The organism is Allochromatium humboldtianum (genome assembly GCF_013385175.1).
GTDB classification, from domain to species: domain Bacteria; phylum Pseudomonadota; class Gammaproteobacteria; order Chromatiales; family Chromatiaceae; genus Thermochromatium; species Thermochromatium humboldtianum.
The window spans coordinates 1-56,956 of sequence record NZ_JABZEO010000002.1; the positions used below are offsets into that span (position 1 = coordinate 1).

The following is a 56,956-nucleotide window of genomic DNA, read 5'->3' on the forward strand; positions in this document are numbered from 1 at the left end:
TGTATTCTTATCTGAACGTTCTATATGTTCGACATCATGAACATTATTGTCTCGTAGATCTTGCTCAAGATGTCTCTCCCATTCTTCTTCCGTCTCTTCAGAGTTTGAAAAAGTGACCGTAACTTCCACCCGTTTGTAGCCATCAGCTCTTAATACTTCTTCAAGCGACTCGCTTTCTGTCAGCTCTATAACCCGAACTGTATGTTGTGGAAAGATTTCGTCAGCTTGAGCTTCCACCAAATATGCCAACGCCTCAACAAGTGGCCTTGAGCTAGGAAGTCCTGGGGTTCTAGAAATAGCCAAAATATGACGCTTAAAGTCAAAAACAAAATCAAAAGTTAACCTCTTGTTGGTCACTCCCTGTCCAATTTTTTGTAGCTCATCACCCGTATATAGATCCCTCAATGCATCGATATGGTTAAATTTAAGAAGTTGCCCTATTGCATAATCTTCGCCGACAGCAACATGAAAGGGGACGAGGTACATATCGTTCCTCAACGGTGCGGCTATCGACTCTAGGTGCTTCGCTTTGATTGCCAAACGCACGGAATCCCAAATCGAGTTAAGAAGCAATTTGTAACCAGCAGGGCCAATATTCTGTGTTGAATTCGTATCGAGAGGCAGCAGTTGGACGTTGTAGTATTTAAACTTTGGCATATGATAACAAAGACTCCTCGTTTGGCAATGAAGCTCGGGTCACAAATCGGGGTCGCCATTTAGTTGCCCCCGACCAGCAAAGCGCGCTTCTTCATCATGGTCGATTCCATGGGGTTAGGTTAGAAAAAGGGGGCGCCTTTATGTTTGATGAAACAAGTCGGGATCGCGGATACCTTCCGGGCCAGGGCGTGTTTCGATGGCGATGGACAGTTTTACATAGGTGGTTGCGGAAAGGCGTCGTTTGCAGGCAGCGGCCTCGTTGAACACCCTCCGCTCCAGCTCGTATTGCAGGATGGCCATGATGCTGGATGAATCTCGTCGAGGCGATCTGCCAGATGTGGGCACGCCGTGTCTCTTGCTGCACGTTCGCATAACGCCTGAGCTACCGCTGCTGCCTTGGCTTCACCGACAAGTGAAGCCAACCGTTCGGCCAATTGATTGGTTTCGGCGTCGCGTATGTTGAGGGCCATGAATTTGCTCCTTGATATCACCGCAACCAAATAGAGTATATCCTGATGCTGCCAATGCGCCAAAGGTGTCTGTGGCACTCAGCCTACCGCCGATGAAGTCTCACGGGCGCTGCCCCACGAGCTCTTCGACGAGACGCAGATCTTCCTGCACCGTTTCATCGGTGATAACGAAGCCATGACCGAAATGCTCCTTGAGCTGATAGTGGAATTCCTCATAACCAAGGCCAGCGAGGGCCGCAGCGGCGGCGAAACTAACCTTGTGTGCGTGGTAGAGACCAGCCGCGAGGAAGAAGTTGCTGGCACCCTGCCCGAGGGTTTCCAGCAGCGGAGCGAAATCCGGGTTGATCATCGGTGAGGGCATGTGGTCAGGCTCCGAGCTTTGAGTTCCGAGAAGCTGTTCCAATCTACCTGAGGCAGGTCGTCCAGGGCATTCACCAAACGGCCCCTGAAACGCCCTTTTCAGTCGATGATGCCCTTGGCCCGCAAGGCATCCCGAGTCAGCGCCGCCCGCAGCGGCAGATCCGTTTCATCCTTCAGGTCGAGATTCATCGCGAAGCCCCAAGTGTCGTCGCTCGTCTCGACATAGCCGACATATTAGCCGACCGATGGCGAAACCGGCGACTCGACGTTGCCCGAGTCGTCGACAGAGATCCGAACAGGCCCCGTTACCTTAGAAGACGGGGACGCCATCGAATTGGCATGCTGGCGGCGACTTCCGTTGGATAGAGTACGGCTGTGTCAGCCCATTGATAGGATGCAAAATCTCCAAGGACTGTTGTACCAGAGGTGGAGGTCTAGAGGTTCCCAGCGAGCGGAATGGCAGGGTCTCAGTCTGTATCGACCCCAGACAGAATGGTCACAGTAGCAGTGCGGCCGACGATCAAACGGATGTCCGGCGGGACTGAATCCAGAGTCACCCGCACGGGAACCCTTTGGGCCAGACGCACCCAACTGACGGTCGGCGTCACATTGGGCAGCAAATTGGCGCTCGTCACCCGATCGCGGTCCTCGATGCCGGAGGCGATGCTCTGCACATGGCCGCTGATGACCTGCTCCTCACCCATCAGCTTGACCAGGGCAGACTGGCCGACGCGGATGTCGTGCAGCTTGGTCTCCTCGAAATAGCCCTCGACCCGGAAGGAGTCGGCTTCGATGAGAGCCAAAACAGGCTTTCCTACGGTGACGGCATCACCGACCTGTAGCATCAGATCCGAGAGAATGCCATCAGCGGGCGCGACGACCAGGGTGCGCTCGAGATCGAGTGAGGCCAGATCGCGCGCGACCAGGGCCTGTGCAACCTCGGCCTCGGCCAGCTCCACCTTGGACTGCCATTGCTCGCGGACCTCCTTGGCGACCAGCTCGCCCATCGCCTGATTGCGCTGCGCATCGCGCTGGGTCTGGGCCAGGGTGGCGCGCTTGGCGGCGAGCACCGCCTCGGCCTGACGCAGAGCGAGCACATAGCGCGCCTGATCGATGCGAAAGAGCGGCTGCCCGCGCTTGACGGACTGATGATCGTCCACCGCCACCTCGGTGACGATTCCCGACACATCAGGAGCGACCTCGATGATGTCGGCGCGCACCCGTCCCTCCGGGGTCCAGGGCTCGACCTGGTAGTAGACCCACACCCGCCATCCCGCCACGGCGGCAACGCCGACCAGCGTGAGTGTGAGCACGGGGCGGAGGATCTTCGCCACGGCGGTCTTGATGGATCGGTCGTTCATGAGCGTGCGTACTCCGGCAGATTGAGCACCAGTGCCCAGCAGATGACGAACACCGCCGTCTCGAACAGGGCCGGATGCCAGACGTGGCGATAGACCTTCAGCCAGACCAGAAGACGATGCACCACGAGCGTCAGGACGAACGCCAGGACGGCGGTGACCAGAAAGGCGTGCAGATAGACGCCGAAGAGGTTGGTTTCGCCGCTCATGTCCTGGCTTCCTGGGTCGTCATGGGTACGGGTGTGTCTGGAAAGAGGCTGCGCCGCAGCCCAAGGAGGGCGCTGACCTCGCGGGCGTCCGTCTCGGCGGGATTCGTCCCCAGGCGGTAGATCGTCCGATCGAGCAGCGGAAGCAAGTCGGCCTCGGCGTCCGGGCCGCGCTGCCTGTCGGCGCGTGCACGATAGTGGGCGGCGAGCGCCTGCAACAGCGGCTCGAGCGTGCTGTCGTTCCGCGCAGACAGGCGAGCGCGAAGCCCGCGCAGCGCGACCAGATCCATCCCCGCCCGCAGCTCGCTCAGGATGCTCACACCGGCCAGCGCCGGGTCTTTGCTGGCGGCGAGCTTCGGGGCCAGCAGTCCCAGCCGGTCGGTCATGCGCGAGGCGAAGGCGAGCGGTTCGCGCTCACCCCGGCCCTCAGCCAGACGGGCCAGGGCGTCCCATGTCTGGCGCAGCAGCCGTCGGGCGCTGGTCTCCACACCCATGGAACGCAGTCCGCGCGTCACGGAGAGCGCGACCAGCAGCCCGACGAAGGGCGCCAGATTGACGTTGAGAAAATCCGCGAAGGTCCAGGTCAGCCGGTCCTGGAGCGCCAGGCTGTTGATGAAGTTGATGTTCACCGACAGGGAGAGCAGGGCGTGCTGGGGCGACACCATGAGCATCCCGAGTCCGACCAGGGTCGGGGCGAGGACGAGCGCCAGCGGCACGAAGTCGTGGACGCGCGGCAGCAGCACGAACAGGTAGACGGCAGCCAGGGGCACGGCCAGCAGCAGGCTGATCCCGAAGGCCCGCATGGCCGGCGCCGGGTCGTCCATGGTCGCAAAGAGGCAGCAGAGGACCGCAGCGAGGACGGCGGCGCCGTCTCCCGCCGACCAGCCGCCGAGAATCCATAGGGCGCAACAGATCAGGATGGAGAGTGTCGCCGCCCCGCCCGAGCGCCAGGCCAGACCAGGGTCGCGGTGCAGCGGTCGCTCCTCGGCGCGGGCGACCGCTTTGGCGAGAGGCGACGGGAGCGCTCGCTCGGGCGCATGCAGATGAGCGAGGAGCTGCCGCGACTCATCCAGCGTCTCGACCAGATCCAGCAGCCGTGACAGCAGGCTCAGTTGGTGGAGTCCGGTCCAGTCGCGGCGGTCGACGCAGGCGGCCTGTTGTCGCAGACGCTGCAAGAGGGGCTGTGGGTCCATCCCGGGACTGGCGACCCAGTCGGCGACCTCCGCCAGCGCCGCCGTCGTTTCGGCATCCGGCGCGCCGCGCAGTGCCCGCAGGGCGGCCAGACGGTCGGAGAGACTGGCCAAGAGCGGGATCAACCGCAGGAGGCGCTCTTGCAGCGCCTGCACCACGGCGGTGGTCTCGCGCAGGCGCGAGGTGTCATAGGGCAGATGGGTCGCAAGCTGGCGGATTTCGCTCGCTGCTCCGGCGAGCCGGCTACGGTCGCGCTCGAGGGTTTCCGCGCTCCCGCCGCGCAGCAGATCCAGCGCCCACTGGTCGGCCTCCGTCAGCCAGGCGTCGAGTCGTGCGCGCACCACCGTGCCGACGGGACGCGGAAACCAGAGGCTGTGCACCAGGGTGGCACAGACGATCCCGAGGCCGATCTCCTGGGCGCGGGCGAGTGCCACGTCGAAGATCGCCGCAGGCTGGAGCACGCCCGGGAAGCCGATGATGGCGGCGGTATAGCCGGCCAGCATCAGGATGTAGCTGCGCGGAGAGCGGTCGAGCACCGCCACCGCCAGACAGACGCCCACCCACAGTGCCAGCGCCAGCGAGAGCAGGGCTGGTGCGTTCACCAAATGGGGCACCAGCACGACCGGCGCCGCGGCGCCGAGTCCTGTCCCCAGCAGCCGATAGATGGCCTTGGAGCGCACCGCACCGGCGATGGGGTGGCTCACGATATAGACCGTGATGACCGCCCAGTAGGGCTTCGGCAAACCGATCGCCAGACTGATGTAGAGGGCGAGCATGGCCGCCGCGAAGCTGGCGAGCGCAAAGTGGAGACGGTCGCGGGTGGCTTGCGTCATCTCAGTTGGCCGTCTCCTTGTCGAGCGCCTCCAGACCCGACTCCAATGCCCCCAGTCCGCTGAGGACGCCGTTCAGCGCCTCATCGGAGAGCGGGGCCAGGAGCTGTCCGCGCCAGGTCTGTAGAACTGTCTCGACCCGCGCCGCGAGCGCCTCGCCCGTAGCCGTCAGGTGCAGCGTCTTGGCGCGCCGGTCCTGTTGGTCGTCGCGCCGCTCGACCAGCCCCTGCGCACAGAGCTGATCGAGCAGGCGCACCAGCGAGGGGCCTTGGATGCCGATCTCCTCGGCCAGATGATGCTGGCGCACGCCACCGCCGCAACGGGCGATGTGCAGCACGGGTACGGCCTGGGCCTCGGAGAGTCCATAAGCCGCTAAAGCGCGGTCGGCCGCCTTGCGGTAGAGGCGCGCGACGCGCAGCAGGCGGGCGGTGAGGGTTCGTTCCTGGATCTGGCGGGAATGGTTCATGGGAAGGATACCGAGCAGAGGCGTGCAAGTAATATAGTTAGCTAGCTAACTATATTCAAGCTGCGCCGCGCTGAAAAGCCAAGCACGCGCCCGGCTCATCTCGGTCTACCGGCCCATCCCGTTGATCGGCTCGCTCAGGCGCCCCATCTCAATGTCGATATTGAGCCGAGCAATGGCTCCTCGGGGCATCTGAACAGGCATGGTGACTGAGGTGACCAGATAATTCTTGGCGTCGTAGCGGAACGGCGCTCCGCCCGGCGAAGACCGGCAACCCACTCCCAACCCACTGACGAAATAGGCTAGATACGATGAAAACCATTGGCTACGCGGCCCATTCGGCCGACGCGAAGCTCGTTCCCTATCACTTCGAGCGCCGGGAGCTGCGCCCGAACGATGTCGCCATCGACATCCGGTACTGCGGCGTCTGTCACTCCGACCTGCATACCGTGAACGGCGATTGGGGGCCGCAGCCCTATCCGGTGGTGCCGGGCCATGAGATCGTCGGCGTCGTCAGCGCCGTGGGGCCGGAGGTCAAAGGGTACAAAGAAGGCGATCGCGTGGCGGTCGGCTGCATGGTCGACAGCTGTCAGGAGTGCGATCAATGCCATAACCATGAAGAGCAGTACTGCCGTAACGGCATGACGCCGACCTACGGCGCCCCGGATCGCCTCAGCGGCGAGATCACCCAGGGCGGCTATTCCAAGCACATCGTGGTACGCGAGGAGTTCGTGCTGCGCATCCCCGACAGCCTCGATCTCTCCAGGTCCGCGCCGATCCTGTGCGCCGGCATCACCACCTTCTCACCGCTTCGCACCTGGAACGTCGGCGAAGGGACGCGCGTCGGCGTCATCGGGCTCGGCGGACTCGGCCACATGGCCGTCAAGCTCGCGGCGGCGATGGGGGCGGAGGTCACCGTGATCAGCCGCTCGAAGAAAAAGGAGGCGGAAGCCAAGGCCAGCGGCGCCCGAGGCCTTCTCGCCTCCACCGACCAGGCGGCCATGCAGGCCGCCGCCAACACGTTCGACCTCATCATCGATACCGTGCCCGTGAAACACGACCTGAACCTCTATGTGCCGCTGCTGGACGTCGATGGCACACTGGTGATCGTCGGTCAGATCGGTCCGATGGAAGAGCCCATGACCATGCCGCTGGTCTTCGGTCGTCGTCGCGTGGCCGGTTCACTGATCGGCGGCATCGCCGAGACTCAGGAGGTGCTGGATTTCTGTGCCGAGCATCAGATCTACCCGGAATGCCAAATGATCAAGATGGACGAGATCAACGACGCTTTCGAGCACTTGGCACAGGGTGACTTCGCGCATCGCATCGTCATCGACATGGCCTCGCTCAGCGTCGATTAGCACGCCTCTTGGGCATCTTCAGGAATCCATCTGTGCTCGACCTGGATGGTTTGACCCTCCGTAACACGGTGGGGTCAATCGTTCGCGGTCTGGGTGAAGGTGACGACGAACACCACGGGCACCGCCTCGCTGATGCTCGGCAGTCCCGCGATCGCGCGCAGTTTCTCGACACTTTCACTCAACCCGAACTTGGAGGCCTCGATCAGCAGCGGCTCGGCGCCCGCCACCATCAGGGTATCGGCGTCGAGCCGGCCGACCATCATCGATAGGGTCAGTGTCTGACTCTGGCCATGCAGAGTCAGTTGACCCTCGGCGGCCATACGCTGGATCTGGCCGACGGGGAGCGACTCCAGAGCCTTGGGATCGATGCGCGCCTTGAGTTCGGCGTCCTTGTAATTGGCGGTGTCGAACAGAATCTCGCGCATCCGCTCGTTGCGAATCGGCACCAGAGTCTCGACACTGTCGAGCATCAGGGTCACGACCACCTGGCCGGTTGCGTCGATCTGTCCGCGCATCTCCTTGAAATGGTTGTTCTCGGGGATGTTCGTTGACTTGATGGTGACATAGGTCACGGCCGAGCGTTCGGGGTCGAGGGTCCAGTCGGCCAGGACCGGCGAGGCGCCCAGGACGAGCGCTCCGGTCAGAGCGATGGAGAGAATCGAGTCGCGCATCACAGCCTCCAGATTCAAAGGTCGATGTTGAACATACTCGACCGGCAGGGTGGGGCGTGTTCAGGGAAACCGCGATCGAACCACGCCCGCCGCCGATCTGCGTGAACGGCTGCGCTCTAACATGGAACTGAAATCCTCGGATACAAGGCGCGCCGAAGGATGGTCGGCCCTCGGCCTGTACTGACCGCAACACTCGACGGTGGAGAAATATGGAACAGCGAAACGCGATTCGGATCGAATTGCCGGCTTGGATCGACACAGTGCTCGCTGCGCGCGAGACAGGCGATCTCGACGACACCGGACGCATGGCGCTGGTGCTGGATCTGGCGCGCGAAAATATTCGTAATGGTGCGGACGGTCCCTTCTCGGCGGCCATCTTCGAGCGCCGGAGCGGTCGCCTGATCGCCGCTGGCGTCAATCGGGTGGTCAGTTCCGGCTGTTCGATCGCCCATGCCGAGATGGTCGCCATCGGCATCGCCCAGCAGCGACTCGGGCACTTCGATCTGCGTCAAGCCGTTCCGGGCGGCTGTGTGCTCTTCACCAGCGCCGAACCCTGTGCCATGTGCATGGGGGCCATTCCCTGGTCCGGAATCGAGCGCGTGGTCATCGGTGCGCGTGACAGCGACGTGCGCGCGATCGGCTTCGACGAAGGTCACAAACCGGCGGACTGGATCGCGGGTTATGCGCAGCGCGGCATCGAGGTGACGCGGGATCTGTTGCGCGCCGAGTCGGCGCAGATTCTGCGGGACTATGCCCGGGCGGGCGGCGCGATCTACTGAGGCCGGGGACGCGAGGCGACGGCCTATCGCGACGGCTCACGGCTTGGGTCGAGTTCCGGTTCAGCCGGCAGGATGATCATCCGCTCCACATCGGCCAGCCGGATCGTGCGTCCGTCGAGCGTCTGAAACTGCCGCCCCTCGACCGAGCCGCGCCTGGATTCGTAGAGCGTGATCCGGCCGGTATTGGCATTGATGACCTGGACCTGCACGACCTCCTGATCCTCGAACCAGCCCTGGGCCAGATAGAGCGCGCTGCCCACGGCCATGATTGCGATCAGCAGCGAGGCGGCCAGACGCATCGTCTGCCAGGAGGAATCCGACCCTTGCGACCGATCCAACCCAGGCACGGTGCCGGGTTCGATGCGATTGGCCCGCCAACGCACCCGCAGCACGCCATAGGCGCCGAGTAAAACGGCCAGTGTGAGGAGTAGCTTTCCGATCATGCGCGAACTCTAGCCGTCTGACGGGTGATCGCACAACTGCTGATCGACGCGCAACGGCAGATCGGCTAGATTGATGTCATACACTGCTGTCATACAGGATGCAATCGACGATGACGATTTCGATTCGACTCGATCACGAAACGGAAACGGCACTGCGACAACGCCTGGAACACGATGGCTTGGCCCTGTCCGACTTCGTGCGTACGGCTATTCGCGAGAAGCTTGCCCAGACCGACGAAAACGCCTCGCCCTATCAACTCGGTGAGTCGCTGTTTGGCCGCTATTCCAGCGGCGAGCAGGATCGCAGCCGGCGGCGCAAGGAACTGTTGCGCGAGCGTCTCCATGCCAAGCATCGTCGTTGACAGCGGCCCTCTGATCGCGCTCTTCGATGGCTCGGATCGGTTTCACGACGAGGCGGTCGTCTTTGTGCGCGAGTGTCGGTACGCTCGATTAGTGACCAATCTGGCGGTGATGACCGAAGTCGTTTACATGCTCGATTTTTCGCTCCAGGCTCAGAGGGACTTTCTGTTCTGGGCTGAATCCGCCCTGGTCATCGATACCGACACCGTAGCGGATCTCCCGCGTATCCGCGCCCTGCTTGAAAAATACAGCGATCTCCCCGCCGATTTTGCCGATGCCTCGCTTGTGGCGCTCTGTGAACGGTTGCGTATCACCACGGTCGCCAGTGTGGATTCGGACTTCACGGTCTATCGGATGCAGAATCGCGCGGGATTCCGCAACCTGTTCTTCGAGCATTGATCGCCCAAGCAAGCCCCCGGTGGTTTTCACGCCGGACGCGGTTTAAGATCCCAGGCATCGATTGGATCCGCTGCGTCGTTCGCCGTCATGTCCCGTCCAGTGCTCGTGCTGCTCTGTCTGTCCGTGTTTCTGCTCGTCGCCTGTAGCGAGCCGGCACGACCGACCGTGAATCTCCATCGGGCCGTCGCTATCGGCGACCTGGATCAGGTCAAGCGTCACGTCTACTGGGACACCGACTTCGATCAGCCGGACGCGCTGGGCGATTATCCGCTGCATGTGGCCGCGCGTCAGGGCAGTGTCAACATCACCCGTGCTCTGCTGGAGGCGGGGTCCGATCCATCCGTGCACGACGCGGCGGGTGCGACGCCCTTGCAGACGGCCCTGCTGACGGGCAAGACCCAGGTGGCCAAAGCCTTGATCGCGCATGGCGTGCCGCTGGAGCCTCAGGCCCTGCTGCTGGAACTGGCGGGCGCGGGGATCTCGGATCGCGACAGCTTCGAGTTGCTGTTGCGCCAGGGGGCCGAGCTGAACCGCGTCGACCCGAACGGCGATACCGCACTGACGCGGGCGATCGCGCGCGGGCATCTGGAGACGGTCGCACGTCTGATCCTGCTGGGAGCGGATGTCAACCGGCCCGATGGGCAGGGACGGCAGCCGCTGGATCTGGCACTCGCGCAGACCGGCGAGCGGCGCGACGACCGGGCCAAGATCGTCGAGTTGCTGCGACGCAACGGGGCGCTCCAGGCCGATCGAACCGAATCACACTGAAATACACTGAACACACGAGTAATGTCGCATGGCCGAAAAGATCGAAGACCTGACCGTCACCTATGTCGAGGACGGGATCGAAACCGTCAAGGAACTCGACAAGGTGGTTCTGTCGAAGGGAAGCTGGACCACCATTCTCTTCCGCTATCGCGAATGGGACCGCGCCAAGGAGGTCTATAGCCCGGACCGCTACACCATCCGGCGCTATCAGAAACGCAACGGCGAGTATCGTCAGCAGTCCAAATTCAACATCTCCAGCCGCGCCCAGGCTCAGGGGCTGATCGCGGCGCTGCAAGGCTGGCTGGAGCTGCCGGAGGACTGATTGGCGGATCGTCCCAGCGCGCTGACCGCCACGCCATCGCTCACCATGTCCGTATCCCACGACGACGGCGAATCGCTGTTCATCTCCGATCTGCATCTGACGCCCGATCAGCCGGCGACGCTGGACTGTTTTCTGCGTTTTCTCGCCGGACGGGCGCGCGCGGCACGACGGCTCTATATCCTGGGCGATCTGTTCGATGCCTGGATCGGCGATGACGACGATGCTCCGCTGCATCGGGCGGTGCGGTCGGCGTTGCGCGAGCTGACGGCGGCGGGCGCCGAGTGCGCCATCCTGCACGGCAATCGCGACTTCCTCATCGGGCGCGCCTTTCTGCGCGAGACCGGCTGCCGGTTGCTGCCCGATCCATGTCTGATCCGGATCGACGGCGAGCCGACCCTGTTGATGCACGGCGACCGGCTCTGCACCGATGATCTGGCCTATCAGCGTTTTCGGCGCCGGGTGCGCCATCCGCTGGTCAAGCGGCTCTTTCTCTGGAAATCGCTCGCCAGCCGTCGCGCCATCGCCGCCGATTACCGTCGCCGCAGCGCCGAGGCCAATGCCGAAAAGACCGCGACCATCATGGACGTCAACCAGCAGGCTGTCGTCGACACGCTCCGGCGTCATGGTGCAACGCGGTTGATCCATGGTCACACGCATCGCCCGGCCGATCATGTGCACGAGGTCGATGGACGTGCCGCCCAGCGTCTGGTGCTGGCCGAATGGCGCGACGGCGTGGGCGAGGCGCTGAGTCATTCGGCGTCGGGCTGGAGGCGTTTGGCCATCGAGTAATTGGCTCGTTCCCTGTTGAATCCCGTTCATCCGTCTCTTTATCGAGGAACCTCCCATGTCATCATCGGCGCCGTCCTTCTTTCGGCGGGTCTCCATCGCCTTTGGCAGTCTGCGTCGCGCGCTGAAAGATCCCGAGTTCGCGCGTGCGATTTCGGCGCTCGCCACTGCGACACCCGTGCATCCGGCGGCACGTCCGGCCGCACCCGCCACCGTGCCGCTCGGTGAAGCCGCGCCCGATTCGGCCCTGCTGCTGCTCGGCCTGCTGCAAAAGGAGGGGCGTCTGGTCGACTTCCTGCAAGAGGAGATCCAGGGCTATTCGGACGAAGAGATCGGGCGCGGAGCGCGCGTGGTGCATCAGGGCTGTCGCAAGGTGCTGCGGGACTATCTGAGCCTCGCCCCGGTGCGCGACGAGCCCGAGGGCAGTCGCGTGACTCTGGAGCCTGGATTCGACGCCGCCGCCATCCGCCCGACCGGCAATCTGGTCGGCGAGCCGCCCTTCAGCGGCACGCTCGCCCATCGCGGCTGGCGCGTGACCGAGACCCGTCTGCCCAAGCTCACCAGCGGCCATGATCCACGCATCATCGCGGCGGCGGAGGTGGAGCTGTGAGCGGTTCGCGTTACGCCATCGGCATCGATCTTGGCACCACCCATTGCGCTCTGTCCTGGGTCGACTCGGAGCGCAGTGAGGGCGAGCGCATCGTCCAGGACATGCTGCCGGTTCCGCAGTTGGTCTCGCCCGGCGCGGTCGAGTCGCGCCCGCTGCTACCGTCCTTTCTCTATCTGCCGCACGCCGATGAGTTCAGACAGAACGATCTGGGCCTGCCCTGGCAGTCCGACCCGACCCGGATCGTCGGCGAACTGGCGCGCAATCAGGGCGTAATGACCCCGATCCGGCTGGTCTCCAGCGCCAAGAGCTGGCTCTGTCATCCCGACATCGACCGTCAGGCGCCGATCCTGCCGCCCGGCGTGCCCGACGAGATCCCGCAGATCTCGCCCTTCGACGCGACCATCCACTATCTGGCCCATCTGCGCAACGCCTGGAACGGCGCAAATCCCTATGAGCCGCTCGACCGGCTGGAAGTCACGGTCACGGTGCCGGCCTCCTTCGACCCGGCCGCGCGCGAGCTGACCGCCGAAGCGGCCAAGGCGATCGGCATCAAGCATCTGGTGCTGCTGGAAGAGCCGCAGGCGGCGCTCTATAGCTGGGTCAACGACAGCCAGGGCGAATGGCGTCAACAGGTCCAGGTCGGCGACATCATCCTGGTGGTCGACGTCGGTGGCGGCACCACGGATCTGTCGCTGATCGCCGTGACCGAGCACGAGGGCGCGCTCGAACTCAACCGGGTCGCCGTCGGCGAGCACATCCTGCTCGGCGGCGACAACATGGATCTGGCGCTCGCTTATGTGCTGCGTCACAAGCTCGCTCAAGGCGGTGTGGAACTGGATCGCTGGCAGTTGCAGGCGCTCACTCATGCCTGCCGTCAGGCCAAGGAAACGCTGCTCGCCGATACCGAGCTGGAGCGCGTGCCCGTGGTGGTGCCGAGCCGTGGGTCGAAGCTGATCGGCGGCAGCATCCGCACCGAGCTGACGCGCGACGAGGTGCGAACCAGTCTGATCGAGGGTTTCTTCCCGGCGGTCGAGTCGGGCAGCCGTCCGACGACCCGCTCGCGCGGCGCGCTGACCAAGGTCGGTCTGCCCTATGCGCAGGATCCGGCCATCACCCGCCATTTGGCGGCTTTCCTCGGACGTCAGGCGGGCGCGACCCAGGATCTGGCCGGCTTCGTCGCGCAGTCGCCAGAAGCGAGCTTCCTGCGCCCGACGGCGGTGCTGTTCAACGGCGGCGTCTTCAAGGCCGGGCTGTTGCAGGAGCGGGTGATGGAGGTGCTCAACGGCTGGCTCGCCGCCGAGGACGCGCCGCCCGCGCGCCGGCTGGAAGCGCGCGATCTGGATCTGGCCGTGGCCCGAGGCGCGGCCTTCTATGCCCATGCGCGCCGGCATGGCGGGGTGCGCATCCGGGGCGGCACCTCGCACACCTACTATGTCGGGGTCGAGAGCGCCATGCCCGCCGTGCCCGGCATGGAGCCGGAGATCCAGGCGCTCTGTCTGGTGCCCTTCGGTCTGGAAGAAGGCTCGGAGCCGGTCGCGCCGCCGCAGGAATTCGGTCTGGTGGTCGGCGAGCCGGTGCGCTTCCGCTTCTTCGGCTCCAGCGTGCGGCGCGAGGATCAGGTCGGCGACCTGCTCGAAGACTGGCACGAGGACGAGCTGGCCGAGCTCGACGAGATCCAGACCACGCTCGGCGCGGAAGATCGCAAGAAGGGCGAGGTGGTCGCGGTGCGGCTCCAGGCGGCTGTGACCGAGGTCGGTACCCTGGAACTGACCGCCATCCCCGTCGATGGCGGCGACGAGCGCTGGAACGTGACCTTCCATACGCGCGGTCAGCGAGTCTGACGCCTGGCGTGATGGATCGGCTTCGGCGGTCGATCCATCACGCCGACTCGCGCCCATCGGGCCGACAATTCACGATCCTGGCCGGCCCTTCGTGGCAGAATGAGCCGGTCCACATTCGCGTCAATCCATGACCGACCAAGCCGTAGGAATCGAGCGCATGGCCAAGAAGAGCACTGGCACCCCCAAGTCGCAGACCACGAGCACCGCCAAGACCAGGATGTCGAGCAAGAAGACGCCTGAACCCGCACCGACCGAAACGGCCGTCAGCGCCGTTCAGCCGTCATCGGATGCCGCCCGAGCCGACGTCCCCAAGCCTCCAGTCATCAAGAAGACGGCCGCTCGCAAGGCTTCCAAGGTGTCCGACTCCAAGACGCCGCCAGCGCCAGTCGTTGCGGCTGAAGCGACGGTGCAGGAGGCGACGACACCGACTGCCGTGGAGACTCGGGGGGAACCGTCGTCCTTGCCGGAGCCACCGGAGGCCGTTACCTCGCTTCCAACCGTGCCGGTCGGCGCGGAGAGCGAGTCCGAGCACATCACCAAGCCGGAGCCGCGCCCCTTCTCAGAACTCGGCCATGCACCCACGCACGCACTCATGCCGACGTTCGACTCGACGCCCGAACCCGAATCCCACGTCGAGCACGAGGAACCCTGGTACGCCCCCGAGCCGCAGTGGGAGCCGGCCGCGCCGCCGGTCTGGCGTCCGAGCCTCTACATCGTCCACATCACCCCCGAGCTGGCGACCGTGGCCAAGGTCGGCGGACTGGCGGACGTGGTCTTCGGCCTGACCCGCGAGCTGGCCATTCGCGGCAACCATGTCGAGATCATCCTGCCCAAGTACGCCTCGATGCGCTACGACCAGATCTTCGAGCTGCACGAGGTCTACAAGGATCTCTGGGTGCCCTGGTACGAAGGGGCCATCCACTGCACGGTCTTCTTCGGCTTCGTGCACGGGCGCAAGTGCTTCTTCATCGAGCCGCACTCGGCCGACAACTTCTTCAATCGTCACAGCATCTACGGCTTCCACGACGATGTGATGCGCTACGCCTTCTTCTCGCGCGCGGCCATCGAGTTCCTGTGGAAAGCGGGCAAGCATCCCGACATCATCCACTGTCACGACTGGCAGACGGCGCTGGTGCCCGTGCATCTGTTCGAGCAGTATCAGGCGCTCGGCATGACCCATCCGCGCGTCTGCACCACCATCCACAATTTCGCCCACCAGGGCATCACCGGCGCCGAGCTGCTGCGTGCCACAGGCCTGCATCGACCCGAGCACTTCCTCTCGCACACCCGGCTCGGCGACCCGCGTCACCCCAACGCGCTCAATCTGCTCAAGGGCGGCATCGTCTATTCCAACTTCGTCACCACCGTCTCGCCGCGCTATGCCTTCGAGACCAAGGATCAGGGGCAGGGCTTCGGCCTGGAGCCGGTGCTGCACACCCACCACATCAAGTACGGCGGCGTGGTCAACGGCATCGACTACGACGTCTGGAACCCCGAGGTCGACCACCACATCCCGGTCCGGTACGGCATCGACAGCCTGGATCGCAAGTACGACAACAAGCGCGCTCTGCGTCATCGTCTGATGCTGGCCGACAACGAGAAGGCGATCGTCGCCTTCATCGGCCGGCTCGATCCGCAGAAGGGGCTGGAACTGGTGCGTCACGCCATCTTCAACACCCTGGAGCGCGGCGCCCAGTTCGTGCTGCTCGGCTCCAGCCCCGACGATCGGATCAACGCCGATTTCTGGGGGCTCAAGCGCATGCTCAACGACAGTCCCGACTGCCATCTGGAGATCGGCTTCGACGAGGATCTGTCGCACCTGATCTATGCCGGGGCCGACATGATGCTGGTGCCGAGCCGCTTCGAGCCCTGCGGGCTGACCCAGCTCATCTCACTGCGCTACGGCACCATCCCGGTGGTGCGCGCCGTCGGCGGACTGGCCGACACCGTGTTCGACAAGGATCACTCCAACCGCCCGCTGCACGAGCGCAACGGCTATGTCTTCAACGACTACGACCATCGCGGTCTGGAGTCGGCGCTCGGGCGCGCCATCGACTGCTACAACGCCTTCCCCGAACACTTCCGCGAGCTGATGAAGAACGCCATGCGTTGCGATTATTCCTGGAACCAGCCCGGTCAGGACTATCTCAACATCTACGATTACATCCGCGATGCCTGAGCCTGCATCCAGTTTGGCCAATGCGGCTGAAGCCGCACCTACACCAAAACGATCAGCGTATTCCGGGCGTGGTTCAATGAAGATCTACAACATATTTCCACGGCTCGCGGGCCGTTTCGGTGAGTGGACGCCGCATCTGGAGCGGGCGGCGGCCATGGGCTTCGACTGGGTGTTCGTCAATCCGATCCAGAAGACCGGGCGCTCGGGCAGTCTCTACTCGGTCGCCGACTATTTCGCCATCAACCCGGATTTCGTCGACCGGCGTTCCAAGCTCGACGCCGATGCCCAGGTGCGCGCCATGATCGCCGAGGCCGAACGGCTGGGCCTGTCGGTGATGATCGATCTGGTCATCAACCACTGCGCCGTCGATTCGGCGCTGGTCAAGGAGCATCCCGAGTGGTTCGTGCGCGAAGGCGGCCGCATCGCCAATCCCTTCTGCGTCGAGGCCGATGGCGCCAAGGTCGTCTGGTACGACCTGGCGCAGTTCGATCACGAGCATTCGTCGGACCGCAAGGGACTGGAAGACTTCCTGCATCGCGTCATCGCCCATCTGGCCGATCTCGGGTTCAAGGGGTTTCGCTGTGACGCGGCCTATCAGCTCCCGACCGAGCTCTGGAAGCGCCTGATCACGCGCGCGCGCAAGGCCGATCCGGACCTCGTCTTCGTCGCCGAGACGCTCGGCTGCTCGCCCGAGCAGACGCGCTCGACGGCGGGCGCCGGCTTCGATGCCATCTTCAACAGCTCCAAGTGGTGGGATTTCGAGGGGAGTTGGTTGTTGGAACAGTACGACCTGACGCGCCAGGTCGTACCCTCGATCAGCTTCCCCGAGAGTCACGACACCGAGCGGCTGTTCCTGGAGTCGGGCCAGAATCCCAATGCCCTGCGCCAGCGCTATCTGTTCGCCGCGCTGTTCTCGACCGGAGTCATGATCCCGATCGGCTTCGAATACGGTTTCAGCAGCCGGCTCGACGTGGTCAACACTCAGCCGGATCAATGGGAGGGGATCAACGTCGATCTGACTCACGAGATCGCCCAGATCAACCAGATCAAGGATCGCTATCCGGTGTTTCAGAGCGAGGGGCCGATCGAGTGTCTAGAATGCTCCAATCCAGCCATCCTGCTGCTGCACAAGTCGCACCCCAAGGGGCAAGGTGAGGCGCTGATCGCGCTCAACAAGGATCCCTGGAACCGTCAGTATCTCAGGGTCGAGAACCTCTACCACTACATCCGTTCACCCGGACCGCTGCGCGACGTCTCGCTGGAATGGGCGATGGATTTCCTGCCCACGCCCTTCGAGTTCGATCTGGCGCCGGGAATGGGGCGGGTTTTGGTGACGCAGGTGTGAAATATCGGCGCAGGCATGGCGTTCAGTCGCCGTCAGGACCAGCCGCGCGCTTCGACTTTTTTGAACAGGCTGTCTATGCTCTCTCTAGAGACCCGTCGATCCCGGCGGGGCGAGCGGAGAGCCTTGACGCCATGCCTGTACAGTCCGCACCCCTTCTGTCATTCCTCGCGGCCCTGTCGCTCGTCGGCTGCGCCCATACACCCAAAGAAACGCTCTCGGAGCCAGAACCGCGCGAGACTGAGTGGCGGATCGGCGAGTATGACGAGGGGCCGCCTGCCGATGTGGGTCTGGGGTTCATTGCTCTACCGGTAACGACGGACGTACAGAGCAACGCCGAGTCGGACGAGATCGAGGCGGCGCCGGCCAGGCCCGCTGAACCTGTCGCCTCCGAGCCGCTGCCCGCGCCGACCGAACCCACAACGGATACATTGACCGCAGACGCCGACGCCGCCAAACGCCGCTCGCTGACGATCTCGCTCGGTGATCAAGCCTTCGAATACAAGGAAGACGAGTCCGTGGTCCGCTCCGGCCCCATCTCATCGGGCAAGCCGGGCAATCCGACGCCGACCGGCCGCTTCAAGGTGCTCAGCAAGGATGAGCACAAGGTTTCATCGCGTTACACCAATCAGCTCGGGATGCAGGCCTGGATGCCGTATTCGATCCAGTTCTACGGCCATTATTTCCTGCATGAAGGCTGGCTCCCCGGCTACCCGGACTCGCATGGCTGTGTCCGGGTCGGGGAGAAGGACGCGCGCTTTCTGTTCGAGCGGCTCAGGATCGGCGATCCGGTCCTGGTCGTGAACTAGCGGCCATCCGACGCTTCACAGTTCCTGCGAGGCGAAATCGGCCAGACGCGAGCGCTCGCCGCGCATGAGCGTGATGTGCCCGCTGTGCGGCCAGTGCTTGAAGCGGTCGACCACATAGGTCAGTCCCGAGGTGGTCTCGGTCAGATAGGGCGTGTCGATCTGGCCGATGTTGCCGAGACAGACGAACTTGGTGCCCGGCCCGGCGCGGGTGACGAGCGTCTTCATCTGCTTGGCGGTGAGGTTCTGGGCTTCGTCCAAGATGATGTATTTGTTGAGGAAGGTGCGCCCGCGCATGAAGTTGAGCGAGGAGATGCGGATGCGGTTGCGCACCAGATCCTGGGTCGCTGCGTGTCCCCAGCTGCCGCCGCTCTCGGGGCGGGTCAGCACTTCCAGGTTGTCCATGAGCGCGCCCATCCAGGGCGTCATCTTCTCCTCCTCGGTGCCGGGCAGGAAACCGATGTCCTCGCCGACCGGGACCGTGACGCGGGTCATGATGATCTCGCGATAGAGATTGCGCTCCAACACCTGGACCAACCCGGCGGCGAGCGCCAGCAGGGTCTTGCCGGTGCCCGCCGTGCCGAGCAGGGTGACAAAGTCCAGATCGGGGTTCATCAGCATGTTGAGCGCGAAGTTCTGCTCGCGATTGCGCGCGTTGATGCCCCAGACGTTGTGACGCGGCAGACGATAGTCCTCGACCAGCTCGACGATGGCTTCGTTGGGGCTCGGCTTGTCGCGCACCATGGCCTCGAACTCGCCGTCATCGCCGAAGGCGAGGCATTGGGCCGGATACCAGTCGGCGATGTCCGGACCGGAGATGCGGTAGAAGGTGCGGCCCTGTTCCTTCCAGGCGTCGACCGATTTTTCGTGCCGCTCCCAGAAGTCGTCGGCCAGCACCTCCAGCCCGGTATAGAGCAGGTTGGCGTCGTCGAGCACCTGGTCGTTGGAATAGTCCTCGGCCTGGAGACCGAGCACGGCGGCCTTGATGCGCAGGTTGATGTCCTTGGAGACGATGATGACCTGACGCTCGGGATGCTTCTCGCGCAGGGCCAAGGCGATGCCGAGGATGGTGTTGTCGGGGGTGGCGCCGGGTAAGGATTCGGGCAGATGGATGTCGAGCGGCTCGGTCTGGAAGAACAGCCGGCCGCCGGCCGATTGCGTGATGCCGCCCCCCACCGCCTCCGGCCCGAGCGGCAGACCGGCGTCGATCTCGGCCTTGTCGGCATCGCACATGAGCTGATCGAGGAAGCGGCTGACCTGACGCACGTTGCGCGCGACTTCCGACAAGCCCTTCTTGGTGCGGTCGAGCTCCTCCAGCACCACCATCGGAATGAAGACGTCATGCTCCTGGAAGCGGAACAGCGAGGTCGGATCGTGCATCAGGACGTTGGTGTCGAGCACGAACAGACAGGGCTTGTCGTTTTCGCGTTTGATCATGATGTTCCGCCTCTGGTTGGGAGCAGTGGAGGAGGGCGCCCGCCCGGCGCGCGGCTCAGCCCTTGAGCGGTTCGAGCACGGCGTCGAGGTTGAGCGCGTCGCAGTAGTCCATGAAATCCTCGCGCAGCGCCGCGATATGGAGATCGGCCGGGATGCCGACCGTCATGTGCACCGCGAACATGGGCGTGCCCGTGTGGGCGGCGGCATAGGTGCTGGTTGAGAGATCCTCGATGTTGATGTCGCGTTCGGCGAAGAATCCGGCGAGGTTGTTGACGATGCCGGGGTGGTCCAGCGAGACCACGTCGATGGCATAGGGCAGCAGGTTGCGTCCGGTGGCGCGCTCGCCGGTGCGCTTGCAGATGATGGTCATGCCGAGCTGGCGTTCCACTTCGGGAAGCGCGTTCTCGATCTTGGCCAGGGTGTTCCACTTGCCCTCGACCAGCAGCATGGCCGCGAACTCGCCGCCGAGGACGGTCATGCGGCTGTCCTCGATGTTGCAGCCCTGGTCGAGGATGACCTTGGAGAGCTGGTTGACGATGCCTGGGTGGTCTTCACCCAGCGCCGAGATCACGAGGTAGGTCTTCTGCCTGGTCATATCCATGCCGATTGGTCGGAGATTGGGGAAAATGGGTCGGGTCGAACTGGTTCAAGTCTAGCATGGTGCAAGGGGGCGCCGTATCGGGGCAGTGGCCTGGGCTGATTCAGCGCAGTCGCCACGGCCCCGAAGCCGCAATCTGCTCAACCTGTCCTTCGGCTTCGAGTTCTCGCATGAGCGCGACCACCCAATATTGCTGATGGGTGGATGTGGCTTTTGGATAGGTTCCCCAGTCAAAGCCGCAAGCCCGGAAGATGGCGGAGAGTCGCATGCCCTCGTTTCCAGGTTGGCAACTGCTGGAGGTGTGCATGAACTCAAGAACCAGATACTTGGCTTGCGCCCTGATTTCCAGTCCTCTTTCCTGAAAGTGGCTCATGGATAGCTCCTTGTGTGAAATTTTCGACACTCTAAACCAAGCGAACTATTGAGGAGGATACCGGTGATTTTGAAAGTCATCATCGACGACCAGGCCCATGAAATCAACGTGCCGGACGGGCTCCTGGCCGAGGCGCGCGATTACTTCGACCAGATCGACCGCGACATGGACGGCGGTTGGCAGATGGGCCGTGACTGGGTCGAGGCACCCGACCGGATCCAGCGCGCCCAGATCGTCGCCGACCGTCTGCTGACGGCGATCGAGACCGACAACCTCAAGCTCGGAACCCTCATGGCCGGCTATCTCCTGGATCGTCTGCCGGGGCTGGGCCTGATCGAGCCGGACCTCCAGGGCGAGATCCAGAACACGCGCTTCGAGATGGGACGCCAGACCCAAACAGCACCGACGACCTCGCCCGCCACGTCAAGAGCAGCCGGCGCGGGTCTGAGCAAACTGGAGGCGATGGAGCAGGCCGGACGCGACGTGACCCAGGTCTTCAAGGTCGGACGCGGCTACCGCTTCTCGATCTTCGACCACGACACTGGAACCTGGATGGATGCGCCGCTGGCGCCGACCGAGCAGGAAGCTGGGCGCCTGCGTCAGCAAGCCTTCAAGGCGCGGTATGAAGCACTGCTGGCGGGCGGGTAAACGGGGGAGCGATGGCTGTGATCGCCGTCCATGGCGGGATCGGCGGTCTGCCGCCGGCACCGGGCCGACGGCCGCCGTCAGGATCAGTCCTTCTTGTTCGTGTCGATCTTGAGCAGCGTATAGGCCGGGCAGAAGCTGACGGCGCCGGTGGCCAGCACGATCAGGCCCAGGATGTCCAGGATGACGTTGCCGGTCATGAGACCGGCGAGGATCAGCACGCCCGCGGCCGCCAGACGGATGTTGCGGTCCATGGGGCCGACGTTCTTGGGCAGGTTCTGCAGCATACTCATGCGTTCTTCACTCCTTAAGGGATTGGACGGATTCGAGATTTCGGACGACGATGGCGACGGGTGCAACCAGACGCGATTATAGCCACCTTCGCCCTGGGGCGTGATGACGATCCGCACTCCGGCCCCACAGCCATGTCGAGACGTTCAGACGCTCGATCAGGCTCAAACGTTCCGTTCAAAAGAGCGCGTGCGAACTGCTGACATACTTGGTCAGCTCGACATGCTGGGCGTTCATGCGGCGCAGGATGTCCTGACTGACCTTGACGATGTTCTGCATCACACGATAGACGAGCCAGGGATGCTCGATCAGCAATGACTCGAACGCCTCGCGCTCGAAGCTACAGACCTGGGTGCGTCCGAGCGAGCGCAGCGTGGCCGTGTGCGGCTGGCCGCTGATGAAGCCCATCTCACCGGCCAGATCGCCGGTGCGCAGCACATGGATGGTGGTGTACTCCCCCTTGCCCATGTCGCGCGTGACCGCAAGTGCACCCTCGGTGATCACATGCAGGCTGTTGTCGATGTTGCCCTCCCGGATCAGGATCTCCTGATCGGCGAGCCGGCGGCAGCAGGCGATTCCAGTCAGGGCCTGGACCTGTTCGTCGCTGAGATTGGCGCTCAGACTGGAGCGACGCAGTGATTCGAAGTCTTGCACGGTGCCCATTTCGATGTCCCCCTATATTCTGAATTGCTAAAATTTTAGACGGCCAGTTTGATCCAGGCCAGCGTCCGGGGCAAGCGGCGGACGCCGTGAAAGGGCGCAAAATCATCGTTTTGACATCAGGTCGCTTTCCAGTATGATGCGCGATTCCCCGAATTTCGGGGTCTCCTTGCCTCACCGCGCCGCGCGGGAGGCTGTTCAATCCGTAAGGAGCCGCAATGCGACATTACGAAGTGGTTTTCCTGGTTCATCCGAGCCAGAGCGAGCAGGTGCCCGGCATGATCGAGCGCTATCAGGGTGGCCTGGAGAAGCGGGGCGGTGTGGTGCATCGCTGTGAGGACTGGGGGCGTCGTCCGCTCGCCTATCCGATCAACAAGATCCACAAGGCCCACTATGTGCTGATGAACGTCGAGTGCGATCAGGAAGCGATCGACGAGCTGGCCAACGCCTTCCGGTTCAACGACGTCGTGCTGCGCAATCTCATCATCCAGCGCGATGCGGCCGTCACCGAGGCTTCGCCGCTGGCCAAGGGCAGCGAAGAGCGCGAGCGCGCCGAGAGCTCGGACAACGACTCCGACAGCAACGACGACGACAACGACAACAGCGACGACTGAGCGCCCCGCCTCAGACGCGCGTCTCTGACTCCAGGAGAACACCATGTCACGCTTCTTCCGCCGCAAGCGCTACTGCCGCTTCACCGCCGAAGGCATCACCGAGATCGATTACAAGGATCTCAACCTGCTGAAGGCCTACATCAGCGAATCCGGCAAGATCGTCCCGAGCCGCATCACCGGAACCTCGGCCAAGTACCAGCGCCAGCTCGCACAGGCCATCAAGCGCGCCCGTTATCTGGCGCTGCTGCCCTACACCGACGGCCACTGAGCGTCGTTCGACGCTGAGCCGGCACGCGCGTCCAGTCAGGAGTCCCATCGGCGATGAAGCCGCTTGCGAACTTCATCATGCGTGGCTACTCGCCGGCGACCCTAGTGACGACGGTCGCGGGTCTGTTGTCGCTGCTGATCCCCTTCGTCGGCGTGATCAGCTCGGCGGCGGTCGGCCTGGTGACGCTGCGTCAGGGCGCCCGTCCGGGGATGCTGTTGCTGGGTAGCTCGACGCTGGCCAGCGGCCTCATCGCCTGGCCGGCGCTCGGGAATCCCTGGGTCGGACTCGGGATCCTGCTGGTGCTCTGGGTGCCGATCTGGGGGCTGGCGACCATTCTGCGCGCCACGCGCTCGCTGAATCTGACCGCACAGCTCGCCGCCCTGGGCGGACTCGTGGTGGTGCTGGTCGTGCATCTGACCGTGGGTGATCCCGCGCTCTACTGGCGCGAACTCATCGAGCCCCTGCGTCAGTCGCTGCTCAACGATGGCCTGGTCGAGGCCGAGGCCAGTCAGGTGCTCTTCGCGCGTCTGGCCCAGTGGATGACCGGCGCCTTCGCCGCCGCCCTGGTGTTGCAGTATCTCGTCAGTCTCTTCCTTGCGCGGGCCTGGCAGGCGCAGCTCTACAATCCGGGCGGATTCGGCGCCGAGTTCAAGGCGCTGCGTGTGGGTTCGCTGGTCGGCGCGCTGTTTGTGCTGTTTCTGGCCTGGGGGTTGCTGGCCAAGGGACTGGGGCTGGATCTGGCGCCGGTCCTGGGGCTGCTGCTGCTCCTGCAGGGGCTGGCCGTGATCCACCGTCTCCGCGAGCTGCGCAACGCCAATCAGGGCTGGCTGGTCGCGCTCTATGTGCTGTTGGTCTTTTTCATGCCGCAGATGGTGCTGTTGCTGATCAGTCTGGGGCTGATCGATCTCTGGGCCGACATCCGCGCCCGGGTCGAGCAACGTGTCTCCGGAACCGGGAAATCCTAGCCCCGGTGGCGGCCTCAAAATTTGTCGAGAGGAATACTCAAGTGGAAGTCATCCTGCTGAAGAACGTCACCAAGCTGGGCGTGCTCGGGGACAAGGTCAATGTCCGTTCGGGCTATGGCCGCAACTATCTGATCCCTGGTGGTTTCGCCGTGTCGGCGACGGCTGAGAACCTGGAAGCCTTCGAGGCCCGTCGCGCCGAGCTGGAGCGCGCCGCCGCCGAAGCACTGGCCGCCGCCGAGGCGCGCAAGGCCAAGTTCGAGGGCCTGAGCCTGACCATCGCCCGCAAGGCCGGTGACGAAGGTCGTCTGTTCGGCTCGGTCGGCGCCGCCGACATCGCCGAGGCTGCGCGCGAGGCTGGTCTGGAGCTGAGCAAGTCCGAGGTGCGTCTGCCCGAGGGTCCGTTCCGTGCCGTCGGCGAGTACGAAGTCGCGCTGCATCTGCATGCCGACGTCAACGCTCAGGTCAAGATCGACATCGTTCCCGGCAACTGAACCGCTACGGCTGTAAACGTTCGGGGCGTGCTCGGCCGTCGGGCCACGCGCCCCCGTAGACGCGCTCGAAGGCGCGTCTCGTCTATTCAGACGCTGACGGGTCTGGTGCCATGTTCGAGTCAGAGACCGCCGGGCCGCCGGGTATGGCTACCGGCTTCGACGAACTGCGTGTCCCGCCATACAACCTCCACGCCGAGCAATCGCTGCTGGGCGGTCTGATGCTCGACAACAGCGCTTGGGATCGCATCGCCGACATGGTCAGCGAGGGCGACTTCTATCGGCGCGAACATCGTCTGATCTTCGAGGCCATCACCAAGCTCGCCACCGTCGACCAACCGTTCGACGTAGTCACACTGGCCGACACGCTGGAGAGCAGCAAGCGCCTGAACGATGTCGGCGGCCTGTCCTATCTGGGCACCCTGGCCAGTCAGACGCCGAGTGCGGCCAACATCCAGTCCTACGCCAGGATCGTGCGTCAGGCGTCGGTGCGGCGTCAGATGATCGCCGCCGGCACGGCGATCGCCGACAGCGCCTACCATCCCGATGGCCGCGAGGCGTCCGAGCTGCTCGACGAGGCCGAGCGGCGGGTCTTCGCCATCGCTGAGCAGGAGTCGCGCGGCGGCGGCGGTTTCCAGCCGATCCGCAGCCTGTTGACCCAGGCCGTCGAGCGCATCGATACGCTCTATCTGCGTGATGAGCCGATCACGGGTCTGGCCACTGGGTTCGCCGACTTCGACGAGATGACCTCGGGACTCCAGCCCTCGGATCTCATCATCGTGGCGGGGCGGCCGTCGATGGGAAAAACCACCTTCGCGATGAATGTCGCCGAGAACATCGCCATCCAGTCCAAGCGTCCGGTGGCGGTCTTCAGTATGGAGATGCCCGGCGATTCGCTGGCCATGCGCATGATGTCCTCGCTGGGACGGATCGATCAGCATCGGGTGCGGACCGGCAAGCTGGAGGACGACGAATGGCCGCGTCTGACCTCGGCGGTCAACCTGCTGTCGGAGACCTCGATCTTCATCGACGACACCCCGGCGCTCTCACCGACCGAAGTGCGCGCGCGCGCGCGGCGACTCAAGCGCGAGCAGGGCGATCTGGGGCTGATCGTGCTCGACTATCTCCAGCTCATGCAGGCGCCCGGCGCGGGCGAGAACCGCGCGACCGAAATCTCGGCCATCTCGCGCGCGCTCAAGGGACTGGCCAAGGAGCTGAGCGTCCCGGTCATCGCGCTCTCACAGCTCAACCGCAGTCTCGAACAGCGCCCCAACAAGCGTCCGGTGATGTCGGACCTCAGAGAATGTGTGACGGGAGACACCCTGGTCGTGCTGGCGGATGGGCGTCGTATGCCGATTCGAGATCTCGTGGGTACCTGTCCCGATGTGGTATCGATAGACGAGTCCGGTCGCTTGATCGAGGCCAAGTCCGACTGTGTGTGGTGCGTGGGGCGCCGCCCTGTATGCGTCGTCCGGCTCGCGAGCGGGCGTCGGATTCGAGCCACGGCCAAGCATCGTTTGTTAGGCGCGAATGGTTGGCAAACCGTTGGTGAACTGACGCCAGGGGCACGTCTGGCGATTGCGCGTCGCTTACCTTCTCCTGTAGATAGCCAGCGCTGGCCGGATCATCATTTAATACTGCTTGCTCATTTGATCGGTGACGGCAGCTATCTGCGTGGTCAGCCATTGCGTTATACGACCGCTTCGGAGGACAACAGCCGCATCGTATCTGCGTGTGCATCTCGATTCGGCGTGCGCGTCAACCGCCATGCGGGAGTCGGTGCTTGGCATCAGCTCGTTTTCAGTGGCAACGGAAACCGCTGGCATCCGGCGGGCATCAATCTTTGGCTGCGTGATCTGGGAATTTTTGGGCAAAGATCTCATGAAAAACGTCTGCCAACCGATTTGTTCCGTTTGGATAATGACCAGCTGGCATTGTTTCTGCGCCATCTTTGGGCAACTGATGGCACGATTTCATTACGTAAGCCGGGGCAGAAAGGGAGTCACGGTGTGCATTTGAGCACGAACAGTCGAGGTCTTGCGGAAGATGTCGCGGCTGTATTGATGCGCTTGGGAATCGTTGCGCGGATTCAGTCTGTATTGCAAGCCGGTTATCGGACGACCTATATGGTTTGGATTAGAGGCGCTGACAATCAAAGACGTTTTTTGAGTCAAGTCGGCGCTTTCGGCCCACGTGCATCGCAAGCAGCAGCACTGCAAGCCGTACTGAATGATGTCAAATCGAACACAAATGTTGACACGCTACCGCGCGAAATTTTCGAGCGCGTACGCACGTTGATGCAAGAGCGTGGTATTTCGCAAAGAAAAATGGCGGAATTGCGTGGAACTGCCTATGGTGGTTCTTCTCATTTTCGTTTTTCGCCGTCGCGAAATGTATTGGCGGATTACGGAGAGCGGCTTCAAGATCCGGAGTTACAGGCTGCCGCCACCAGCGATTTGTTCTGGGATACCATCGTCGCGATTGAACCCGACGGAGAGGAGGATGTCTTCGATCTGACCGTTCCGGGGCCAGCGTGCTGGTTGGCGGACGGTATCGTCAGTCACAACTCTGGCGCCATCGAACAGGACGCAGACCTCATCGTCTTCATCTATCGCGACGAAGTCTACAACAAGGAAAGCAGCGACAAGGGCATCGCCGAGATCATCATCGGCAAGCAGCGCAACGGCCCGATCGGGACCGTGCGCCTGACCTTCCTCGGCAAATACACTAAGTTCGAGAACTACATCGGCAACTATTACGGTGAGGACGAGCACTGAGGTTCGGTGCCGAGCCGCCAAGCGCCGGCACATCGATCCCCACGTCGCCGGCTTGCCGTCTGCACTCCGCGCCACCATCTGGATCCACCACCCAGCCGGCGGCCATTCGACCGAGGAGACTACCATGTCCACCGCCCATCTCTCCGCGCCGAGCATCGACCCTGAGGAGGTCGCCTATTTCGAGCGGCTCGCCCACCGCTGGTGGGACACCGAGGGACCGTTCTGGCCCCTGCATCGGCTCAATGCCTTCCGGGTCGACTACATCCGCCGCCATCTGTGCACGACACTGGACCTCGATCCCGCCGCAGAGCGCCCGTTCGCGGGTCTGCGGATACTCGACATCGGCTGCGGCGGCGGCATCCTGAGCGAATCCATGGCCAGACTCGGCGCCGAAGTGACCGGCATCGACATCACCGAGAAGAATCTCCAGGTGGCCCGTATGCATGCCCAATGGAGCGAACTGGCGATCGACTACCGTCTGGCGAGCGTCGAGCAACTGGTGCAGGAGGGAGCATCGTTCGACCTGGTGCTCAACATGGAGGTCGTCGAACACGTCGAACATCTGCCCGACTTTCTCGCCGCCTGTGCACGTCTGGTGCGGCCCGACGGACTCATGGTCGTGTCCAGCATCAACCGCACGCCGGCCGCCTGGATCATGGCCATCCTTGGCGCCGAATACATCCTGCGCTGGCTGCCGCGCGGAACCCATCACTACCGCAAGCTGGTGCGGCCCGTCGAGGTCGCCCATGGACTGGGCACGGGCTATCGTCTGGTGCACGAGACAGGCGTGCGCGTGAATCCATTCGGTCGAACCTTTGGATACACGCGCTGGAAGGCCGTCAACTACATGATGGTCTGGCAGCGGCACGCCTGATTCGAGCGGTCGAACCCATGCCTACATGATCACATTGATCATCGTCAGCGCCACCACCAGGAACAGCACCGTCATGAGGCTGCCGGCACGCATGTAGTCGGCCACCCGATAGCCGCCCGGCCCCATGATCAGCGCATTGACCTGATGGGTCGGCAGCAGGAAGGAGTTGGAGGTGGCAATGGCGACCGTGAGCGCGAAAATGGCCGGATCGGCCCCGGCGCCGAGCGCCATGTTCACGGCCAGCGGCACCAGCAGCACGGTGGCGCCGACATTCGACATCACCAGGGTGAAGGCCGTGGCCAGACCCGCCAGCGAGAGCTGCACCACCCAGACCGGCACATCCCCGAGCGCGGCCAGCGTCTGTTCGGCGATCCAGGCCGCCGTGCCCGTCTGTTCGACCGCCATCCCCAGCGGAATGAGCGAGGCGAGCAGGAACACCGTCTTCCAGCTCACGGCCTGATAGGCTTCCTCCATGGTCAGCACCCGCGTGAGCACCATACCGAGCGCACCCACCAGCAGCGCGACCGAGAGCCGCAGATCGGTGAACAGGATCAGGCTGATGGTCAGCACGAAGAGCGCGAGCGCGGCCGAGACCTTGTGCGGACGCAGTTCTTCGTGCGGATACTCGGTGGTGACGACCACGAAGTTGCGATCCTTCTCCAGGCGCGCCAGATCGGCCCAGGTCGTTTGGACGACCAGGGCATCACCGGCGGCGAAGGGTGTGTTGCGCACTCCGCCGGTCTTGTAGGTGATCCGGGTGCCGCCGCGATTGATGGCCAGCAGCGACAGACCATAGGTCTTGCGCATCCAGACGTCGCGCGCGGTCTTGCCGATCAGGCTGGAACCGGGCGGGATGACGATCTCGGCGACGCCGGCCTTGGTCGCCGACATGGCCTCGGCGAAGAGGTCGAGATCGCGCTTGCGTTCGAGCTTGTTGGCGTTGGCCACGTCCAGGAGCGAATCGGCCGTGCCGAGCAGCGCCAGCCTGCTGCCAGGCGTGATGCCGAGCGTGCGGTCGACGCCATCGGCGCCGAAGCGCAGTCCGTCGCCCTTCTCGACGCCGACCAGACGCACCCGCCAGGTCTGTTCCAGCTCGTCGACGCTCATCCCGATCAGATGGCTGTCGCTGTTGGGCACGCGGAATTCGCCGATCTCGAAGTCGGTCAGGCCATAGGTCTCGGCGAAATAGGTGCGGGTGTCGCCGCCCTCGGCTTTGGTCGTGCCATGGACCGGCAGCACCAGACGTCCGGCCAGCACGAAATAGACGATGCCCGTGAGCAGGAGCGCGACACCGATCGGCGTCACATCGAACAGCCCGAAGGTCTTCATCGGCGCCACGCCCTCGGGCAGGGCCTGATTGGAGGTCAGGATCAGATCGTTGAGCAGGATCAGCGGGCTGGAGCCGACCATGGTGATGGTGCCGCCGAGCAGGGCGCAAAAGCCCATGGGCATGAGCAGTCGCGACATCGGCAGCCCGGTGCGCGCCGAGATGCGGCTGACGACGGGGATGAAGAGCGCCGCGGCACCGACGTTCTGCATGAAGCTGGAGATGACCCCGACCGTGCCCGAGATCAGCGGGATGATGCGCTTCTCGGTTGAGCCGCCGATACGCATGATGAAGGCGGCGACCTTGGACATGATCCCGGTCTTGTCCAGCCCGGCGCCGACGATCATGACCGCGATGATCGAGATCACGGCATTACTGGCGAAACCGTCGAACAGATGCTCGACCGGCACCAGTCCCTGTTCGAGGCCCATCAGGGGCGCAGTCAGGCTCGTCAGGCCCAGCAATACCATGACGGTGATCGCCGCCACGTCGACGCTGACCACCTCGAAGGCGAACAGAAAGACCGTCAGCAGCAGAAAGCCGCTCACCCAGGCGATCTCGGGCGTGGGGACGGTTCCGGCCAGATAGATGGCGGCAATGGCAAAGGCGGCGCCCGCAATGTCCGTCTTGGACAGGGCGCGAATGGCGTCGAGCATGGCTTGTCCTCGTGTGTGATGGGTTGAAAGGAGCGTCATGTTACTTTAAGGAACGCTAATATTCTGGATTTTCGACGGCTTCCAGCCGGTCGGTCGGCGTTCCGCGACTATAATGGCCGGATCTTATCGTCCCGATGGAGCGCCCGACCATGCCCACGTTCGATCCACGCTCGCTGACCGCGTTGTGCTTGCTCACGGCTGGGCTGGTCCAGGCTCAAGGGCCGGCGCCGACAGCGCAGGTCCAATCCATGCGGGTCGAGGTCGCCGATGAACTCGACCGGCTCAGCCAAGAACTCGATTTCGAGGTGCGCGGCATCGAGCAGACCGAGGGCGCCACGGCTCATGCGGCTGGTGAGTCGATCGTCGAACGTCTGCATCTGCTGCTGGAGGACTTCGATCATGTCATCGTGCAGGCGCCGGGCGCGGGCGTCGAGCGTGTAATCATCCTCGGTGAGAAGGCGGCCTATGTGCCGCCGCCCATGGTGGTGGAGGGCGGCGAGTCATCGGAGACCGCGCCGGCGAGCGGAGACGAGATCGTGCTGGCGACCCAGCGTCGTGGCGCCGCGCATCTGGTGACGCTGGGACTGGAGGGGGTATCCGGCGGTGCGCCCATGCAGGAGTCGATGCTCATCGACACAGGCGCCGATCGCGTGGTGCTGCCGGTCTCGCTGATCTCCTCGCTGGGACTCTCACCGGACGCGCTCCAGCAACAGCAGGTGCAGACGGCCAACGGCACGATCGATGCCCGCGTCGGACGTCTTGGGGCTATTTGGGTCGGTCCCAAGCGGATCGAAGACGTCGAGGTCGCCTTCATGGACGATCAGCGGCTGGGCGGAACCTCTTTGCTCGGCATGAGCCTGCTCGGGCGCTTTCGCATGACGATCGACGATGAGAAGAATCAGTTGACCCTGGCGCCGAAATAAAAGCGCTCTGATTCAGACGATCCGCTGTTCGTCCTCTTCCGGGTCGAGCGTGTGACGGTAGTGCAGGATCTGTTCGGCGGTGGCCTCCGGATCGCCGAGCCGGGCGATGTGATAGAGCCCCTCGCCCTCGGTGACCAGCGGCAGATTGGTGCGTCCGATGACGATACCGTCGAGCGGTGAAACGACCGCTTCGTCGGCCGGCCGGAAGGGGTCGGTGATGACCGCCAGCGTATCGCCGCGCTTGACGCTGGCGCCGAGCGCCGTCAGCGACAGCAGCACTCCGCTCTGATTGGCCCGCACCCAGAGGCTGGAGCGTGCGATCGAGGGGCGCGGTTCGATCGCGCGCACATGACTGCTGGCGCGAATCATCCCCAGATGACGCATCACGCCCAGCACGCCCTTGAGTCCGGCCCGAATCGCCAGCTCGTCGAAACGCAACGCCTCGCCGCCCTCATAGAGCAGCAGCGGAATCCCGCGCGCGGCGGCCACGGCGCGCAAGGAACCGGCACGCGACTCGGCATCCAGGATCATCGGGCTGCCGAAGGCGCGCGCCAGCTCCGGCATCATCGGATCGGCGTCGAGCGAGACCCGGATCTGCGGCAGATTCTCGCGATGGAGCGCGCCTGTGTGCAGGTCGATGCCGTGGGTCGAGCCCGTGACCACCTCATTCAGCAGGGTGGCGGCCAGACGCGCGGCCAGCGAGCCGGTGTCCGAGCCGGGAAAGGAGCGGTTGAGATCGCGCCGGTCCGGCAGATAGCGCGACTGGCGCACATAACCGTAGACGTTGACCACGGGCACGGCCAGCAGCGAGCCGCGCAGATGGTTGAGCGCGCGCTTGAGCAGCAGACGACGGATGATCTCGACGCCATTGATCTCGTCGCCGTGGACGGCGCCTGTGACGAACAGGCGCGGACCGGGCCGGCGTCCGTGGACCACATGCACCGGCATCAGGACCGGCGTCTGGGTGTAGAGACAGGGCAGGGGGATGTCGACCCGCGTGCGTTCGCCTGGGGCGATGTAGCGGCCGGCGATGAGCAATGGCTCGGGATTCATCGGCCTGTCTCCTCCTCAGCCCTGACCACGGGTGCGCGTTTTGCCGATGGCGGCGTTCTTCTCGATGAACTCGATCATGAGACTGGCGATGTCCTTGCCGGTGGCCGATTCGATGCCTTCGAGTCCGGGCGAGGAGTTGACCTCCATGACCACCGGGCCGTGATTGGAGCGCAGGATGTCGACGCCCGCCACGTTCAGCCCGATGATGCGCGCCGCGCGCACGGCGGTCGAGCGTTCCTCGGGCGTGATGCGGATCAGCGAGGCCGTACCGCCGCGATGCAGGTTGGAGCGGAACTCGCCGGCCCTGGCCTGACGCTTCATGGTCGCCACCACCTTGTCGCCGATGACGAAGCAGCGGATGTCGGCGCCGTTGGCCTCCTTGATGTATTCCTGGACCAGGATGTTGGCCTTGAGGCCCATGAAGGCCTCGATCACGCTCTCGGCGGCCTTCTGGGTCTCGGCCAGCACCACGCCGATGCCCTGGGTGCCTTCCAGGAGCTTGATGACCAGCGGCGCGCCGCCGACCATCTTGATCAGATCCTGGACGTCGTCGGGTGCATGGGCGAAGCCGGTGATCGGCAGTCCGATGCCCTTGCGTGCGAGCAACTGGAGCGAACGCAGCTTGTCGCGCGCGCGCGAGATGGCCACGGATTCGTTGAGCGGATAGACGCCCATCATCTCGAACTGACGCAGCACCGCCGTACCGTAGAAGGTCACGGAGGCGCCGATGCGCGGGATGACGGCATCGAAGTCGGTGAGGTCGTCGCCCTTGTAGTGGATCGAGGGGGCGTGCGAGGTGATGTTCATGTAGCAGCGCAACACGTCGACCACCTTGGTCTCGTGCCCGCGCGCGCGCGCCGCCTCGACCAGACGGCGGGTGGAGTAGAGCGAGGCATTGCGCGAGAGGATGGCGATTCTCATGCGCGTGGCGTCTCCGCGCGCAGGCTGGCGATCAGCAGCAGGACCACGCCGACCGTGATGGCGCTGTCGGCGATATTGAACGACGGCCAGGGGTTGAAGATCGCCAGCGGGATGATCGGCAGATAGACCTGGATGAAGTCGACCACATGACCGAGCAGGGCGCGGTCGATGAGGTTGCCGACCGCGCCGCCGATGATGAGCGCCAGTGCGGCGGCGTGCAGGCGTTCGGTGGCGGGGAGCCGCAGCAGCCAGCCGACCAGTACGCCGCTGACGATGAGCGCCAGCACGACGAAGAACCAGCGCTGCCAGCCGCCCGAGTCGGCCAGGAAGCTGAAGGCCGCGCCTGTGTTGAACATGAGGGTCAGATTGACGTTGGGCATCAGGGCGACGACCTCGTAGGGTTCGAGCGCCAGGAGCACCATCCATTTGCCAGCCTGATCCAGTAAGAGGATCGCCAGCGAGAGCCAAAGCCAGTGTTTCAAGAGTCGTCGTTCCTAGTGTGAAGTGTCGCGCTTCGTTGTGTGATTGAGTCCGGCCCGCAGGGTGCGCAGCGCCTAACCCCGCTTGGCCTGGTGTGCCTGCGCCTGTTCGACCAGTGCCCGTGTCGCCGCATAGGCCGCGTGGCAGAAGGCCCGGAAATCCGCCTCCAGATCGGCCCTCGGCCAGACGCCCGTCGTCGGCGTCAGCGGTCCCATGGTCAACTGGTACTCAGCCAGGGTGTCGATATAGTGCTTGCGATCCCTGACCTCGATCACGACCGGCAGATGACCGGCGCGCAGCACCGGCACATTGGACAGTAGCCGTGCGAGCCGACCGTTGCCGTCCCAGAACGGATGGATGTGCACGAACCCGAGATGCAGATGCGCATAGGCGTCAATGGCCTCGGACTCGCTCAGGGGGCTGTTCGCCAGCCGCTTCAGCTCATCGAGCCAGTCGGCCATCAGCGCCGGTACATGCTCGGGCGCCGCATATTCGATGAAGGTCTGGCGTCCATCCGCCGTCACGGCATAGGCGCCGTTGGGTTCGCGTTTCCAGGCGCCGAACGGCTTGAAAATATCCAGCGTCACCTGGGTCTGGACGGCGCGATGCAGCTCGAATAGCCGCTCGGTCGTCAAATCCTCATCCAGCCAGGCATAGATCAGCTCGATCGCGCGGGCATGGCCCATGACCTCCTGATGATCCTTCAGCGGCTTGCCGGAGATCGTCAGCCCCTCCTCGATGACGAATTTGGTCTCGCCGAGGGTCAGGGTGTTGCCTTCGATGGCGGTCGAGCCATGCGTCCAGAGATCGCGGATCTGGGCCAGCAGCGCCGCGCGCAGATCGAGGTCGAGTCCCTGGAATGCATGGAACCGGGAGAGTCTGTCGAGCTGACACATAGGCCGCATTACGGGATCAGCACGCCCGGTGCGCTAGGCCGCCTTCGCCTTGCCGACACTGACCCGGACCTGGATTTCCTCCCAAGGAACGAAGATCTTGCCGGCGGCATCCTTTTCGATGACTCCCAGATCCAGCAGCTTGGTCACATCCGAATGCTCGTTGCTGTAGTTGCGTCCCAACTTGCTTGGCCAGTGCATGGATCGAAACCGGCCCCAGATCCTTGAGGGCTTCCAGCAGCGCCATGCGCGCGGACGTCAGCTCACTAAAGAGCTGGGCCGTGCTACTGAAGCCGAGAGAGTAGTCGGCCTCTGGAACCGCTTCGCCCGCATCGATCAGGCGCGCCACCTCCAACGCCTTGGCGAAGTAATCACCGGCGGTGGATGTTTCCACGATCGCTTTAGACATAGTTTTCTCCTGCCAAACGGCGTACATCCTCGCGGAAGTCTTCGATCAGGCTGAGCAGGCTTTTGAAGCGATACGGTGTCTCGGTTTCGCCTTCATGGCGATAATTGCCCTGGTTTGCGGGTGGTCCGATGCTCGGGTTGGGTCGAGCGGGGCGTTATTCTATGGCATAAAAGCACACCGGACTCGCCGCCGGCACGCAAACCATCTGATATCCGTTAACTGTGGCTTGGGACGAACCTAACGCGGCCTATCTCGAAGTCCTGCCCGCAGGGTGTGAAGCGCCTGAGTCTGGCTCGGTTCGGTCATGCAGGTCTCAATTAGGCGCAGGTCGAGTCCGGGCAGGAAGCAGCTGCGCTCCTGCTCCTGATAACCTGTGTCATCGAGTCGGTGAACGCTGAGTCGTCCGTCGCGCCAGATCCAGACTTCGGGCACGCCCAGGCCCGCATAGACGGCGAGCTTGTCGAGTCCGCCTGAGGTGCGGACGACTTCGATGGCGAAGTCCGGCACGCCCGGGGGCTGGATCAGGGGGCCGACCACATAGCATTCATCGGCTTCGGCACCGAGCCGCTTGTCAGGTGACTTGAGCGTCCAGGAGCCGAAGCCTTCCAGTTCGATTCCGGTTTCGTCGGCATAGGTCTCGATAAGACGCCCCAAGCGCTTCTTGTCGCCCTCGTGTTCGATGGAGGGGGTCATCAGTTCCAGCTCTCCATCCAAATAGGTTAGGCGAGGGTCGGCACGCTCGGCACGCAGAGTCATCAGACGCTCGTAATCGTCCCAGTCAGCGCCGTGTAGCCGGACGCATTGATCGATTACAGCGTGTGAATTTAAGCCAATTTTTGAGTCAAACATAGGTCACGACTCTGTGTTGCAAAGCAAGAATCAACGCAAACGCGCCATCGCCTCAGACAAATTCTGATCAAGCCGTTTGAACTGGTTGTCGCTGTCACTTAACGTTAGTTCAGACAGGCGCAGTTCATTTCGGGCCGTTGTCACATCAATGACACGCCCTACACACTGAAGCGTGTCCTCATATCCCTGTTCCATCCAGGATGGAATTTTACGAGGATCAAATCCCAGCAAATCCTTAAATCCGCCTTCTCGTTGTATAGCTGATTGCGGTCGAATTTCCAAAATAGTTGCGTCGGGAAAATCATGTCGGCTCCAGAGTGAGCCATCGGACAAATGCGTGACTAATAATGTCTTGATGCCTGCCTGCAACAACGGCGTTACCGGAGTATTCCCCTGCATCCGTTGCCAGCCTCCCATTCCACCATCGCGATAAATGGAGTCATTCATATGGCGATGGGAAAACAGCAACGGAATTGCTGCCGATGCCAGCAATGCATCTTTTTGTTGGGATTTTGGTAGCTTTTGAATATGTAGAAATTCCGACGCAGGCGAATCCTTCAATCCTGAATCAGCCATCACGACACTCAAAAGATCCTCTAATCCTCCACGGCTTTTGAATACAGAAACATAGAGCGGCAGCCCATTATCTAGAGCGTCTGGATCGAAATACACATCCATCAAGCGATGCAGCGGACTTGAAGAAAGCAACCCATCATCAAGCAAGTTCCCAATCATCGGGACTTTCAGCCCAGCATCGCGTGCAATATTTCCTAGTTTTACAAGATGATCAAATCCTTTGACTCTAAGTCCGACCTCTACCAAAAGTCCCAAGTAAGCAGGAAAATTCGGTGCTAACGGTGGTGAACTGGCCAGCGTATTCCATAACTCATCCATTCGCTCAACGCCTTCCTTGAGGGAGGGTGCAGAGGCCAGTATGGCACCATTTAAAGCTCCGATACTTGCGCCGGCTATAGCGTCGACACGCGCGCCCAGTTCAAGTAAAGCCTTGAGTACGCCAACATGGTAGGCGCCTTTTGCACCGCCCCCAGAAAGAACCAATCCAACAGCAAAATCCGATTGCGATTTCATTCGTTTACTCTAAAGATATCGGAGACCAGCCCTTCCACCAAACGCTCGGATGAACAAATTCTTGGCATCCGTAATGGTAGCTTATGGCCACAGTTACAAATGGCATGAACGAAAGGTGATTGAATGATGCATGACCAATCACCGAGATAGGCGAGTGCGTCTTGCGCGTCAGGCAAAAGATCGCGACCATGTGGCGGGGCCAGCCATTGAGTCGTATCGAGACGTTTGGTTGAAGCTTCGTCAGTATCGCGCATGAGTTGGCTGATCGCGCGATTGCTTAGGATTTCAAGATGCGTTGCGCGTTCGCCGATTGAACCATTTCGATAGAGATCTCCGAACGCCCCCCAACGTAACTCTTCCAAGACAGCATAGCAACGTCCAGCCAGTGAAAAGCTTGCAAATTTTCCAGCCTCCCACTTGCTGAAAACCAAATCGATTTCAATATTGGCGCGCTGAACCAAGTCTATACGCTTTATGTCACGTTCAAGCTGTGTGCAACGCTCGTTAAGCTCGAAGGATAGTCTTTCGATCTGCTGTCTTGTATCTGCGGAATAATGCGTCAGATCGATCAATGCAGTTTGAATCATGGCGACTCTGTTTTTGACGTGAGTCATCGCCAAATTGCTTCTAGCTAGTGAGCGTGAAAGCTCAGTTAGCCATTGCAAAGATGCCTCTACACTGTCAACCAGGCTGGCATTGATCTCAGCCTGGCGGCGCTGACCTTGCCCGGTGAATCCATCGTAAAGACGAGCAGAAAAACCATTGCGGGCGCGTTGCACCCGCAGATGGTCATTTACAACATCGATGCCGTTAGCAAAATCGACGATGAATTTTTCCGGAAGACATGGCAAAACTTTGCAGATTTCATCGCTGGGTGAAATCGGCGAAAGCTCAGTCATGCTAAACATCCTGCACTGGCTTTTAATTTATTTTTCGTATCTTCTTGTAGCTCAACACTATCCTTACTAATCACTGGAACATATTTTTTCAAACCAGCCAAGCGGTTGGCAAGGGCTTCCTGTTCAGCTTTGCTGCCTTCTTGATCGCGAATGCTTTGCAGCAAATCACCACGTATCTGCTCTACGGCTTTCCGAAAAGCATTGAAAAATTCGCATATATTTTTTTGTAAAGGTGCCTTAATTTTTTCTGCAATATCTTTTTCTAATCCACTAAAAACTTCATCAATGTTATTTTTAGCGGATTTCTTGATTGCATTTATGTTTATCTCAAAATATTTTTCTTGAATACTGTATTCTTCCCAGCCCCAATCATCTGTATCAAACCAGCCGCAGATTGTTCCCCAGACGTTATCTTTCCGACGGCGCCGCGTTACCTTTTTCGTTTTCTCATCCACAAGATCGCTTAACAATTCAGAGCCAGATGCTTCTAGCGAAAGTAATGAGGTATTAGGAATAGAAAGACTGATAGCAAATCCGCTTTTTTTCATGCGATCCTCCATGTTACTAAAAATTTCTTTTGAGTCAGCCGCAATAGTCTCCACAAAAACAGACTGAAACTCATTTAAAGCTAGATTCATCATGTTTTTCATTGCCAGCTCGTTTTCGCGAATAATTTCCTCCAGGCTTCTGCGAATATTATTAATTAGTGACTTGGCTTTTGTTTTGTCGTTAAATTTTATTAGCCCATGTTTTTTGTCAAATTCACCGTTAATATTTGAATTAAAGATTTTTGCTTTGGGCTTAGGATTTAAATTCAAAAGCTTGCCAAAAATCGCAGAAAATCTATTTTCAGACTTAGCTGAACCCCTGAAATCTTGTTTTTTTGTTCCTGCTGTTAGCAGTCTTTGCTCCTCTTGTTTTTGGCTTTCTTCAAAATAAAAATCAATGCTTTCGAATACATTTTCTTTGACTTTTTGGAAAGCTTTTTGGGTTTCTTTTTCTAGCTCTATAAGTATTTGGTCTGCCTTTTTTTTTGCAGAATCTTCGATGGAATTGATGCGAACGACATCATTTTGAAGATCGTCAATTTGGCTTTTTAGCTCCTGAAAGCTTTTTGTTAGCGCTGTCTCGCGTATGTTAAGGAAATTGTTTAATTTTTCGGATGTATCAACCAATTTGGCGGATGCAGAATCAACTGCAAGCAGGGCTGCTTGCGCATGGGCAGCGTGGATGATTTTTTCTAAAGGCGCATGAAACAGAGAGTCATCCCAAAGCAGATCGACGCCTTTTTTTACACCTTCAAGATTAGCAATCGAATCTTTCCAAGATCGACCGAATGCCTCAGTGCCAAAATCCTTAACCCATGGATACTGGCTATGATCCGGAAGCGTTCCATAAACGGCAAGTTCCCGTCTTGCATAGTTGGCTAAATATGCAAATTTCGAAGAAACAGGAAAAATAAGGGTTTCAGCTATCTTTCCTTCCATTAAGGAATTGGCAACAAATAATTTTGTTTCTTCCTCAGAGTCGCTGTTGCGGTCTTGCTGATCAAACTTGTTTACTAGCGCATACAATCGTCCTTCTGCAATGCTAGCAATTTCCTTTAAATTATCTCTGACCTGTGCATCAGCATCTGATTTCAACTGTGTAAAATCGAGCACCGCTAATACTGCAGAAGCCTTGCGTAGCTGCTCCTTTAACATCTCGCGCAGATGAGGTTGTCCAGATTCGTTAGGTCCGGGGGTGTCAAGCAGCGTCAATGTTCCAGCAGCAGAGTTTTGCTCTCGAAGATGAACAAATTCAACTTCGATAACAGGAAGCTCATAAATTTCATCGTAATCTGAAAATGGAAATTCGATATTCAGATCTCTGGACAAGCGAACCAAGTCGTTCAGTGTTTCCAGAAACTGAAAAATCGACTGAGATCCTTTATAGATTTTATTCAGTGAAACCTGCGTGTTAATTAGTTCAAGCAGGTCTTCCATGTGTTCATTTTTCGATAAGTGCTCAATATGATTAGTGTTGTCAGAATGCTTGGCAAGTCGACCAATTTCTTCCATCAAACGTTCGATTGGTGCGCTGTTTTCAAATTTTAAAATGGGTTCGACTTGGCCCGGCGTGTGCTTTATTAAAGTCGGTAACGCTGTCATGGGACGGTTACGGTTTGGCAATACCTCAGTGCCGACGATAGCGTTAATTGTTGTCGATTTGCCTGCTTTCATCGTCCCAACAACAGCAAGAACCAACTCCAGACGGTCCAGTTTCTTTTTTTCTCCTTCAAGAATTTCGATGTATTTCAGCGTGTTGTTGCGATCGAATGTCTGGATTTCCCCAGTTTTTGACTCCGCAATGACTCCCGTTTCGTTCAGCATTTTGCGCAGAATTTCCAGTTGTAGATCGATCAAGCGCAGTGCTTCGTCTCTAAGTGCTTCGATGTTTTGCTCGTGCATGATCCTTCTCCTTATGTTTGATCGAATTTTTCTATCAAAAACAAATTTTTACTGAATTGCAGTGCGATTATCTCATGGTAGACACAATTTGTCAGCTTTTAAAAAGCCGAAACAGCAAACCGGGAAGCGTTGTCATCTTTATTGTGGTTTTCGACTTCATCGATAGTTCTTCATGCCCGCAAACTGGGCATTTATCAAAATACTCACCTGGTTTTAGGGCATCGCTACGCGGTGCAACTGTTTTGGACCAGCCGCAGGCTGGACAACTGAAGGTGATAGGTCCTGGACGGATTGGCATGTCGATTTCCTTTCTCTAGATGCACTCAGTGGCGTTCAAACAAGAATTATTGTAACACCCAGAGCGGTCCCTTCGACTTTGCTCAGCACGGAAAGCAAAGTCGAAGGGTGAGGCAACCTATTTTACGCAAAGCGCCGTGTTTCACCTGTACCTGCGACATTCTCGGCACAGCGTCCGCAGAGCTCAGGATGCTCCGGATCGACGCCCACATCGGCGCGATGGTGCCAGCAGCGCACGCATTTGGCGTGCTCGGAGGCGCTGACGCGCACGGCCAGTCCATCCAACTCGGTCGCGACGGCGTCATCCGGACGCGCGGCCAGCGGGTGCAGGCGCGTCTCGGAGACGATGAGCGCAAAGCGCAGTTCCTCTCCGAGCCGGCCCAGCAAATCGAGCAGCGCATCCGAGCCGTACAGATCCAGCTCGGCGTCGAGCGACGAACCAATCGCTCCGCCCTTGCGCGCATTCTCCAGCGCCGGACCGATCGCCAGACGCGCGGCGATCACCTGATCCCAGAAGGCGCGGTCCATCGAATCGCCGGCGTCGAGCGCGAACAGACCCTCGTACCAGGTCTCGGTGAAGATGGTTTCGGCGCGCTCGCCGGGGATCGCGGCCCAGATCTCATCGGCGGTGAAGCTGAGGATGGGCGCCAGCCAGCGGCTCATGGCCTCGATGATGTGATACATCGCCGTCTGGCACGAGCGACGCGGCAGGCTGTCGGCCGGGGTGGTGTACTGACGGTCCTTGATGACGTCGAGATAGAACCCGCCCAGGTCGACCACGCAGAACTGCTGCACCTTCTGATAGATCAGATGGAACTGATAGTCCCGATACGCCGCGATCACCTCCTGTTGCAGCCGGTGGGCACGATCGACGGCCCAGCGGTCGAGTTCGATCATGTCGGACGGCGCGACACAGTTGACCGCCGGGTCGAAGCCTTCCAGATTGGCGAGCAGGAAGCGCGCCGTGTTGCGAATGCGCCGATACGCATCCGCCGTGCGCTTGAGGATCTCGTCGGAGACGCTCATCTCGCTGCGATAATCGGTCGCCGCCACCCACAGCCGGATGATGTCGGCCCCGAGCGTCTTCATCACCTCCTGCGGGCTGACCACGTTGCCCTTGGACTTCGACATCTTCTCGCCCTTGGCATCGACGGTGAAGCCGTGGGTGAGCACCTGACGATAGGGCGCGCGCCCGTGCATGGCCACCGAGGTCATGAGCGAGGACTGGAACCAGCCGCGATGCTGGTCCGAGCCTTCCAGATAGAGATCGGCCGGGGCGCTCAGTCCGTCGCGATGCTCCAGCACACAGGCATGGGTCACGCCCGAGTCGAACCAGACATCCAGGGTGTCATGCACCTTGTCGTAGAGTGCGCCCTCGTCGGCGAGCAGATCGGCCGGCTCCAGCGCGAACCAGGCCTCGATGCCGTGCTTCTCGACCCGCTTGGCTACCAGCTCGATCAGCTCATCGGTGCGCGGATGCAGCGCGCCGGTCTCCTTGTGGACGAACAGCGGAATCGGCACGCCCCAGGTGCGCTGGCGCGAGATGCACCAGTCGGGCCGGCCGCGCACCATGCCCTCGATGCGGCTCTGGCCCCAATCGGGCATCCAGCGCACCCCTTCGATCTCGCTCAGGGCGGTGTCGCGCAAGCCCTGCTTGTCCATGCTGATGAACCATTGCGGCGTGGCACGGAAGATGATCGGCGTCTTGTGACGCCAGCAGTGCGGGTAGCTGTGGGTGAAGCGCGTCTCCAGGAGCAGCGCGCCGTGCTGCTTGAGCACCTCGACCACATGCTCGTTGGCCTTGAAGACGTTCTCGCCCTCGAACAGCGGGGTGCCGGGCAGGAAACGCCCGTCGCCGCCGACCGGATTGTCGACCGCCAGACCATAGCGCTGGCCGACGATGTAGTCCTCCAGACCATGACCGGGCGCGGTGTGGACGGCGCCGGTGCCAGCCTCCAGCGTGACATGCTCGCCGACGATGATCGGCACCTCGCGCGCGTAGAAGGGATGGCGCAGCTTGACGCCCTCGAAGTCGATGCCGCGTCCGTAGCCGACCACCCGATACTCCTGGACGCTCCAACGATCCATGGTGTCCTTGAGCAGCCCCTCGGCGACCAGCAGCCGTTCGCGGCCCTGCTCGGTGACGGCCTCGACGATGACATAGTCAAGTTCGGCGTTGAGCGCGACGGCTTGGTTGGCCGGCAGGGTCCAGGGCGTGGTGGTCCAGATCACGACCGAGACCGGCCCCTCGCCGCATCCGTTCGGCGAACCATGACAGCGCAGTTCCAGCACCGCCGGATCGACCACCGGAAAACGCACGTCGATGGCGATCGACTGCTTGTCGGCATACTCGACCTCGGCCTCAGCCAGCGCCGAACCGCAATCGACGCACCAGTGCACCGGCTTCTCGCCCTTCTGCAAGTGCCCGTTGGCGATGATGCGCCCGAGCGAACGGATGATCTCGGCCTCGAAGCCGAAGTCCATCGTCAGATAGGGCCGTTCCCAATCGCCGAGCACGCCGAGCCGCTTGAAGTCGGCACGCTGCTTGTCGACCTGCTTGCCGGCATAGTCGCGACAGGCGACCCGGAACTCGGCGGCGCTGATCTTGTGCCCCGGCTTGCCGTGCTTCTTCTCGACCTGCAACTCGATCGGCAGACCATGACAATCCCAGCCGGGTACATAGGGGGCATCGAAGCCGTCGAGCGTGCGCGACTTGACGATGATGTCCTTCAAGACCTTGTTGACGGCGTGACCGATGTGGATCTCGCCATTGGCGTAGGGCGGGCCGTCGTGCAGGATGAAGGTCGGCGCCCCGGCGCGCGCGGCGCGGATGTGGCCATAGACGTCGAGCGCCTCCCAGCGCTTGAGCATCTCGGGCTCGCGCTGGGCGAGGTTGGCCTTCATGGCGAAATCGGTCTTGGGGAGATTGAGTGTGGGCTTGTAGTCGGTCACTGGGGTTCGATCCTGAAGAGACATGTCATGCCGAACGCGGCTTAGTCGTGCAAGCTACAAGTGGGCGCGTGGAGAATCAAGCGCGCGTGAAGAGACAAGGGGCGGTGAAATCCGTTATAGAATCACACCAGCCGCGTTCAGCCGATCACGCTGACGGGGGCGCGCGGTTGCATCACGCACACAACCCAAGTCTATCAGTCAGGACGCGGTTCGATACGTGAACGAAAAGATTCTCGACAAGACTCAGCTTCGCATCGGCCTGTTCGTGATGCTCGATCTGCCCTGGATGGGGCACCCGTTCTTGACGAACAACTTCAAGATCCGCAATCAGCGCCAACTGAGCATCCTGCGTCAGCTCGACATAGAGCAGGTCCGGGTCGACCTGGACCGGAGTGAGACCTTCTCCGAGGCGGAGCTGGACGAAACGGTGACGCTCGACGAGACCGAGACCTCAGAGAGTGGTGATGATCCAGGCTCGACGCTCTGGGCCGAGAAGAACGAACGCATCCGTCGCCTCAAGCAGCGCCGCTCACGTCTGAACCAATGCGCCAAATCCTATGTTCAGAAAGTGGGCATGGCGCGCAAACTCATGGCGCATCTGCGCTCTTCGCCCGCGCAGGCGGCCGAGGAGGCCGGCGAGCTGGTCGACGGCATGGTCGGCGAGCTGACCGAGGACGCCGAGACGACGGTGCAGCTGGTCAATCTCAAGCATCAGGACGAGAACAGCTACAACCACGCCATCAATGTCTCGGCTCTGGCGCTGGTGCTCGGGCGCAAGCTGGATCTCGATCAGGCGCAGCTGCGCCTGCTCGGTCAGGGCGGACTCTTCCATGACCTCGGACACCTGAAGATCCCGGCTCAGATCCTGATGAAGAAGGGACCGTTGACCGAACCCGAGCGGCGTTTCTACGAGCAGCATCCGCGTTACGGGGCCGAGATCGCGCGTCAGATCGGGACACTGCCGGTCGGCGTCATCGAGATCATCGCCAAGCATCACGAGCATCTGGACGGCAGCGGTTATCCCGGGGGACTGCGTGCCAACGACCTCGGACTGCTCACGCGCATCCTGACCGTGGTCAACCGCTACGACAATCTCTGCAACGGCTTCGGCGGCGAGCGTGGTCTCTCGCCGCACCAGGCCGTCTCGCGCATGTATTCCAAGGAACGTCAATGCTACGATCCCAAGGTCTTGTCGACATTCATTACCAACCTGGGCGTCTATCCGCCCGGTACCGTGGTGCGTCTGAACGACGAGCGCATTGCCGTGGTCATCTCGATCAACGCCGACGACCTGCTCAAGCCCAACGTGCTGGTCTACTCCGACGAGATCCCCGCCGAGGAGGCCCTGGTGCTGGATCTGATCGAGGAGGGGATCGGGATTCGCGACAGCCTGCATCGCTCCGAGCTGACTCAGACGCAGATCGAATATCTCAATCTCTCGGACAAGCTCAGTTACTACTTCCAGGGCGCCCGGAGCGGTTCGGGTCGCTGAACGGCGTCCCCTTTGCTAACCTTCGCCCATTTCCACCGACAGGGTCACTCATCATGCGGTCTTTGCTGCTTGCGTCATTGCTGACGATCACCGTGGTTGCCCAGCCGCTGGCGTCCGAGCCGGCGCTCGATGTGCCCCTGCCGGGCAAGCGCTCGATGGTGCGCGTCGGAGCCGTCCCCAATCCAGTGACCGAGGTCGCGCGCGCGAGCGCCCAGGTACTCTTCGAGGGGCTGGCAGCCCGGGATCCCGCTCGGGTCAAAGGCGCGATCGAACGCATCGAGGCCCATCAGTCGGGCGAGGTCGCAGGTGGGAATGCCACGGCCCTGATCTGGCTGGCACGAGCCTGGCTGCGCGCCAACGAGGTCGGTCTGGAGGCGGCGCGTCCCGAACCCAAACTGGAGCGCGCCTATTTCGACTTCTTCCTCGGTGAGGACGCCAGGAATTTGCGGGAATATCTCCAGCGCAAGTATCGCGCGGGCGACTACACGCCGAACGATCCCGAGACACATCTGGATCGACTCACCTTTCTCGACGACATGCTGCTGTTCAACAACCCGATGCGCTCGCAGTGGGATGCCACCGACCGTGTCGTCGAGATCATCGCCGGACTCAAGTCCGAGGTGAGTCGGGTGATCGACCTGGGCGCGGGCTTCGGCTATTTCTCGGCCCGGATCGCCGAGGCGCTGGGACCGGAGGCGATCGTCCATGCCGCCGATACCGAGGAGACCTATGTCGAGCAGTTCAAGACCTTCGTCGATCGGTACGGCCTTGACGGCGTGCGGCCGGTCCTGTCCAAACCCAACGACATCGTGGTGCGTGAGCCGACCGACCTGGTCTTCATCGCCTCGCTCTATCATGTGCTCTATGCCTGGAGCCAGCCGACCGAGCGCGACGCCTTCATGGAGACGCTGCAACAGACACTGCGTCCGGGCGGCTATCTGGTCGTGCTCGACAATCGCGACCATGACGGTGCCTCGCTGCACAATGCCTACGTGGATCGTGAGTTCGTCCAGGCCCAGCTCTATCACTATGGCTTCGAACTGGTCGCGAACGAGGATCTGTCGCCCTACCGTTATCTGCTGGTACTGCGCAAGAGCGCACCCCAGGCGCCCAAGCCGCCGGTCTACACACAGGCGCCGGGGCAGGATTCGATCCGGGTGAACGACTCGCATTCGGTGATCCACATCGGCAGCCTCGACTCCTTCGACATCACGCCCTCGGGCATCGCCGCCGGCCGGCTGATGCTCAAGGCGCTCACCGACTCGGACCCGAAGGCCGCGCGTCAGGCCATCAGCCTCTACGACAAGATCATCCCGAACGAGAACTTCGGCGGCGAATACACCGCCCTGCAATGGATCGCCGGGTATCTGGTCGCGACCGAGGAGGAGAAGCACGAACTGACGCGCGACCCGCTCACGGCCGAGTTCATCGCCTATCTGGCCGAGGACGACTACGCCAACCTCAAGCTCTATATCGCCAGGAAGTACAAGCTACAGACGACAGCCATCCCCATCGAGGAGGCGACCGACGAGAAGACGCGCGAGATCGGCATCGTCCGCCGTCAGGCGCTGGAGGACTTCATCCTCTTCAACAACCCCAAGCGTGACGCCTGGGAGCAGTCGCCCAAGATCATGGAGCGCCTGCCGCTGAAGGCCGGTGATCGGGTGGTCGACATCGGCAGTGGTCCGGGTTTCTACAGCTTCAAGTTTGCCGAGCGAGTCGGGCCGACCGGGCAGGTACTGGCCTTCGACACCAAGGACTCGCACATCGAGTATCTCAATGGCCTGGCGAGCAAATGGGGACTGAAACAGGTCGTCGGTGCGGTCTCGTCCACGGACGGCTTTGAGATCCCGGAACCCGGCACCGCCGACATGGTCTTCATGTGCTCGCTCTATCACATTCTCTATGGCGTCTCTTCCCAGGCCGAGCGTGACGGCATGATCGCTAGTATCCTCAAGGCCCTGAAACCCGGTGGACGTCTGGTGGTCGTAGACAACGGGCCGGTCGATGCTGGTCTGCTGCCCTATCATGGCCCCTACATACGCCAGGAGCTGATCGCCTCGCAGTTGAAGGCCTATGGCTTCGAGCTCGAATCCAGCGAGCAGGTGATCCCGCAGCGCTATCTGATGGTGTTCTCGCGCTGAGTACCACTATGGCCGCACCCAAGGCCGAGTCTGGCGTTCGCATTCATACCGGAGTTCACAAGCATGAAATCACCTCAGTCGGCGCTGATCCTGAGTGCCAGCGCCCTGGTTCTGTCACTCGTCGCGATCGGGCTGCAATTCTCGCCCCTGCACAAGCGTATGGGCGATCACGCCGCGTCCGCCACCGTGCAGGAACCCCCGGTCGAGGGTGCGCGGACGGTTCGCAAGGAGACGCCCGAGACCACGCCCGCCGTCGCCGCCGCCAGCGAGGCCACCGAGCGTCTGCTCGACGAACAGGCACGACGCATCGAGGGTCTGGAGCGCCAGCTCGCCCAGATCACGCGCGTGATGCGGGCCTCCGGACTCGACACAGCGGCTCCGCTCCTGAGTGGACCGCCCGGCAGCGAGCCGCTGTTGACGACCCTCGGCGAGCAGTACGCCACACGCGCGCGCTTCGAGGAGAGCCGTCAGCGTCTCAGCGAGCGCGCCGCCCAGATGCGTCAGCGTGATCTGGAGACCTATGGCCAGAGCGACTTCCAGCGTCTCACCGAACTCAGCCAGCAGGCCCGCCCCAGACGCGGCAACGAGACGCAGGCCGAGCGCAGCGAGCGCGAGGCGGCGCTCAACAGTCTCATGACCAACTATCCGGAGTCCTGGGCCACCAGCGTGGCCGTCGCCGAGCAGGCGCTGGATGCGGCCATGAATCGCAACACTCAGAGTGCCGAGATGTATTACGAATCCCTGATCAGCACATCGCCCTATGGCGAGGTCGTCACCGAGCAGGGGATCGATGCCATCCCGACGCTCCAGACCTATCTGGCCCGTCAATACATCCAGGAAGGACGCACGGCGGAGGCCAATGCCATCCTCGATGCGTTGAGTGCCCAGCCCGACCGGCTCATCATCGAACCCAACGCCATGGGCGAGCCGACCACCCAGCCCGTGAGCGAGATCGTGAACGATCTGCGTCAAAGTCTGACCCCAGGGCCTTAGCGTGCGAGCCGATAACGTCAGAATCCGTGATGGAATCCGTATGCATTCTTTGGCTACATTGAGTCCTGTGAGGACTCGGAGTGTCCCGATCGTTGCGGAGCGCCCATGGCCCTGGAGCTGATCGGGATCCTCGCCGCGCTCGGCTCGGCGGCGACCTGGGCGGTCGGCGCGCTGCTGCTGAAACCCTTCGCCGAACGATTGCCGGCCATGGCGCTGGCCTTCGCCAAGGGTGTGTTCGGATTGGGTGTGCTGGGTGGGCTGATCCTCATGGTCGGCCCAGCGAGTCCGAGCTGGACGACGGCCACCATACTCTTCCTCAGCGGCGTGCTGGGGATCGGGGTCGCCGACACGCTGTTTTTCAAGGCGTTACGCGAGCTGTCGTCGCACTCGGTGGTGCAGCTCATGCTGCTGGGGCAGGTGGCGACCATCGCCATGGCGGTGGTCTTTCTGGGCGAGTCGCTGTTCTGGCTGCAATGGCTCGGTGTCGGGCTGGTCATCCTGGGCGTGGCCATCGTGCTGATGGCGCCCGAGGACGGAGCAGGGCAGGGTACGGACGCGGATGCGCGCGCGACCCGACGCGGCGTGCTCTTCGGTCTGGGCTCGGTGATGGCGATGGCCGTCTCGGTGACGATGGCGAAGGGCGCGCTCGACGAGGCCGACGCGCTCACGGCGACCTGGCTGCGGATCGCCGGCGGCGTGGTGTCGCTGTTTCTGTTCGCGCCGCTGTTCTATCTGGGGCGCGGCAACTGGTTGAGTCCGATCCTGGCCGACTGGCGGTTGGCGATCCGCTTCTGCCTGATCGCGACCTTCGTGACCCTGGGCGGATTCTTCCTGTCGCTGCTGGCGATGAAGCTGACGCCCCTGGCGATCGCCAACACATTGCTGTCGACCGAGCCGCTGTTCGTGCTCCTGATCATGGCGCTGTTCTATCGGGAGACGCCCGGCGCCCGGCGTTTGACGGGGAGCCTGGTCGGGGTCGCGGGCGTGGCGATCATCTCGGCCAGAACACTTTTCACTTGAACCGCGTCCATCTGAGGTGTTGCGTCGTATGAAGACAGTCGAGTCCATCCAGCCGCTCGATCCGCGCGCGCTCTGCGCACGGATCCAGGCCGGCGAGGCGTTCGCGGAGTCGGTCAAGGCGGCCCTGAACGCACGCGGCCAGGCGCAGGAGGCGCTGTTCGAGATCGCCCGCGAGGCGCGGCTCAGAGGGTTTCCCGACCGGCGCGCCGAGGTGCGCAGCGTCATCGAGATCTCCAACATCTGCAAGCAGCGTTGCAACTATTGCAGCATCGGCGATGCCGGGACGCAGAAGTACGTCATTCCGAGCGAGGATCTGGTCGAGATCGCCGCCTTTCTCCATCGCGAGCGCGGGCGGCGTGTGTTGCTGCTGCAATCGGGCGAGAACAAGGACCGGCGCTTCGTCGCCAACGTCATCCGCGCCTGCGCCCAAATCAAGGATCGCCTGCCCGACATCCAGTTGATCGGCTGCATCGGCAACCTCAGCCGCGACCAGTACCGCGAGATGCGCGAGGCCGGCGTCGATCGCTATCTGCTCAAGATTGAGGCCTCGAACCCCGCGCTCTACGAGGCGGCCAAGCCGCACGACACCTGGAGCGAACGGCGTCAGTGTCTCGACGACCTGCTCGAACTCGGGTTCATGGTCGGCAGCGGCATCATCGTCGGCCTGCCGGGGCAGACCGAGGACGATCTGGTCGGCGATCTGCGCTTCCTGAGCGAGCTGGATCTGGACATGGTCAGCGCCTCGGTCTTCATCCCCGGACATGGCACCGTCTACGAGCATGAGCCGCGAGGTGATGTCGAGACGACGCTCAACTTCATGGCCCTGCTGCGGATCCTGAACCCGAGCGCACTCATGCCGACCACCAGTTCCCTGGAGAAGCTCAAGGCCGATGGTCAGTATCTCGGGCTCATGGCCGGCGCCAACACCCTGACCGTCCACGATGGGACGCCGCAGGCGTTCCAGCACCTGTTCCCGATCTATGACGACACCCGCTACCGGCCCAACGACGACCACCTGCGCGCCATCGCCGAGCGCGCCGGTCTGGTCGTTCCGTCTTGAATCGAGGTGAGACCGATGAACGACATGAGCATCAAGACCGATGAACCCAGGATCGCCGCGCATCGCGAGAGCCTGGAGGCGCGTGTTCGGGACTTCGCGCGCTTTCGCGAGCTGGGACTGATCGCCCGGTCGGGCGACTTCTTCCCCTCGGTCCATTATCCGCCGATCACCATGTATCCGGAGGCCACCGAGGAAGAGCTGCTCGACGACTACGCGCTGCCGCAGGATGGTCTGTTCGACGTCTATCTGCATCTGCCGTTCTGCGAGCAGCGCTGTCTGTTCTGTCACTATCCGGTGAAATTCGGCCATTTCGGTGACAAGACCCATCCCGAAACCGAACGCTATCTGGACGCGCTCGAGCGCGAGATGGATCTGTTCCGCCACCGGCTCGGCATCCCGAAGTTCCAGGCACGCTCGATCCTGGTCGGCGGCGGCACCCCGACCTTGCTCACGCCGGCGCAACTGGACCGGATGCTGACCGGCTTCAAGGAACGGGTCGACTGCTCGCGTGTCACCCAGTTCAACTTCGACGTCGACCCCGGCACCCTGACCGACCAGCACGGAGCCGAGCGCCGGCGCATCCTGCGCGAGCATGGCGTCGACCGGCTCACCATCGGCGTGCAGTCGCTCGACGACGAGATCCTGCGCAAGATGCACCGTCCGCACGACGTCAAGACCGCGCTCGCCTCGATCGAGGCCTGCCGGGCCGACGGCTTCCAGCTCAACATCGAGTTCATCTTCGGCTATCCGGGCCAGACGCTCGAAGGCTGGATGCGCATGATCGATGAGGCCGCGCGTCTGGATGTCGAGGAGATCCAGCTCTATCGGCTCAAGATCGACTCCTATGGCGATGCTCAGGGGCCGATCGACAAGATCGTCCAACTGCGCCCACAGGAACTGCCAGCGTTCGAGGAGGCGATCCGCATGAAGCAGGCCGCTATCGAGATCCTGGCCGAGCACGGCTACACGGAGAATCTGCGGCGCGTCTTCTCCAAGGATCCGGCCAAGTATTCGCACTATGCGCACAACCAGTGCTGTCAGCTCTACGATCAGGTCGGCTTCGGCCTGACCGCCTTCAGCAGTCTGCGCGATCGGTTCCTGCTCAACACCCAGACCTTTGAAGACTATTACCGGCGCATCGATTCGGGCCGGCTGCCGGTCAATCGCGGCATCAAACGCAGTGCCGAGGAACAGAAGCGCTGGGCGGTGGTGCTGCCGCTCAAGAACCGCGATGTCGACAAGGCGCAGTATCGGGCGCTGACCGGGATCGAGTTCGACGAGGCCTTCCCCGAACTCTGGGAGCGGCTCGTCGCCGAGGGGCTGGTCGAGGACAAGGGAGGATTCGCTGGTCTGACCCGCAAGGGCGCCTTCTTTGCCGATGAAGTCTGTCATCAATTCCACGCGCGTTCCTACATTCCGTTCGAACCGGATGAGTATGCGCCGGGGCCGCTCAATCCCTATCGGGCGCGCCAGGACTCAGTCGAGGCTTGAGACGGATGGCTGTGAAAGACGCTTCGATCAGACGCACGCGCTTGGGTTCGGCCGGCTTCCTGGCCCTGCTGGGACTGGCGGTCTGTGGTCAGGGTTGCGCCGAGGATCCGCCGCGACCGTCCGAACCCCAGCGCCCGCCCGGTCCGCCTCGCGCGGCTCTCGACGCCTGTCTCTACAAGGCCGCTGCGGCGACCTGCTATTTCGAGGACGGCGTCCATGCGATCACGGGAACCTGTCAGGAGCGGGGGCGCGACTGGGTGTGCGTGCCGGATCGCGCGCCGCCGGAGGGGCGTCCGATGCCGGGCGGACCGGGCAGCGCCGGTCTCGGCGCCGGAAGTGCCGCCACTGCGATGCCGTTGTCATCCGCGAGCGGTGCGCCCGAACGTGCGCCCCGACCGCCACGCGAAGCCTTCGACGCCTGTCTGGATCGCGCACAGGGTTCGGCCTGTCGCGTCCGGACACCACAGGGCGAGATCGCGGGACGCTGTGCGACCGACCGTCAGGGGCTGGCCTGCATCCCGACCGATCCGAACCATCGTCCGGGCGAGGAGGGCGGGCCTGAGTTCGGTCTGCGCTAAATCGAGCGTAGGGTACGCCGTGCGTACCCTACGAGAACGGTGGATACCCCACGACCATCCGTCACGGACGGGGTGGAGGCAAGAGCAACGGCAGGATGTGAGGAATGATGCCCGCCGGGCCAGGATCGGGCGGCGGGGCCGGGCGTGGCCCCGGACCAGGTCCGGGGCCTGGACCTGGGTAGAAACCAGGACCGCCCGGACCTCTAGGACCACCGGGCGGATAGGGATAGGGATCAGGGCCGCCCGGACCTCTGAAGTCGGGTGGCCCCCCACCTGGACCACCAGGGCCGCGTGGCCCCTGTGCCAGCAGGACGCTGTGATCGTGGACGTGGGTTGGCTCGACCCCCAGGGGCGGCGCCTGCACGGCGGCATGGCTCCCCGAGGCGACCATCATCAAGACCAGTATCGGGATCGATCGGTTCATGAGGCGACTCCTTCTGGAATGGCGATGACAGGGACGATCGCTCGACCGTACCCATGCTGCAATCCTACTCCTCAAGTATGACCCAAATCACCTCAATCCGGTGCCATGAGCCGGTGGCCGGGGTGCTATGATGCCGATTTTCGACGCACCGACCACTGGGATCGGGACTCCGTGGCGTGCGTTCTGGATCTCAATAGAAAACGAATGCTGATCCCCGCCGCGTCTGATCTGGCGATGCCGGCGGGGGGTCGAGGATGGATGTGGCATGACCCGGAAAACGGTCTTCTCCTTTGGTGTCTTCGACACGCTCGTGACCTACCGCACGGCGACCGTGCGCGGCGTGCTCTGCGCGTTGCGGCACGAGCTGCATGTCCGGCAGGATCTCGGGCTGCCGACACGTCTGGTCGAGGAGTTCCTGGAGGTTCGCACCACGGCCGATTATCAGGTGCGCTATCCGATGGGTACGGAGGACGAGGAGCCGGTCGCGGTGCGTCTCGACGCGATCTATGCGCGTATCGCCCAGCGTTATCCGGAGGTCGATCCGGCTCTGATCGCGACCATCCGGCGGCTCGAACTGGAGCTCACCGCCGAACTCCTGATCGGTATCCCCGAGACCATCGCGCGCGTTCACCGACTGCTCGATGCCGGCGAGCGGGTGGTGCTGATCTCGGACACGGATTTTGCGGGCGCCGAGGTCGAGCGCCTGCTGGCCGGCATCGACGCGCGTCTGGCCGCCTGTCCCTGTTATGTGTCGTCCGATCTGGGTCTGACCAAGCGCTCGGGCGAGCTGTTCAGGCATGTCCTCCAGGCCGAGGGCATCGCGCCCGGCCAGCTGGTCCATCTGGGCCACGACGTTCGCGCCGACCGGCGGATGCCGCGCGCCCTGGGGATCTCGGCCGAACGCTACAAGGGGGCTCTGCTGTCCGAGATCGAGTGGGCCTCTCACGAGGAGGACAGCCTGTTCTGCCAGCTACTGGCCGGCGCCTCCAAGACCTATCGAATCCTGCATCCGGACGCCTCGTCGCAAGCCCTGATCGGGGCCGGACTCGCCGGTCCGCTGTTCTACGGCTTCATCCGCGACGCGCTCGATCAGGCGCAACAGCGCGGCCTCCGGCGGCTCTATTTCATCGCGCGCGATGGGATGATCTTCCTGCGTCTCGCGCGCGCCATCGCCCGTGAGCGCGGACTCGATCTGGATCTACGCTATCTGTACGGCTCCAGGCGTGCCTTCCGTCTGCCATCGGTGTTCGAGATCACGCCGCGCGAGCATCGCTGGCTGGCCGAACGCATCCCCATGCTGTCGCTCGCCATGCTCGCCGAGCGTGTCGACATGACCGGCGAGCAACTGCACGCCCTCTTGCCCGACGCACTGCGCGCGCGCCTGAGCGATCTGGACGCCTCGATCCCCGAGCCCTTGACGCTGGAACTGCTCGAACACTTCGACGAGATCCCCGCCATCCGCGAGGCGATCCTCGACAACGCCCGGCGCGCGCGCGATCTGCTCATCGCCTATCTGGAGCAGGAAGGGTTCTTCGACACCGGGCCGGTCGGAACCGTGGACATCGGCTGGATGGGCGGCAGTCAGGACTCGCTCTACAAGATCGCCGTTTCGCACAAGCCCGATATCGAGATCCACGGCTTCTATTTCGGGCTCTTCCACTATTCGCACTACACCAGTGCGCGCAATCGCAAGAGCGCCTATGCGATCCGGCCCAACCATGTCGAGGACAACATCGTCGCGCTCCATACCGAGCTGCTGGCGCAGGCCGATCATGGTCAGACGGTCGGCTACGAGCGTCGGCCGGATGGGCGGGTCGTGCCCAGATTACGCGATGATGGCGGCCATCTGCGCGACTGGGGCGTCGGCGAATTCCTGGACGGCGCCGAGTGGTTCGCGACCGAGTATGCGCGACTGGCCGGACGCTATCCGCTCCTGACCGAGCATTTCGATGCCGTCCTGCCGCGTCTGTTCGAACTCATGCATAAGCCGCCGCGTCTGATCGCCGAGACGCTGGGCCGCGTGCCCTATTCGGGCGATCATTGCGATCTGGCCCTGCGCGAGTCGGCGCCGGCCTTTGGGGTGCGCGAAGCCTTCGACTATGCGTTCCGGCGCCGCTATGAGGATCGACGGCTCATGACCGAGTGGTACGAGGCCAGTCTGGTGCGCAGTCCGCCTATGGCGCGTCTGATACTGAGACTGCATCCGCTCTCGCAGGGTCTCAAGGTGCTCGTCAAGCACTCGGTGCTCGACAGCCTGAAATTGGCGCGCACGCTGCGAAAGCACCTCAGGCGTTTCAGGCAGGAACGCGCGACCGGACGGCGTCTGATTCGCGATCTCTCGGCGGCACGCGCGAGCGAACGTCCCTAAACCCCTTTACGATCCACCTGGTCCGGGCGACCCTTGACGCCTGGATCACAGCTTTCCGCGGAGCATGGCATTCATGGGTTCTCCCACCGTCAGCATTGCGCTGCCCGTCTATAACGTGGCTCCCTATCTGCGGGCCTGTCTGGACTCGATCGTCACGCAGGACTTCACCGATCTGGAGATCATCTGCGTCAACGACGGCTCGACCGACGAGTCGCCCGCGATCCTGGCCGAGTATGCACGGCGCGATCCGCGCATCCGCATCGTCGATCAGACCAACCGTGGACTGGCCTCGACGCGCAACACCGCCCTGGCACACGTCCGTGGACGCTATCTGCTGCATGTCGATTCGGACGACCTGCTGCGTCCGGGCGCCGTCTCGCGTCTGGTCGAGGAGATCGAACGCACCGGGGCCGATTTCATCGTCTTCCAGCACCTGATGATCGAGGACGAGCGCGAGTTCGATAACTGGTATTACGACTTCGACGGCTGGAGCCTGGAGCCCAAGACCCGGCTGGAGCAGAAGCTCGAGATTCTGCACTATCACTACACCTGGTCGAAGTTCTTCCGGATGGACTTCCTGAACCAGTACGACTTCCGCTTTCCGGACGGTTTGCAGTTCGACGACAACGTCTATCACTGGCAGGTGCTGCTGGCGGCCCAAAAGGTCGTGATGCTGCCCGAGAAGCTCTACAAGTACCGGATGCGCGCCGGCTCGATCATGTGGCATCGCGGGCGCCACCATCTCGACATCTTCCGCATCTTCCGGGAAGGGATCGCGCTCTTTCGCGAGCAGGGCGTCTACGAGGCGGTGTTCCAGGACTTCATGCAGTACAAGATGAGCCTGCAATACTTCTGGACGCGCGACATCGAGCCGCGATTCCGTTATCTGGCCTATCGCGGCATTCTCGACGGCCTGTCGGCCGACGAGGAGCGCTTCGTGCGCGACTATCCCCATCTACTCGACCCCGAGGCGATCCGTTTCTATGAGCGCGTCTTCGCCTCGCCGCTCTATCGTCAGGGCGCGCATCGGGCGTTGGCCCTGCAATTGACGGCGAGGCGGTATCTCTCGTCGGGGCGTGCGCGTCTGCGTGACAAGGCACGCGCGCTGCGTACTCGGGTCGGCGGTCTGCCCTGGGTCCAGCCGATCAAGCATCGCGTCCTGGGACGGCGGGTGATCCCGGACCCGCGCTGCGCCGATGTCCTGACCAACTATCAGAGTGTCGCGACCTACTGGGTCAACTTCTGGCGCGACTATCTGCGCACGCATCACGCCGACATGCCCGAGCGTCTGGCGACACTCCAGCGCGGTCTGTCTGAGAACGACCGTGCACTGGTCGAGACCTTCGTGCGCATCTATGACAAATATCTGCCCGAGTGCCAGGACTACAGCCGCTTCCTGCTGCACCGGGATCTGCTCTGGCGTCCGGCCGAACGCTTCCGGCAGAACACCCGTCCGGCGCCCCGGATCGCCGCCCGCTATCAGGCGTTCCTGGACGAATACCCCTGGCTCTCGGCCGAGGTGTTCGAGGCGCTCTATGGCCTGAACGCCTTTCCGCGCGACATCCAGGCCCGCATCCGTGCCGGGGGCGATGTGATCGATGGCGGAGCCTTCATCGGCGACTCGGCGGTCCAACTCGCCGATGCCTGTCCGAACGCACGGGTGCTGGCGCTCGAACCCGATCCGGTCAACTTCAAGCGGCTGAGCGAGAATGTCGGACGCTTCGGTCTCCAGGGACGCATCATCCCCGAACCCCAGGGTCTGCACGACCATCGCGGCCACTTCGAGATGCATCATCACGGCGCCGGCGACTTCCCCGATCAGGGCACCAGTCTGCTCGCCGACTTCCGCGACGAGGCGGCGCACGGCGGCGAGAGTCGCGTCCGGTGTGAGTTCGATACCATCGACGCCCTGGTCGCGCGTCATGATCTGCGCCCGGCGCTCATCAAGCTCGACATCGAGGGGCTGGAGAAGGAAGCCCTGCTCGGCGCGGTCGAG

At 62.3% G+C, this 56,956-nt stretch carries 54 protein-coding genes and 3 pseudogenes (1 of these 57 cut by a window edge); 29 read left to right on the forward strand and 28 right to left on the reverse strand.

Translation table 11 applies throughout. The features are described 5' to 3' along the window. From HW932_RS02475 to HW932_RS02510, 9 genes and pseudogenes are all read right to left on the reverse strand, one after another. Positions 1-657: DUF4747 family protein (locus HW932_RS02475; protein ID WP_176974928.1), on the reverse strand; the 657-nt coding region annotated here is incomplete at its 3' end. Positions 658-795: 138 nt separating this feature from the next. Further along, positions 796-957, reverse strand: a complete 162-nt coding sequence (locus HW932_RS21745; RefSeq protein WP_246296624.1) for a PIN domain-containing protein — start codon at positions 955-957, stop codon at positions 796-798. Between the two features lie 23 nt (positions 958-980). After that, positions 981-1,127 (reverse strand): annotated as a pseudogene (locus HW932_RS22150) (type II toxin-antitoxin system VapB family antitoxin); the annotation flags it as partial. A 100-nt stretch (positions 1,128-1,227) separates the two neighbouring features. Further along, the gene (locus HW932_RS02485) at positions 1,228-1,488 is read right to left on the reverse strand and encodes a UPF0175 family protein (protein ID WP_176974930.1); all 261 of its coding nucleotides are present in this window, start codon (positions 1,486-1,488) and stop codon (positions 1,228-1,230) included. Positions 1,489-1,586: 98 nt separating this feature from the next. Then, positions 1,587-1,739, reverse strand: a pseudogene (locus HW932_RS22085) (class D beta-lactamase); the annotation flags it as partial. 215 nt (positions 1,740-1,954) lie between these two features. After that, a complete protein-coding gene (locus HW932_RS02495) occupies positions 1,955-2,848 on the reverse strand; it encodes an efflux RND transporter periplasmic adaptor subunit (protein WP_176974931.1) in 894 nt (297 codons plus the stop codon). After that, positions 2,845-3,054 (reverse strand): DUF1656 domain-containing protein, encoded by a 210-nt coding sequence (locus HW932_RS02500; RefSeq protein ID WP_012970672.1) that lies wholly within the window; start codon positions 3,052-3,054, stop codon positions 2,845-2,847. Before HW932_RS02500 ends, HW932_RS02495 begins: the two co-directional genes overlap by 4 nt. Next, positions 3,051-5,075 carry an FUSC family protein gene (locus HW932_RS02505; RefSeq protein WP_176974932.1) on the reverse strand — a complete coding sequence of 675 codons (2,025 nt, stop codon included), beginning with the start codon at positions 5,073-5,075 and terminating at the stop codon, positions 3,051-3,053. The genes HW932_RS02500 and HW932_RS02505 overlap by 4 nt, the downstream gene beginning before the upstream one ends. A 1-nt stretch (position 5,076) precedes the next feature. Continuing rightward, a complete protein-coding gene (locus HW932_RS02510; protein WP_176974933.1) occupies positions 5,077-5,538 on the reverse strand; it encodes a MarR family winged helix-turn-helix transcriptional regulator in 462 nt (153 codons plus the stop codon). A 308-nt stretch (positions 5,539-5,846) separates the two neighbouring features. On the opposite strand from HW932_RS02510, the gene HW932_RS02515 reads away from it, so the two are divergent. Further along, positions 5,847-6,896 carry an NAD(P)-dependent alcohol dehydrogenase gene (locus HW932_RS02515; protein WP_176974934.1) on the forward strand — a complete coding sequence of 350 codons (1,050 nt, stop codon included), beginning with the start codon at positions 5,847-5,849 and terminating at the stop codon, positions 6,894-6,896. Between the two features lie 74 nt (positions 6,897-6,970). Here the strand turns inward: HW932_RS02515 and HW932_RS02520 are convergent, their stop codons facing one another. Next, entirely contained in the window at positions 6,971-7,567 is a 597-nt protein-coding gene (locus tag HW932_RS02520; protein ID WP_176974935.1) for a YceI family protein, read from the reverse strand. Between the two features lie 209 nt (positions 7,568-7,776). Here HW932_RS02520 and HW932_RS02525 point away from each other — a divergent pair, with 209 nt between their 5' ends. Beyond that, positions 7,777-8,346, forward strand: coding sequence for a nucleoside deaminase (locus tag HW932_RS02525; protein WP_176974936.1), 570 nt, complete (start codon positions 7,777-7,779; stop codon positions 8,344-8,346). A gap of 23 nt (positions 8,347-8,369) precedes the next feature. Here HW932_RS02525 and HW932_RS02530 read toward each other — a convergent pair whose 3' ends face one another. Beyond that, positions 8,370-8,789: a hypothetical protein gene (locus HW932_RS02530; protein ID WP_176974937.1), complete on the reverse strand. Its 420-nt coding sequence runs from the start codon at positions 8,787-8,789 to the stop codon at positions 8,370-8,372. Positions 8,790-8,899: 110 nt separating this feature from the next. Between HW932_RS02530 and HW932_RS02535 the strand changes: the two genes are divergently transcribed. The 10 genes from HW932_RS02535 to HW932_RS02580 all read left to right on the forward strand — a co-directional run bounded on the left by HW932_RS02535 (position 8,900) and on the right by HW932_RS02580 (position 18,205). Next, the gene (locus tag HW932_RS02535) at positions 8,900-9,151 is read left to right on the forward strand and encodes a CopG family transcriptional regulator (RefSeq protein ID WP_176974938.1); all 252 of its coding nucleotides are present in this window, start codon (positions 8,900-8,902) and stop codon (positions 9,149-9,151) included. Continuing rightward, complete coding sequence (locus tag HW932_RS02540) at positions 9,132-9,548, forward strand: type II toxin-antitoxin system VapC family toxin (RefSeq protein ID WP_176974939.1); 417 nt, start codon at positions 9,132-9,134, stop codon at positions 9,546-9,548. Before HW932_RS02535 ends, HW932_RS02540 begins: the two co-directional genes overlap by 20 nt. 87 nt (positions 9,549-9,635) lie before the next feature. Beyond that, a complete protein-coding gene (locus HW932_RS02545) occupies positions 9,636-10,316 on the forward strand; it encodes an ankyrin repeat domain-containing protein (RefSeq protein WP_176974940.1) in 681 nt (226 codons plus the stop codon). Positions 10,317-10,344: 28 nt separating this feature from the next. Next, complete coding sequence (locus tag HW932_RS02550; RefSeq protein WP_012970680.1) at positions 10,345-10,638, forward strand: hypothetical protein; 294 nt, start codon at positions 10,345-10,347, stop codon at positions 10,636-10,638. 45 nt (positions 10,639-10,683) lie between these two features. Beyond that, a complete protein-coding gene (locus HW932_RS02555) occupies positions 10,684-11,427 on the forward strand; it encodes a UDP-2,3-diacylglucosamine diphosphatase (protein ID WP_176975338.1) in 744 nt (247 codons plus the stop codon). A 55-nt stretch (positions 11,428-11,482) separates the two neighbouring features. After that, on the forward strand, positions 11,483-12,034 hold the full coding sequence (locus HW932_RS02560; RefSeq protein WP_176974941.1) for a DUF2760 domain-containing protein: 552 nt from the start codon (positions 11,483-11,485) through the stop codon (positions 12,032-12,034). After that, positions 12,031-13,875, forward strand: a complete 1,845-nt coding sequence (locus HW932_RS02565) for an Hsp70 family protein (protein WP_176974942.1) — start codon at positions 12,031-12,033, stop codon at positions 13,873-13,875. Before HW932_RS02560 ends, HW932_RS02565 begins: the two co-directional genes overlap by 4 nt. A gap of 127 nt (positions 13,876-14,002) precedes the next feature. Next, the gene (locus tag HW932_RS02570) at positions 14,003-16,054 is read left to right on the forward strand and encodes a glycogen synthase (RefSeq protein WP_246296625.1); all 2,052 of its coding nucleotides are present in this window, start codon (positions 14,003-14,005) and stop codon (positions 16,052-16,054) included. A 76-nt stretch (positions 16,055-16,130) separates the two neighbouring features. Then, positions 16,131-17,399, forward strand: a complete 1,269-nt coding sequence (locus HW932_RS02575) for an alpha-amylase family glycosyl hydrolase (protein WP_176974943.1) — start codon at positions 16,131-16,133, stop codon at positions 17,397-17,399. A 131-nt stretch (positions 17,400-17,530) separates the two neighbouring features. Then, positions 17,531-18,205, forward strand: a complete 675-nt coding sequence (locus HW932_RS02580; RefSeq protein ID WP_246296626.1) for a L,D-transpeptidase — start codon at positions 17,531-17,533, stop codon at positions 18,203-18,205. 15 nt (positions 18,206-18,220) lie between these two features. Here the strand turns inward: HW932_RS02580 and HW932_RS02585 are convergent, their stop codons facing one another. From HW932_RS02585 to HW932_RS02595, 3 genes are all read right to left on the reverse strand, one after another. After that, positions 18,221-19,639, reverse strand: coding sequence for a PhoH family protein (locus HW932_RS02585; RefSeq protein ID WP_176974944.1), 1,419 nt, complete (start codon positions 19,637-19,639; stop codon positions 18,221-18,223). 55 nt (positions 19,640-19,694) lie between these two features. Continuing rightward, positions 19,695-20,234 (reverse strand): glycine cleavage system transcriptional repressor, encoded by a 540-nt coding sequence (locus tag HW932_RS02590; protein ID WP_176975341.1) that lies wholly within the window; start codon positions 20,232-20,234, stop codon positions 19,695-19,697. Positions 20,235-20,340: 106 nt separating this feature from the next. Continuing rightward, positions 20,341-20,610 carry a hypothetical protein gene (locus HW932_RS02595; RefSeq protein ID WP_176974945.1) on the reverse strand — a complete coding sequence of 90 codons (270 nt, stop codon included), beginning with the start codon at positions 20,608-20,610 and terminating at the stop codon, positions 20,341-20,343. A gap of 63 nt (positions 20,611-20,673) precedes the next feature. On the opposite strand from HW932_RS02595, the gene HW932_RS02600 reads away from it, so the two are divergent. Next, positions 20,674-21,258 carry a hypothetical protein gene (locus HW932_RS02600; protein WP_176974946.1) on the forward strand — a complete coding sequence of 195 codons (585 nt, stop codon included), beginning with the start codon at positions 20,674-20,676 and terminating at the stop codon, positions 21,256-21,258. An 83-nt stretch (positions 21,259-21,341) separates the two neighbouring features. On the opposite strand, the gene HW932_RS02605 is transcribed toward HW932_RS02600, so the two are convergent. Both HW932_RS02605 and HW932_RS02610 read right to left on the reverse strand, forming a co-directional pair. Continuing rightward, positions 21,342-21,548: a YgaP family membrane protein gene (locus HW932_RS02605; protein WP_176974947.1), complete on the reverse strand. Its 207-nt coding sequence runs from the start codon at positions 21,546-21,548 to the stop codon at positions 21,342-21,344. A 175-nt stretch (positions 21,549-21,723) separates the two neighbouring features. Then, positions 21,724-22,209, reverse strand: coding sequence for a cyclic nucleotide-binding domain-containing protein (locus HW932_RS02610; RefSeq protein WP_176974948.1), 486 nt, complete (start codon positions 22,207-22,209; stop codon positions 21,724-21,726). A 215-nt stretch (positions 22,210-22,424) separates the two neighbouring features. Here HW932_RS02610 and rpsF point away from each other — a divergent pair, with 215 nt between their 5' ends. From rpsF to ubiG, 6 genes are all read left to right on the forward strand, one after another. After that, a complete protein-coding gene (rpsF, locus tag HW932_RS02615; RefSeq protein ID WP_176974949.1) occupies positions 22,425-22,820 on the forward strand; it encodes a 30S ribosomal protein S6 in 396 nt (131 codons plus the stop codon). A gap of 43 nt (positions 22,821-22,863) precedes the next feature. Next, positions 22,864-23,088, forward strand: a complete 225-nt coding sequence (rpsR, locus tag HW932_RS02620) for a 30S ribosomal protein S18 (RefSeq protein ID WP_012971196.1) — start codon at positions 22,864-22,866, stop codon at positions 23,086-23,088. A 53-nt stretch (positions 23,089-23,141) separates the two neighbouring features. Continuing rightward, on the forward strand, positions 23,142-24,053 hold the full coding sequence (locus HW932_RS02625) for a hypothetical protein (RefSeq protein WP_176974950.1): 912 nt from the start codon (positions 23,142-23,144) through the stop codon (positions 24,051-24,053). Positions 24,054-24,094: 41 nt separating this feature from the next. Further along, positions 24,095-24,544, forward strand: a complete 450-nt coding sequence (gene rplI / locus HW932_RS02630; RefSeq protein WP_176974951.1) for a 50S ribosomal protein L9 — start codon at positions 24,095-24,097, stop codon at positions 24,542-24,544. A 110-nt stretch (positions 24,545-24,654) separates the two neighbouring features. Beyond that, entirely contained in the window at positions 24,655-27,318 is a 2,664-nt protein-coding gene (locus HW932_RS02635; RefSeq protein WP_176974952.1) for a replicative DNA helicase, read from the forward strand. A 124-nt stretch (positions 27,319-27,442) separates the two neighbouring features. Further along, a complete protein-coding gene (gene ubiG, locus HW932_RS02640; RefSeq protein ID WP_176974953.1) occupies positions 27,443-28,192 on the forward strand; it encodes a bifunctional 2-polyprenyl-6-hydroxyphenol methylase/3-demethylubiquinol 3-O-methyltransferase UbiG in 750 nt (249 codons plus the stop codon). A 21-nt stretch (positions 28,193-28,213) separates the two neighbouring features. Here the strand turns inward: ubiG and HW932_RS02645 are convergent, their stop codons facing one another. After that, positions 28,214-30,175: an SLC13 family permease gene (locus HW932_RS02645; protein WP_176974954.1), complete on the reverse strand. Its 1,962-nt coding sequence runs from the start codon at positions 30,173-30,175 to the stop codon at positions 28,214-28,216. A gap of 149 nt (positions 30,176-30,324) precedes the next feature. Between HW932_RS02645 and HW932_RS02650 the strand changes: the two genes are divergently transcribed. Beyond that, the gene (locus HW932_RS02650; protein ID WP_176974955.1) at positions 30,325-31,098 is read left to right on the forward strand and encodes a retropepsin-like aspartic protease family protein; all 774 of its coding nucleotides are present in this window, start codon (positions 30,325-30,327) and stop codon (positions 31,096-31,098) included. 12 nt (positions 31,099-31,110) lie between these two features. On the opposite strand, the gene HW932_RS02655 is transcribed toward HW932_RS02650, so the two are convergent. The 11 genes and pseudogenes from HW932_RS02655 to ileS form a co-directional block, all read right to left on the reverse strand. Continuing rightward, positions 31,111-32,151: a succinylglutamate desuccinylase/aspartoacylase family protein gene (locus tag HW932_RS02655; RefSeq protein WP_176974956.1), complete on the reverse strand. Its 1,041-nt coding sequence runs from the start codon at positions 32,149-32,151 to the stop codon at positions 31,111-31,113. Positions 32,152-32,166: 15 nt separating this feature from the next. Continuing rightward, positions 32,167-33,072, reverse strand: a complete 906-nt coding sequence (rimK, locus tag HW932_RS02660; protein WP_176974957.1) for a 30S ribosomal protein S6--L-glutamate ligase — start codon at positions 33,070-33,072, stop codon at positions 32,167-32,169. Continuing rightward, positions 33,069-33,554 carry a signal peptidase II gene (gene lspA, locus HW932_RS02665; RefSeq protein ID WP_176974958.1) on the reverse strand — a complete coding sequence of 162 codons (486 nt, stop codon included), beginning with the start codon at positions 33,552-33,554 and terminating at the stop codon, positions 33,069-33,071. The genes rimK and lspA overlap by 4 nt, the downstream gene beginning before the upstream one ends. 72 nt (positions 33,555-33,626) lie before the next feature. After that, positions 33,627-34,448 carry a Fic family protein gene (locus tag HW932_RS02670; protein WP_176975342.1) on the reverse strand — a complete coding sequence of 274 codons (822 nt, stop codon included), beginning with the start codon at positions 34,446-34,448 and terminating at the stop codon, positions 33,627-33,629. Positions 34,449-34,481: 33 nt separating this feature from the next. After that, positions 34,482-34,646, reverse strand: coding sequence for an HVO_A0114 family putative DNA-binding protein (locus HW932_RS21620; protein WP_222932204.1), 165 nt, complete (start codon positions 34,644-34,646; stop codon positions 34,482-34,484). 34 nt (positions 34,647-34,680) lie between these two features. Continuing rightward, positions 34,681-34,881 (reverse strand): annotated as a pseudogene (locus HW932_RS22240) (hypothetical protein); the annotation flags it as partial. 210 nt (positions 34,882-35,091) lie between these two features. After that, positions 35,092-35,703: a Uma2 family endonuclease gene (locus HW932_RS02680; RefSeq protein WP_176974959.1), complete on the reverse strand. Its 612-nt coding sequence runs from the start codon at positions 35,701-35,703 to the stop codon at positions 35,092-35,094. Positions 35,704-35,733: 30 nt separating this feature from the next. Beyond that, positions 35,734-36,792 (reverse strand): patatin-like phospholipase family protein, encoded by a 1,059-nt coding sequence (locus HW932_RS02685; protein WP_176974960.1) that lies wholly within the window; start codon positions 36,790-36,792, stop codon positions 35,734-35,736. Beyond that, a complete protein-coding gene (locus tag HW932_RS02690) occupies positions 36,789-37,691 on the reverse strand; it encodes a diguanylate cyclase regulator RdcB family protein (RefSeq protein ID WP_176974961.1) in 903 nt (300 codons plus the stop codon). The genes HW932_RS02685 and HW932_RS02690 overlap by 4 nt, the downstream gene beginning before the upstream one ends. Then, on the reverse strand, positions 37,688-40,141 hold the full coding sequence (locus HW932_RS02695; protein WP_176974962.1) for a dynamin family protein: 2,454 nt from the start codon (positions 40,139-40,141) through the stop codon (positions 37,688-37,690). Before HW932_RS02695 ends, HW932_RS02690 begins: the two co-directional genes overlap by 4 nt. Before the next feature lie 420 nt (positions 40,142-40,561). After that, entirely contained in the window at positions 40,562-43,390 is a 2,829-nt protein-coding gene (gene ileS, locus HW932_RS02700; protein WP_176974963.1) for an isoleucine--tRNA ligase, read from the reverse strand. 217 nt (positions 43,391-43,607) lie between these two features. Between ileS and HW932_RS02705 the strand changes: the two genes are divergently transcribed. From HW932_RS02705 to HW932_RS02745, 9 genes are all read left to right on the forward strand, one after another. After that, the gene (locus tag HW932_RS02705) at positions 43,608-44,882 is read left to right on the forward strand and encodes an HD domain-containing phosphohydrolase (RefSeq protein ID WP_176974964.1); all 1,275 of its coding nucleotides are present in this window, start codon (positions 43,608-43,610) and stop codon (positions 44,880-44,882) included. A gap of 53 nt (positions 44,883-44,935) precedes the next feature. Then, positions 44,936-47,026, forward strand: coding sequence for a methyltransferase domain-containing protein (locus tag HW932_RS02710; RefSeq protein WP_176974965.1), 2,091 nt, complete (start codon positions 44,936-44,938; stop codon positions 47,024-47,026). Between the two features lie 63 nt (positions 47,027-47,089). Next, positions 47,090-48,019 (forward strand): hypothetical protein, encoded by a 930-nt coding sequence (locus HW932_RS02715; protein ID WP_176974966.1) that lies wholly within the window; start codon positions 47,090-47,092, stop codon positions 48,017-48,019. 105 nt (positions 48,020-48,124) lie between these two features. Beyond that, on the forward strand, positions 48,125-49,039 hold the full coding sequence (locus HW932_RS02720) for a DMT family transporter (protein ID WP_176974967.1): 915 nt from the start codon (positions 48,125-48,127) through the stop codon (positions 49,037-49,039). Positions 49,040-49,067: 28 nt separating this feature from the next. After that, on the forward strand, positions 49,068-50,099 hold the full coding sequence (locus tag HW932_RS02725) for a biotin synthase BioB (protein ID WP_176974968.1): 1,032 nt from the start codon (positions 49,068-49,070) through the stop codon (positions 50,097-50,099). Positions 50,100-50,123: 24 nt separating this feature from the next. Continuing rightward, complete coding sequence (locus tag HW932_RS02730) at positions 50,124-51,590, forward strand: coproporphyrinogen-III oxidase family protein (RefSeq protein ID WP_246296630.1); 1,467 nt, start codon at positions 50,124-50,126, stop codon at positions 51,588-51,590. 5 nt (positions 51,591-51,595) lie between these two features. Continuing rightward, positions 51,596-52,168 carry a hypothetical protein gene (locus HW932_RS02735; RefSeq protein WP_176974970.1) on the forward strand — a complete coding sequence of 191 codons (573 nt, stop codon included), beginning with the start codon at positions 51,596-51,598 and terminating at the stop codon, positions 52,166-52,168. A gap of 689 nt (positions 52,169-52,857) precedes the next feature. After that, positions 52,858-54,960, forward strand: coding sequence for an HAD family hydrolase (locus HW932_RS02740; RefSeq protein ID WP_176974971.1), 2,103 nt, complete (start codon positions 52,858-52,860; stop codon positions 54,958-54,960). Positions 54,961-55,033: 73 nt separating this feature from the next. Then, on the forward strand, positions 55,034-56,956 hold the 5' portion of the coding sequence (locus tag HW932_RS02745) for an FkbM family methyltransferase (RefSeq protein ID WP_176974972.1). 207 nt of this gene lie beyond the right edge of the window; the window shows 1,923 of its 2,130 coding nt (coding positions 1-1,923); it begins with the start codon at positions 55,034-55,036; its stop codon lies beyond the right edge, outside the window.

Excerpts from the sequence above, each read along its gene's own strand:
- HW932_RS21745 (WP_246296624.1), bottom strand. The coding sequence starts at position 957 with ATGGCCATCCTGCAATACGAGCTGGAGCGGAGGGTGTTCAACGAGGCC.
- HW932_RS02485 (WP_176974930.1), bottom strand. The coding sequence starts at position 1,488 with ATGCCCTCACCGATGATCAACCCGGATTTCGCTCCGCTGCTGGAAACC.
- HW932_RS02495 (WP_176974931.1), bottom strand. The coding sequence starts at position 2,848 with ATGAACGACCGATCCATCAAGACCGCCGTGGCGAAGATCCTCCGCCCC.
- HW932_RS02500 (WP_012970672.1), bottom strand. The coding sequence starts at position 3,054 with ATGAGCGGCGAAACCAACCTCTTCGGCGTCTATCTGCACGCCTTTCTG.
- HW932_RS02505 (WP_176974932.1), bottom strand. The coding sequence starts at position 5,075 with ATGACGCAAGCCACCCGCGACCGTCTCCACTTTGCGCTCGCCAGCTTC.
- HW932_RS02510 (WP_176974933.1), bottom strand. The coding sequence starts at position 5,538 with ATGAACCATTCCCGCCAGATCCAGGAACGAACCCTCACCGCCCGCCTG.
- HW932_RS02515 (WP_176974934.1), top strand. The coding sequence starts at position 5,847 with ATGAAAACCATTGGCTACGCGGCCCATTCGGCCGACGCGAAGCTCGTT.
- HW932_RS02520 (WP_176974935.1), bottom strand. The coding sequence starts at position 7,567 with ATGCGCGACTCGATTCTCTCCATCGCTCTGACCGGAGCGCTCGTCCTG.
- HW932_RS02525 (WP_176974936.1), top strand. The coding sequence starts at position 7,777 with ATGGAACAGCGAAACGCGATTCGGATCGAATTGCCGGCTTGGATCGAC.
- HW932_RS02530 (WP_176974937.1), bottom strand. The coding sequence starts at position 8,789 with ATGATCGGAAAGCTACTCCTCACACTGGCCGTTTTACTCGGCGCCTAT.
- HW932_RS02535 (WP_176974938.1), top strand. The coding sequence starts at position 8,900 with ATGACGATTTCGATTCGACTCGATCACGAAACGGAAACGGCACTGCGA.
- HW932_RS02540 (WP_176974939.1), top strand. The coding sequence starts at position 9,132 with ATGCCAAGCATCGTCGTTGACAGCGGCCCTCTGATCGCGCTCTTCGAT.
- HW932_RS02545 (WP_176974940.1), top strand. The coding sequence starts at position 9,636 with ATGTCCCGTCCAGTGCTCGTGCTGCTCTGTCTGTCCGTGTTTCTGCTC.
- HW932_RS02550 (WP_012970680.1), top strand. The coding sequence starts at position 10,345 with ATGGCCGAAAAGATCGAAGACCTGACCGTCACCTATGTCGAGGACGGG.
- HW932_RS02555 (WP_176975338.1), top strand. The coding sequence starts at position 10,684 with ATGTCCGTATCCCACGACGACGGCGAATCGCTGTTCATCTCCGATCTG.
- HW932_RS02560 (WP_176974941.1), top strand. The coding sequence starts at position 11,483 with ATGTCATCATCGGCGCCGTCCTTCTTTCGGCGGGTCTCCATCGCCTTT.
- HW932_RS02570 (WP_246296625.1), top strand. The coding sequence starts at position 14,003 with ATGACCGACCAAGCCGTAGGAATCGAGCGCATGGCCAAGAAGAGCACT.
- HW932_RS02575 (WP_176974943.1), top strand. The coding sequence starts at position 16,131 with ATGAAGATCTACAACATATTTCCACGGCTCGCGGGCCGTTTCGGTGAG.
- HW932_RS02580 (WP_246296626.1), top strand. The coding sequence starts at position 17,531 with ATGCCTGTACAGTCCGCACCCCTTCTGTCATTCCTCGCGGCCCTGTCG.
- HW932_RS02585 (WP_176974944.1), bottom strand. The coding sequence starts at position 19,639 with ATGATCAAACGCGAAAACGACAAGCCCTGTCTGTTCGTGCTCGACACC.
- HW932_RS02590 (WP_176975341.1), bottom strand. The coding sequence starts at position 20,234 with ATGACCAGGCAGAAGACCTACCTCGTGATCTCGGCGCTGGGTGAAGAC.
- HW932_RS02595 (WP_176974945.1), bottom strand. The coding sequence starts at position 20,610 with ATGAGCCACTTTCAGGAAAGAGGACTGGAAATCAGGGCGCAAGCCAAG.
- HW932_RS02605 (WP_176974947.1), bottom strand. The coding sequence starts at position 21,548 with ATGAGTATGCTGCAGAACCTGCCCAAGAACGTCGGCCCCATGGACCGC.
- HW932_RS02610 (WP_176974948.1), bottom strand. The coding sequence starts at position 22,209 with ATGGGCACCGTGCAAGACTTCGAATCACTGCGTCGCTCCAGTCTGAGC.
- rpsF (WP_176974949.1), top strand. The coding sequence starts at position 22,425 with ATGCGACATTACGAAGTGGTTTTCCTGGTTCATCCGAGCCAGAGCGAG.
- rpsR (WP_012971196.1), top strand. The coding sequence starts at position 22,864 with ATGTCACGCTTCTTCCGCCGCAAGCGCTACTGCCGCTTCACCGCCGAA.
- HW932_RS02625 (WP_176974950.1), top strand. The coding sequence starts at position 23,142 with ATGAAGCCGCTTGCGAACTTCATCATGCGTGGCTACTCGCCGGCGACC.
- HW932_RS02635 (WP_176974952.1), top strand. The coding sequence starts at position 24,655 with ATGTTCGAGTCAGAGACCGCCGGGCCGCCGGGTATGGCTACCGGCTTC.
- ubiG (WP_176974953.1), top strand. The coding sequence starts at position 27,443 with ATGTCCACCGCCCATCTCTCCGCGCCGAGCATCGACCCTGAGGAGGTC.
- HW932_RS02645 (WP_176974954.1), bottom strand. The coding sequence starts at position 30,175 with ATGCTCGACGCCATTCGCGCCCTGTCCAAGACGGACATTGCGGGCGCC.
- HW932_RS02650 (WP_176974955.1), top strand. The coding sequence starts at position 30,325 with ATGCCCACGTTCGATCCACGCTCGCTGACCGCGTTGTGCTTGCTCACG.
- HW932_RS02655 (WP_176974956.1), bottom strand. The coding sequence starts at position 32,151 with ATGAATCCCGAGCCATTGCTCATCGCCGGCCGCTACATCGCCCCAGGC.
- rimK (WP_176974957.1), bottom strand. The coding sequence starts at position 33,072 with ATGAGAATCGCCATCCTCTCGCGCAATGCCTCGCTCTACTCCACCCGC.
- HW932_RS02670 (WP_176975342.1), bottom strand. The coding sequence starts at position 34,448 with ATGTGTCAGCTCGACAGACTCTCCCGGTTCCATGCATTCCAGGGACTC.
- HW932_RS21620 (WP_222932204.1), bottom strand. The coding sequence starts at position 34,646 with ATGCACTGGCCAAGCAAGTTGGGACGCAACTACAGCAACGAGCATTCG.
- HW932_RS02680 (WP_176974959.1), bottom strand. The coding sequence starts at position 35,703 with ATGTTTGACTCAAAAATTGGCTTAAATTCACACGCTGTAATCGATCAA.
- HW932_RS02685 (WP_176974960.1), bottom strand. The coding sequence starts at position 36,792 with ATGAAATCGCAATCGGATTTTGCTGTTGGATTGGTTCTTTCTGGGGGC.
- HW932_RS02690 (WP_176974961.1), bottom strand. The coding sequence starts at position 37,691 with ATGACTGAGCTTTCGCCGATTTCACCCAGCGATGAAATCTGCAAAGTT.
- HW932_RS02695 (WP_176974962.1), bottom strand. The coding sequence starts at position 40,141 with ATGCACGAGCAAAACATCGAAGCACTTAGAGACGAAGCACTGCGCTTG.
- HW932_RS02710 (WP_176974965.1), top strand. The coding sequence starts at position 44,936 with ATGCGGTCTTTGCTGCTTGCGTCATTGCTGACGATCACCGTGGTTGCC.
- HW932_RS02715 (WP_176974966.1), top strand. The coding sequence starts at position 47,090 with ATGAAATCACCTCAGTCGGCGCTGATCCTGAGTGCCAGCGCCCTGGTT.
- HW932_RS02720 (WP_176974967.1), top strand. The coding sequence starts at position 48,125 with ATGGCCCTGGAGCTGATCGGGATCCTCGCCGCGCTCGGCTCGGCGGCG.
- HW932_RS02725 (WP_176974968.1), top strand. The coding sequence starts at position 49,068 with ATGAAGACAGTCGAGTCCATCCAGCCGCTCGATCCGCGCGCGCTCTGC.
- HW932_RS02730 (WP_246296630.1), top strand. The coding sequence starts at position 50,124 with ATGAGCATCAAGACCGATGAACCCAGGATCGCCGCGCATCGCGAGAGC.
- HW932_RS02735 (WP_176974970.1), top strand. The coding sequence starts at position 51,596 with ATGGCTGTGAAAGACGCTTCGATCAGACGCACGCGCTTGGGTTCGGCC.
- HW932_RS02740 (WP_176974971.1), top strand. The coding sequence starts at position 52,858 with ATGACCCGGAAAACGGTCTTCTCCTTTGGTGTCTTCGACACGCTCGTG.